This is a genomic window from uncultured Sanguibacteroides sp. (assembly GCF_900543425.1).
Taxonomy (GTDB): domain Bacteria; phylum Bacteroidota; class Bacteroidia; order Bacteroidales; family Marinifilaceae; genus Gabonibacter.
The window spans coordinates 1-57,671 of the sequence record NZ_UQRQ01000008.1 but is presented as its reverse complement, the minus strand read 5'-3'; the positions used below and the strand labels follow the sequence as shown (position 1 = coordinate 57,671).

The window sequence follows — 57,671 nt, the reverse complement described above, 5'->3', positions numbered from 1 at the left end:
ACTTTTCGTGCCGGAAGGAAGCCTGTTAACAAAAGAGATACTCAGGAGGATCAAGCCGCATCCCCAGGCTAAAAAAGAAGATCTCTGTAACAGGTAACCGCCTAAGCCCGTAAATCCCGTGAGGTCGGAGAAGGTGTTGGGTAACGAGATGGCTGACACGTCGAAAGCACCATAAAATAATTCGCTGCCAAAACTTAGGAAAAAGTACAACGAACCTATTAATAACACGATAGCAAGTGCCGGAGTACGAGTTATTCCTTTCACGTACATCGTCAAACCCGTGAAAAAAAAGAGTATCGGGCAAGTTAAGGTGAAGAAATAAAAAACGTAAGGATAAAGGACAAAGGGAGAATCACTCCCGAACAAATGAATGAAAATCGCTATTGTCCCTTGAAGAAGAGCCACCCCAAACATTAAAATCAGAAACCCTGTTGTTTTACCCCACAGCAGTTCCAGATTCGAGTAAGGACGTGCCGACAGGGCCGAGTTACTTCCCTCGGGACGGTTTCCCCGCAAAAAATTTCCTGCGAAAAAAATGATGATAATCATTTGAAGGGAAATCACTAAACAAGCATTAGAGTATGGAATGGCCGAGGGTAACGATATGGCAATCCATTCCGGTTCAACTAAATTGCTTTGTGTTATAACATGGAGAGAAGTGACAATCAATACGCTTAACACGGTGACCATTCGGAAACTCCATTCTCTCGAGATCGTTTTTATCTCGTAACAGGCAAGTAAGCCAACATTTCGAAAATTCATATTTAATTTTCAGTAATGTGTTTAACGTTAAAAATAATTAAATCATGATCCGTGTATCAAAACTTGAGGTCATGATAATATTCTATTTTTTACAAATATATAATATAATAATTAAAATATGTGTGTGATAATAAATGAAATATTTATTATTGTATATTTAGTTTGAAAGACATTCCCTGTCAATAGGTCTTATGTGTTGCTTGCCAAGATTATACCGTGCGTTTCTTTAGCATCCGGGAATATTCGTGAATAAAGTTCGGAGTAAAAATATTGTTTTGTAGATTGTCTTCTATTTCCTGACGGCTCCAATAACGGCCCTCTTCTACTTCGTCGTTATGGATATCGATCGGGTCATGGGAGGTAGAAAGAAAGGAGAAAACCAATTCTCGTTCCCGGGGAGATTCCCATACGTAGGAACCTAAGAAGCGTGCTTTGAATTGGCGAATTCCCAACTCTTCGGATGTTTCTCGTTTTAGGGCCTCTTCGATTTTTTCGCCGTATCCCACGTGGCCTCCTACGGCCGTATCCCACATTCCCGGAAGAAGGTCTTTTTTCTGGCTCCGTTTTTGTAAAAAGATATCTCCTTTTGAATTGATCAGATGAAGATGAACGACCGGATGGAGTAATTTGGAGCCGGAATGGCAACTACGTCTGGTGGCTTTGCCGATAACCTCTCCTTTTTCATCTACCACGGGTAACCACTCCTCGTAACGGGCTGCTCTGGCGAGTATTCTGTTTTTGATAAACAAGGTGATAAAAAATAAACCGATCAACAGGTATAGCAACGGGCCGTTAATAAATGAATAGGTCGATTCAGGGGCAAAAAAGGCTGCGACAAATACGATTAAAGTATGTATTCCCAAAAGGTAGAATAGAAATTTAATCATGCGGCGCATAGCATTTTGTTGTTCCGGAGTAATCTGTATGGAACGTCGATAAGAGGCAGGCATGGTTTGCGTGATGTCGGCCTTGGAAAAAGCAAAGATACCCAATAGAAAAGTTAAGGCTGCTTCGATAACGGCCGGCTGAAGTTTTTCTAAGGAACTTCCTTCGAAGACTACGGACAAAATTCCCAACGCAATGAATAAAACGGTATTCCATAAAATGGTTTTATCGACCCGTTTTTCTTTGAATAAAGCATACAAAAATTCGCCTCCTCCCAATATAATGGCAGCGAGTAGTCCGATTTTAGGTCCAAAAAACTCGTCTGCAATAAAGTAAGCGATGATTAAAAGAAAGGAGGGAAGTAACGATTTGTATGAGGCCATGATCAAAACAATTGAAAAATACGGCAGGGAATCCCCTGCCGTATAGGTTATCGAATCTCGGCGTTAAACTGGTGTTTGTAAGCACCGATCAACTTGTTCATGATTTTATCAATCTGTTTATCCGTAAGCGTTTTCTCTTCGTCTAACAAGGTGAAGCTGACAGCATATGATTTTTTACCGTTTCCTAATTTCTCACCCTCGTATACATCAAAAAGAGTAACTGATTTCAGTAAAGATTTTTCCGTCCGCAATGCTAACTCTTTTACCTCTTTAAAGCTGACTTGTTTATCCAACAATAAGGCCAAGTCTCGTTTCACCGATGGAAATTTCGGCATAGGGGTGAAGGTAATCTTATGGTTCTTCAGGGTTTTTAAAATATTTTCCCACGAGAATTCGGCATAATAGACCTCTTGATTGACATCTGTCTTTTTTAGGGGTAATTTACTCAAAATTCCCAGGGAGACTATATGTTTATCGCCCATCTTGTAAGTTAATCCCTCTTTGAAGATATCCTTGTCCGTCTCTTCCGTTTTCAGGTAGTCTGGATTGATTCCCAGTCGATTTAGAATCATCTCGCAATAACCTTTTAGATAGAAAAAGTCTGTTTTTACCTCTTTGGCGTTCCAATTCAGGTTGTTTTTGTTTCCGGTAACAAACAATGCCAGTAGATCTTCTTCTTTGTATTGTTTTAAGGGATTGTCTACTCCTTCTTTTTTATAGAAGGTATATGATTTACCGAATTCGAATAATTTCAGGTTATTGTTTTTGCGGTTGATGTTGTAACTTATATTTTCCAGTCCGCCGAATAGCAGAGACTGACGCATTGCGTTCAAATCCGAACTGAGCGGATTGTACAGCATAACAGTATGTTCCGGCTTATAGGTTTCCGTCTCTTCGAAATAACTGGCCTTGGTCAGGGAGTTATTCATAACTTCGTTGAATCCGTTGGCAGCCAATAGATCGGAAATCAGATTTTTTAACCGGAAATCGTCCGGTTTTTCGGAATAACTAAGCGTTGAATTTACCTTTGCAGGAACTTCCACGTTATTGAAACCGTAAATCCGTAGAATATCTTCTATGACATCGGCTTCTCTTCTCACGTCGACCCGGTAAGGAGGAACGTTCAACAATAGTCCCTTTTCTTCTTCTTTTACGATTTTAATTTCCAGAGCTTGTAATATCTTTTTTATTTTTTCGTGTTCGATCTTTTTACCGATCAAACGGTCCACGTGGGCGTATTCTATATTTACCTCGAAATCTTTGACCGGTTCGGGATAAATATCGATGATTTCGGATGTAATTTTACCTCCGGCAACTTCTTTGATCAGTAATGCGGCTAATTTTAAGGCATATATCACGATATTGGGATCTGTTCCTCTCTCGTATCGGAAAGAGGCATCCGTGTTCAAGCCATGACGACGGGCTGTTTTACGAACGAAAACAGGATCAAAACAGGCGCTTTCCAGAAATACACCGGTGGTGGAACTTGAAATACCGCTTTCTAAACCTCCGAAAACACCAGCGATACACATGGGTTTCTCTTGGTTACAGATCATCAGATCGTCTTCGTGCAATACCCTTTCCACTCCGTCTAACGTAGTGAATTTAGTTCCCTTCGCTACGCTCTTGACAATGACTTCGTTTCCTTTGATCTTATCTTTATCGAAAGAGTGGAGAGGCTGTCCCAAACCGAAAAGAATATAGTTGGTGACATCTACGATGTTATTGATAGGATGCAGACCGATCGCTTTCATCCTGTTTTGTAGCCATTCCGGAGAGGGTTTTACCGTTACTCCCTCTATACAAATTCCTGCATAACGCCGGCAGGCTTCGGGACGTTCTATCCGTATTGAGATGGGAGTATCCGTGCGGTCCGGTTTAAAGGTTTCCACGGAGGGTAATGTATAATGAATATCTTCCGTTTGTTGGAGGAAAGCTGCCAAGTCGCGGGCTACTCCGAGATGGGAAGCTCCGTCTATTCGGTTGGGCGTAATATCTATTTCGATCGTGGTATCGCGGTAAATATTAAAATAATCTGCGGCGGGTATGCCTACAGGAGTATTTTCCGGGAGTACCATAATGCCCGCGTGGTCCGTTCCGACTCCGATTTCATCTTCTGCACATATCATGCCGTTGGAAGGAACCCCTCTGATTTTTGATTTTTTTATTACGAACTCTTCGTCGTCTTTGTATAGTGTTGTACCGATGGTTGCAACGATCACTTTCTGCCCGGCAGCGACGTTAGGCGCTCCGCATACGATTTGTTCCGGTTCTCCTTGCCCGAGGTCAACCGTAGTCACGTGAAGGTGGTCCGAATCAGGATGAGGTTCACACGTCAATACGTGCCCCACGACTAATCCTTTCAAACCTCCTTTTATCGCTTCAAATTCTTCGTAACCGCCAACTTCCAGACCGATACTTGTCAGAATTTTACAAATCTCTTCCGTGCTTCGGTTGATTTTCAAATAGTCTTTTAACCAGTTCAGTGATATATTCATGTTGCAATTTTGTAATTAAGTGATTAAATGATTAAATGATTAAATGATCCTAACAGGATCACGAGCTTTTTTATGTTAGCCGATTTCCAACATACGCTGGATGGGTAGCCAGGCTTTTTCTCTTAACTCATCCGGAATCCGTACTTCATACTGCTCTTTTTCCAGGGCCTCCAAAACACTTTCCAACGTCACTTTTTTCATTTGTCCGCAAATGGTTTTGGGATGGATCGGGATAAACTCTTTTGTCGGATTATCTTGTTGTAACTTATGTATGGTTTCTAATTCGGTTGCGATAATAAATTGATTTTTGGGCGATTCTTTCGCGTGTTTGATAATACCTGCCGTGGAGTACATGAATGCCCGCGGATGATTCAGGATACGATCGTCAGCCGAACAGGAAGATTCCGGATGAATCAAAACGTCGGCCTCCGGGTATTGTTCTAATTTTTCCAACACCATGCCGGCATCGATCTTATCGTGAACACAGCAGTCTCCGTCCCAGATTTCCATCTCTCTTCCGGTGACCTTTTGGATATAGGCCCCCAGGTTTTTGTCCGGGACGAAAAGGATTTTTTTATCTCCGGGTAGGCTTTGTACGACTTTTAACGCATTGGATGAAGTACAGCAATAATCCGTATAGGCTTTCACTTCTGCTGTCGTATTCACGTAGCTTACTACCAGTCCGTCGGGATTTGCCTTCTTCCATTGTAAAAGATCATAACCCGTTACGCTTTCCGCCAGAGAACATCCTGCTCCTTTAGCAGGGATTAGTACTTTTTTCTCCGGTGAAATAATAGAGGCCGTTTCTGCCATAAAGTGTACTCCGCAGAAAACAATTATTCGGGCATCCGTATTCCCTGCCATGCGGGATAGTCCGAGTGAGTCTCCTAAATAATCCGCAATGTCCTGAACCTCGGGCCGGGTATAGTAATGAGCCAGAATAATAGCATTTTTTTCTGCTTTTAACTGCTTTATTTTGTCGATGATCTCTGTCGTTGTCATAATTTTTCCTTTTGAGGACCAAAGATAATGAAATTATTTTTGATTACCGGTGATATTCATACTGATATCCAATGCCGTCACCGAATGAGTCAGGGCTCCGACACTAATGTAATCCACTCCTGTTGCCGCCACCTCTTTTAACCGGGGAATACTCATGTTTCCGGAAGCCTCTGTTTTGGCTCTTCCGGCAATCATTTTTACGGCTTTTGCCATCATTTCATTGCTCATATTATCAAGCATGATGATGTCGGCCCCGCAATCGATAGCTTCTTGTACTTCTTCCAGGTTTGTCGTTTCCACTTCCAGTTTGATACTTAACGGTAAATTGGCTCGAACCTGTTTTACGGCATTGGGGATTCCTCCCGCTACTTTGATGTGATTGTCTTTCAACATAATCATATCGTATAGTCCCATCCGGTGATTGGTTCCTCCTCCCTGATGAACGGCCATTTTATCCAATACTCTTAGTCCGGGAGCTGTTTTACGGGTATCTAATAATTGGGTGTGCGTTCCGGACAACTCCTTCATGTATTGTGCCGTGGCGGTGGCAATTCCGGACATCCGTTGCAGGATATTTAAGGAGAGGCGTTCTCCGCATAACAGGGTGCGATAACTGGCTTCGATACGTAGAATAATGTCTCCCTTTTTCACGGGGGTACCGTCACTTACCAACGGAGTCCAAACGATGTCTTTTTCAAATCGTTCGAATACTCTTCGGGCTATCTCCAGTCCGGAGACAACTCCATCGGCTTTTGCCTTCATTTCGGCAATGGCCCTGGAATGACCCGGAATAATGGCATTGGTCGTTATATCTCCTGTGGAGATATCTTCTTCGATGGCGAGATCGATTAGTCGTTCAATGAGGCTATCGTTTTGCATATATTTAATTATTTCATGTTTAAATTTACAGGAGATTTTTTTATCTCGTGATTTAATTGTTGAATGATGTGACATACATAGACGTTGTCATCCTGATTAGGATAGTCGGCCCGAAAATGGCCTCCGCGGCTCTCTTTACGGTATAAGGCCGATTGTACGATCAATCCGGCAACGTAGATTAGATTTTTACTCACCAATGAATAGTATTCGTCTTCTTCGAAAGTCTGCTCCGATAGTAATTCGTTCAAATCGTCGAGTCCTTGTTGTAAACCCGATTCTGTCCGGATAATACCTGCATTTCGGGTCATGATATCGGCGATCTTGTTTTTTAGTTCCAAATAAGCGCCCTGCCTTTCCGGCAGTAATTTGAAACGGGAAACCACCACCGGGACAGGTTGTACTCTTTTGTTTTTTATCGAATCTTCCACGGCTCGTTTACCGAATACAAGACATTCAATCAGGGAGTTGGAGGCCAATCTGTTTGCTCCCATAATTCCCGATGATGCTAATTCTCCACAACAGTAGAGGTGAGGGATATTAGTACGTCCTGCCAAATCCGTTCGTACTCCTCCGACCGTGTAATGAGCTGCCGGAGCTACGGGTATACGGTCGGTCATATCTATCCCTAATTCCATACACTTTTCGAATATGTTTGGAAAACGTTTTTTTATTTTTTGAGGATCCAAGTGTTTCAATGAAAGATACACGTATTCCTGGTGATGCTTTTGCATCTGTTCGAATATGGATTGGGCCACGATATCCCGGGGTGCCAGTTCGGCCAATTCATGTTTACCCACCATAAATCTTTCTCCTTGTTGATTGAGTAAATGGGCTCCTTCGCCGCGGACAGCTTCGCTTACGAGGTAAGCTTCTCCCGTGGGGGTATATATGGCGGAAGGGTGAAATTGGATGAACTCCATATCGGCAATTTCACATCCGGCAAAATAAGCAAGAGCCAATCCGTCTCCAATCGTCGAATGAGGATTGGTTGTACGTTTATAGATGGCAGAGGCTCCTCCGGAGGTTAAAAAGATATTATCTCCGGTGAAAATTTCCTCCCGGTTTTCATTGAAATCCCAACAACGTACGCCATAACATCCGTATTCATCTATTAATAGATCGATTACGGCGTGATTGTCGAAAACCGTGACGTTCGGACAATGTTCTACTTTATCGATGACGAAATTAGTGATCATCTTTCCGGTTGCATCTCCTCCCGCGTGTAAAATCCGTTTTTGGTGGTGTCCTCCTTCCAAGCCAAGTGCTAAGGTCCCGTTTTCCGTGTCGAAGTGCATTCCCTCGTCGATAAGTTCCTGTATTCTCCGGGGGCCTTCGTTTACCAGAATATTAACAGCGGGATAGTCACAAAGTCCCCTTCCGGCTATAATTGTATCCTGAAAGTGAAAAGACGGGGTGTCATGTTCGTCTGTTACGGCAGCGATTCCCCCTTGTGCGAAGTATGAATTACTTTCTCTTATATTGGATTTAGTCAACAATGCCACTTTTCCATAAAGAGAGGCCTGATAAGCCGTATACAAACCCGCTAAACCACTTCCGACAATAATATAATCGTAACTACACATTTTGATTCATGTAAATTGATGCGAAAGTATTAAATTATTTTGTGTGTAACAAATTAAAATGGGAGCATAATTAAGGATTATCACCGTATTTATTTCTGTGGACAAATAGGATCATGAATTTTAGAAGACGAGGATAGTTTTATTATTTGGATTAATTCGTGAAATCTTTGCGACTGTTAAGCTAAAATATACTTATTATCGGACAATATTAATTAAATTAATTTAAAAACAAGGCATAAAAGGGGATTCATACACTTCGAGATGTAACATTTTGAGGGTGATCTTGCGTATTTCAGTTGTTCGAAAGCATGACATCTGTCAGACTTAGAAAATGCAAGTTACTAAAATAAATGAAAGAAGATGAAAAAGACTCTATTTATGCTATTGGTTGCAGTTATGCCTTTAATAGCAGCTGCACAAAAAGAAGAAGTGAAAGTAAAAGTGAAGGAGAAAGAACAAGCCCCTTCATGGAGTGGATTTGTTACAAATCGGTTCTGGGATAATTGGTTTATCTCGATAAGTGCCGGAGGACAAGTTTATTTCGGAGAATTTGATTCCAAGGAAGATTTCGGGAGACGGATCACGCCGACTTTTGATTTTTCAATCGGAAAATGGATTGTTCCCACGTTGGGAGCCCGGATACAAGCCGGAGGATTTACATTGAGAGGATTAACGAATGATCCGAATAATATTTACGCGAAGGGAGTTTCCAATAAAGGGGAAGGACTTTACAAACAAAAATGGCAACAGTTTAATATTCACGTGGATGGATTGTTAAATCTTTCTAACTGGATCGGGGGTTATCGTACCGATCGTTTTTATGAGGCCATACCTTTTGCTGGATTCGGTATGATACATGGTTGCCAGTCGGACGGAACGACCGATTTTATGTTTGTTGGCGGTTTGATCAATAAATTCCGTTTATCGGATGCTTTCGATTTTAACGTGGAGATTAAGGGCTCTTTGGTTCCTCAGAAGTTTGACGGACAGGTCGGTGGTAGCCGGGGAGAAGGAATCCTTGGTGTTTCTGCCGGATTTACCTATAAGTTTAACCAACGGAAATTCAGAAGAGAGAAAAAAGCTGAAATCATCTCTACCGGTATTTCTCCGGCAGATTTGGCAGCAGTAGAAGCTTTGTTGGCAGAGCAGACCGTGCGTGCAGAGCAATTACAAGATGCTTTGGCTCAGGAACGTGCAAAAGTAAGACAGGAGGCCGTACAGGTTGCGAAAGAGAGTAAAGCCGCTCCTTTGGCTATCTTCTTCAAAATCAATAAAGCTAATATTACCACAAAGGAGATGATTAACCTGAAATATTATGCGGAAATTATCAAAGAAAATCCGAATAAGAAATATAAAGTAACGGGTTACGCGGATAAGGCAACCGGAACTCCGGCTTATAATCAAAAGTTAAGTGAGAAGAGAGCTCGTAACGTGGCCGATGCTTTGATTAAGAAGTTCGGGGTAAATCCGAATCAGTTGGAAGTAATTGGTAAAGGTGGAGTCGCCGGTTTGTATAATGGCGAAATTCAATTGAATCGTGTCGTTATTGTTGAATAATCCGGTTCATTGAGAAGGACTTCCTTGTATATATCCGGAAAACATTTGAATACATGGCTTCTGTAGATGCCGGTACCGATTGTTTTCCGGATATTTATTATTTTGTAGGATATTAACCGGAATATGTATTGTTCTTCAGGTAAAAAATCCTACTTTTGCAGATGAATAATTAAAAAACTACGAGATGATTACAAAAAATAAATTTGTGAGCGTAAGCTATGAATTGAGAACAGAACCGGATGGGGAGATTTTGGAAATGGCTGATGCTGATACTCCGTTGGAATTCATTTGTGGACAAGGTCAGACGTTGGAATATTTTGAGATGAATCTGTTGAATTTGAACACGGGTAATTCTTTTGATTTTAAGATTCCGATGACAAATGCCTATGGTGAAGTGAATCAGGACATGATTGTAGATCTTCCTAAAAATATATTTGCAGAAGTTTCACCGGAGGAGTTGGCTGTGGGGAATTCCTTACCCATGATGGATAGTTTAGGACGCCATTTGGAAGGTGTTATCGTTGGGGTGGATGACGAGAACGTGAAGATGGATTTTAATCATCCGTTAGCGGGAAAGGATCTCTATTTTAAAGGAAAGGTTTTGGCCGTAAGGGATGCTACGGATGAAGAACTGGAAAAGCTTCATTCTTCCAAGTGCGGCGGATGTCATGGATGCGGATCTGAGGGTGGATGCGATTCGGAACACTCTTGCGGTGACGGATGCTGTCACTAATAGAGAGTAAAAGATATCTAAAATGAAGAGAGAGTTGGAAACGATTCTCTCTTTTTTTATATTTGAGTCGTTAAAAACAAATCGTATGGCTGGGAATACAATCGGTAAATTATACACGTTAACTTCTTTCGGGGAATCTCACGGGAAGGCAATAGGCGGAGTGGTGGACGGATGTCCTGCCGGCGTTCGTTTGTCGATCGAGGCGATACAACAAGAGTTGGATCGGCGTAGGCCTGGCCAATCGGACCTGACGACAGGGCGAAACGAACAGGATCGGTTAGAGATTTTTTCGGGGATATGGGAAGGGGTTACAACGGGAATGCCTATCGGCTTTTCTGTGCATAACGAAGATCAGCGAAGTGAAGATTATGATGCGTTAAAGGAGGTATATCGGCCTTCCCACTCCGATTACGCCTGGTTAAAAAAATACGGTATCCGGGATTACCGTGGAGGAGGAAGGGCTTCGGCCCGGGAGCATATTGCCCGGGTGGTTGGAGGGGCTATTGCCCGGCAAGTACTGGCATTACAGGGAATCTCCGTGCAGGGTTATACTTCCCGGATAGGTGCGGTATGTTTGGAACGGGATTACCGGGAACTGGATTTGAACCGGGTAATGGAGAGTGCGGTGGGATGTCCCGATCCTGAAGTGTCGGAAACAATGATTCGGCAGATTCAGGAGGTAAAACAGGCAAAAGATTCTGTCGGAGGTATCGTTTCTTGCGTGATACGCGGGGTTCCGGTGGGAGTGGGAGAACCGGTTTTCGATCGTTTGCAGGCTCGCTTGGCTTACTATATGTTGAGTATAAATGCGGCGAAAGGGTTTGAATACGGGGAGGGGTTTAAGGCTGCTTCTTTCCGGGGAAGCGAACATAATGATTCTTTCCGGGGAATAAACGGAGAGATTCACGCGAAAACAAATCACGCGGGTGGAATCTTAGGAGGTGTTTCAAGCGGAGAAGATATCTATTTTAACGTAGCTTTTAAGCCGGTATCTACAATCGGACTGAAGCAAGACACCGTCAATATGCGGGGAGAAAACGTAGTAGTAGAGGGGAAGGGAAGGCATGACCCTTGCGTAGTTCCCCGGGCAATTCCTGTGGTTGAAGCCATGGCGGCCATGGCGGTGTTGGATTTGATGCTGGAAGGCAATTTATTGATTAATTTCGAAAATAGTTTGTAAGAGACAGATTCGTTTCGTACTTTTGATTCAAATTTAAATACATATTGTTATGGCAAGTATAAGAAGATTGAAGAAAGATGTCGATTATTTGACTTTTGCGGTTATCGAAGATTGTATGAATTACAATGCTGTGACCGATGAACACGAGGCAGAAGTTGTTGATATAATACAATCGGTTATCGATTACCGGAATCAAATGAGAAGTAAAATCAATACCCGGGAAAAGTTTGCAGACAAGAAAGAGAAACATGCCTATTTTAAAGGGCTTGCTATCGATCTATTGAAAACGGTAGACGGACATTTTACCCGTTTGAGTGAAACGATACAAAAAGCGTAAGCAATAAAAAAACATAGACGTGGACGGTTCTCTATGGCGGATTCTCCGCGGCAGAGAATCGTTTTCGTGTATATGAAGGGGGGGATGAAAGGTGAAATAGAAATACCCGGAATCGGGAGCGTCAAAGTTAGACGGGGCTTGCATATTAAGATTTTATCCATAAAGATGGCTCCGGGAAGAGGGGTGTGGGTTAATGTTCCTTACGGGGTGAGTGAACGGAAGGTCAAGAACTTTGTCATATCCCAACAAGAATGGATAAGGGAGCACCTTTCAAAATTGAAGGTATATGAGAAGAATACGGGAGTAGGTTTAGGAATAAATACGGAGATAAAAACTAAATTTCATCTTTTAAAAGTACACTCTTGTGACGAAAGCCTCCCTTCTTATCGGATAGACGGTAGTGAGATCCGTTTATTTATTCCGGCTCAAACTTCCTATGAACGGGTAGCTCCTTATATTGAAAATTTTCTAATTGAGGTATACAGGTTGGAGAGTCGTCGATATTTGCCCGGAAGAGTAAAGGAATTAGCCGATCGTTACGGTTTTAGATACGGTAAACTTTCGTTTCGGAATAATCTTTCGAACTGGGGAAGTTGCTCGGGAGAAGACAATATCAGTCTTAATATAAAATTGATGAAGTTGCCGGATGTCCTTATCGATTATGTTATTTTACATGAGTTATGCCATACGATAGAGAAGAATCATTCGGACAGATTTTGGGCTTTAGTAAAGCGGGTTTGTCCCGGTTATCATGAGTTAAGGAAACAATTACGAGAATACAATACCAGAATATAATTTGATATGGCAGGTATAATATCCATACAAGGTTCACGAATCGTTATCGGAGAGCAAACGAGGTTTCTGCGAAAGTATTTACCTGTGGGGTGCAGGGTGATTGTGATTACTGAAGAGTCCATTTATTCTATTTATCAAGGTATTTTGCGGGATTATGAGGTAATTCGGATTAGGGGGGGAGAATCCCACAAGAACTGGGAGACGATAGACCGGATTACGGAAGAATTGATACGTCTGGAGGCGGATCGGAATACGTTTATCGTGGGATTTGGTGGGGGCGTTGTCTGTGATATTACGGGTTTTGTAGCTTCTATTTATATGAGAGGATGTCGTTTCGGTTTTGTGGCCACTACTTTGCTTGCGCAGGTAGACGCGAGTGTGGGGGGAAAGAACGGAGTAAATTATCATGGTTATAAAAATATACTCGGTGTCTTTAATCAACCCGAATTTGTTATTTGTGATCCGGAGTTATTGGATACTTTGGGCGACCGGGAATACGCGGCCGGTTTTTCGGAAATCGTGAAAGCCGCTATGATTGCCGATGCCGGGTTGTTTTGTTATATGGAAGAACATGCGAATCCGGCGTTACAAAAGGATCGGGCTTGCTTGGAAATTCTGGTAAAGGAGTCCGTGAATATAAAGGCTTCGATTGTCGAGCGGGATATGAAGGAGGGAGGAGTCCGTCGTCTATTGAACCTGGGACATACTTTTGCACATGCTTTGGAAAAAAACGGTATTCCCCTTCACGGTGAGGCTGTTAGCATAGGATTGTGTATGGCGTCTAAACTGTCTGTGTACAAGGGGTATATGTCGGGAGAGGAGTTTGACCGGGTGATGCGTTTGTTGGAGCTTTTTCATTTACCCGTACAAACCGCAATTCCGGCTTCTCGGTTGTTGGAGGCCATGCGTAAAGATAAAAAGAGAGATAAAGAATGTATTCATTTGATTCTACCTGTCGGTATCGGACAATGTAAAGAGGAATTTGTCTCTTTTGGCGAGTTGGAAAGTTGGATTACTGAATTGTAGTGTTATGTCTTGTTTTGCTGTAACGGGAAATCCTATTTTGCACAGTAAAAGTCCGGAGTTATTTTATGCGGCTTTTTCTGGTAGGAATGATTTGGCCTATTTTCGGATGGTTGCTGTTTCAGCCGGGGAGGCTATGACGTTATTTCAGGAACTGGGATTATCGGGAATGAATATAACCGCTCCCTTTAAATCTATGGAAAACTGGAAAAATACTTCTCAAACGGAGACGGTAAAAATGCTTCAGGCCGGAAATACTTTGTGGCGGCAGGGAGGAGAGTACGTGTTGATGAATACGGATGTGGATGGGGTGAGTGGAGCTATTGAGACACAAGGAGTAAATATTGCCGGTGAAAAGTGTCTGGTGATAGGCGCCGGAGGTGCTGGAAGAGCTGCTGCCTATGCTTTACACGTAAAAGGGGGAGCCGTGGTCTTGGCGAACCGGACTTTAGAAAAGGCAAAGCATATTGCGGAAATGGTAGGGTGCGGGTATTGTGGATTAGAGAGGTTATCCGGCGAAATCTTGGAGACTAAAATTATAGTGAATACGTTATATGCGGGAATAGAAGTGATAAAAGAGGAGTGGTTACACGAGGGACAGATCGTGCTGGATGCCATTTACCAGGGTTCTTATTTGAAAGATCTTTCATTTAAAAGAGGTGTTACGTATGTCGACGGGCGTTGTTGGTTGTTGCACCAGGGAATTCCGGCCTATCGGCGTTTTGTCGGTGTCAATCCGGATATTGACAGGATGAAAGAGGCCTTGTCGTGCCATAGAAAGAAGCCCGTACATATCTCTCTGATCGGTTTTATGGGAGTTGGAAAAACGACGGTAGCACCCCTGCTTTCCGGTCGATTGAACCTTCCTTGTATGGATGTGGATCGAGAGATCGAAAGACGGAGTGGCATGACGATACCGTCATTGATAAAGCGGTATGGGGAAAGTCGTTTTAGGGAAATAGAATCCGGAGTGTTGGGCGAATTATTGGAAAGAGAGGAAGCCTCTGTTATTTCTTGCGGTGGCGGAGTGGTCTTAAGTCCGGAGAACAGATTGCGTTTACGGGAACTTAGTTGGGTTGTATGGCTTTACGCCCGTCCGGAGATTTGCGTTAACCGGATTGATGTATCAACCCGCCCTTTACTGGCCCGGTATGCTGATCCGGTAAAGGCGGCCGAAGAGTTGTTTGAATCTCGTAAATTAAACTATGCGCGAATTGCGGATATGTTGGTATCTACCAATGATCGGAATGTTGAAGAGGTAAGTGAGATTATATATGGAGAAATTAATAAAGTGTATTGAGGTAAACGGAGAGATAGCAGTACCTGCTTCCAAAAGCATAGCACAACGAGCGATTGTGGCTGCCGTATTGGCTAAGGAGAGCACCTATCTTTGTGACGTTTCGTTATGTGACGATACGAAGAGGGCTCTTGACGTGGCAAAGACATGGGGTGCCGAGGTAAAAGAGATGGGTTCCGATTATTTGATTATTCCGGAAGAGAGAAGTAAGAAAGAGGGCGTACTGACTTTATTTTGCGGGGAATCCGGCTTGTTGGCCCGGATGATTACCCCGGTAGCCGCCTTGTTGGATCGGGAAGTGGTAATCATGGGAAGCGGCTCTATGCTGAAGCGACCGATGCAGATGCTGGTCCCTCCTTTACAGGAATTGGGCGTAAACATACACGCTTGTGCGGGAGGTTTGCCGCTTACTCTTCACGGTCCTTTACGAGGAGGTGAATGTCGCCTGGACGGAAGTATCAGTTCTCAGGTGATCACGGGGCTTTTAATGGCATTACCTTTAGCGGAAAAAGATAGTATCTTACACGTGGAGAATCCGAAAAGTAGGCCTTATATCGATATGACTCTGGATGTGCTTGCAGCTTTCGGGATAGAGGTTGAACGGGAAGATTATCGTTGTTTTAAGATACGGGGAAGGCAGGCATATCGTTCTTGTATCTTTCCGGTGGAAGGAGATTGGAGTGGAGCTTCTTGTTTTTTAGTGGCGGGAGCTTTGGCCGGAAGAGTAAAGATTACCAATTTGAATATCAATTCGGCGCAGGCCGATCGTGTGTTATTGGAAGTATTGCGTCAAGTTGGAGTTGAAGTTATTGTTGAACCCGGAGAAAAATGGGATTGTGTGACGGTTGTTCGCAATGAATTGCGAGCTTTTGAGTATGACGCGACCGATAGTCCCGATCTGTTTCCCGCGTTGGTGGCTTTGGCTTCCGGTTGTTCGGGAACGAGTTGTATAAAGGGAGCTCGGAGACTTTTGTATAAAGAGAGTAACCGGGTCGAGAGTTTGCGGGAGGAGTTTGCCAAATTAAATATTGGAATAGAGGTAGACGAAGATATCATGCGGGTGACCGGGGGAAATATTACAGGAGGCGAGGTTTCTTCCCGAAACGATCATCGGATAGCTATGGCTTTAGCCACGGCTGCCTTGTGTAGTTCTGCTCCCGTAATCATAAAACAGGCCGAAGTGGTTTCCAAGTCTTATCCTACTTTTTGGTCTGATTTTCTAAAATTGTAATATTCTCAATGTAAATAGTTGTTTTTTTGTTGGTAAGTGCATGATGTCGTTTTGTAATGACAGGAGTGGGGATGTTGAAATATAGATACGATCGGCGAATTAAACCGATAGTATGAATAACACTTATATCTCTTTTTTAAGAAAGCCTCCTGAAGTATGGTGTAACTTACGGGAGGCTTTCGTTATTCTTCAGTTATTTTTTTACCAGATTGTAAGAGGCATGAGCCTGTTTGGTCTGGGTGAGGGCATTCTGCAAGTTCGGTTCCTGTGTCAGTTGGACTACGAATTGTAGAATACTCATATATGACTTGTCGGTTAAGTTAAATTCGAAATGTGAAGTGTAGAAATCGACCGCTCCCTTGATCTCGAAGGTGACGGTCGGAGAGGCGGCAGCCGTAATCGTCAATGTGTCTTTTTCAAATGTATAAGGTAATTTCATCGGGAGTTCAACATCTCCGAAAGTGGCAACCAATTTAACGGTATCGTCGATGAACGTGATTTCGGAACCCTGTCCGAAGAAAGTATAATTGTTGAATACGGCTTCCAATTGTTCCTTGGTCATGGTTGCGTTTTCTATTGGGGTAGCGATAGCCGTGGCTTGATCTATATTCCAGCTGCCTTGGAGTAAGTCCTTTCGTTCGTTTTTATCATCATCGCTACAAGCGGCTAACCATAAGGATAGTACAATAACAGAACAGGTTAAAAACAGTAGTGTTCCAATCTTTTTCATAATGCAAATTTTAAAATTAAACCTTGATTGACAGAGTAGTATACGAACAGGAGATAAAATGTTTGAGAAAAAGGGCATAATTAAATCGAAAATATATGAAATTGTATCGTTCTGGGGCGTATGATTGTATGGAGAGACGAATTTTTATCGAGGAGCATTTGTTAATATGGAATTCAATAATTTGTTTATTGGAAAAATTGATTGCTATTTTGTGGGAGAAAGTTTAATAGGATAAGTCATGGAAGAAATGTATTGTTATCGATATCCCCGTCCGGCAGTAACAACGGATTGTGTGATTTTCGGGTTTGATGGGGAAAAACTAAGTGTTTTGCTTATACAGAGAGGAAATGAGCCTTTTAAAGGGGCTTGGGCTTTTCCCGGGGGTTTTTTGGACATGGACGAGACGGCGGAAACCGGAGCTTTGCGGGAATTGGAGGAAGAGACGGGAATGAAGGATGTTTTTGTAGAACAATTCCATACTTTTTCCGCTGTGGAGCGGGATCCGAGGGGAAGAACGATAACCGTTGCCTTTTATGCTTTAGTCGATCCTGGAAAATACAAGGTGAAGGGAAATGATGATGCGGTGGCGGCCTGTTGGTATCCGGTTGACGATTTACCGCTTCTGGCTTTCGATCACCGGGAAATATTCGAAAGGGCGTGTAGATCCTTGGCTTTAAAATTATATATGCAGATACGGGGATTGGAACAAAAAGACGTTAATCTGGATTCTTTTGAGCTGGACCGGATTTTTAAGCTCCTTTCGCAAGAATATAAACAATATTTGAAATAGGGGTTATGGAACGATTGGAAGTAGTTAAAGCCGATATTACGATACTGGACGTGGATGCGATTGTGAACGCGGCAAACCGTACTTTGTTGGGAGGAGGCGGGGTGGATGGTGCCATTCATCGGGCTGCCGGGAGGGAGTTACTGGAAGAATGTCGTACCTTGGGTGGTTGTCCGACGGGAGAGGCAAAAATAACCGGAGGTTATCATTTAAAGGCTCGTCACGTCATTCATACGGTTGGGCCGATTTACTCGGACGGGAATCACGGGGAATCGGAGTCGTTAGCCGCTTGTTACCGGAACAGTTTAAGGGTGGCCGAGGAAAACCGTTTGAAGACGATAGCTTTTCCTTCTATCAGCACCGGAGCTTACGGTTATCCGATAGAACAAGCAGCTCCGATTGCTCTTCGGGAGATCCGGACTTTTCTGAATACACACCCGGATTTCGAGAAAGTGTACGTCGTTTGCTTCAGTCTTTCGGATTACGAACTTTATCGAAAGCTTTTATCGTAATTTGCTTTACCGGATAAAGGATATCGTATCCGGTAGGTTCGCAATAGGAGGATAAAGAATTCTCCGGGATGATCAGACTTCGGGTTTATGTCCGGTTGCCGTTGTCTGGTATGACTTTTTGAAGAGACGGGCGATTTTGTAGATAGAAAATGCCGAAAAATGGTTTTATTCCTGTAATTTTGTGGAATACAATTTTTATAAACTGATTATGATATGCAAGAGATAGTAAAAGGAATACGGGATGTATTAGCAGAGATCAAATATCCTGGAACATCGAAAAATATCGTGGGGTTGGATATGGTACAAAACATGAAAGCAGATGGAGATCGGGTAAGTTTTCGATTAGTATTTCAGAAATCAAATGATCCGTTTATCAACGCTATAAAAAATAAATGCGAGCAGTTGTTGAAAGAGAAGTTGGGATATAAGACCGTCGATATAGAGACTGTTTTTGTACATGATTTGGAAAAACCTCTCTCGTTGGAAAGGGTTAAACATATTATAGCTGTTTCATCGGGTAAAGGGGGGGTCGGTAAGTCTACCGTAGCTACCAATCTGGCCGTTGCTTTGGCTAAATTGGGATATAAGGTGGGTTTGGTGGATGCTGATATTTTTGGTCCTTCTATTCCTAAAATGTTTGGGTGCGAAGATGCTCGTCCCTATATGGTGGAGGTTGAGGGAAAAGAATTGATAGAACCGGTTGAAAAGTACGGGGTAAAATTATTGTCCATCGGATTTTTTGTTGACCCCGATGCAGCGACGGTTTGGCGCGGCCCCATGGCCTCCAATGCATTGAAACAGATGGTAGAAGAGGGGCATTGGGATGAGTTGGATTTTATGTTGATTGACCTTCCGCCGGGAACGAGCGACATTCATTTGACCTTAGTGCAGACGGTGGCTTTAAGTGGTGCTATTGTGGTAAGTACTCCTCAGCAAGTGGCATTGGCCGACGCCGTGAAAGGTATCAATATGTTTGAATCTCCCGGAATTTCCGTTCCCGTGTTGGGAATCGTGGAAAATATGTCCTGGTTCACTCCGGCGGAGTTACCTGATAATAAGTATCATATTTTCGGAAAAGAGGGGGCCAAAGCTTTGGCCGAAGAGAAGGGATTACGTTTGTTAGGGCAGATTCCTATCGTGATGAGCATCATGGAGGGTGGTGAGAGCGGAGTACCGGTAGCGGTGGATGAAAATACGATTACCGGAGAGGCGTTTCTTGATTTGGCCCGTCAGGTGGTTGAGGCTGTGGAAGAGACAAGTGATACGGCCAAAAGAGTGCGCGTTACGAAATAATAAATTTTGCCCATAGAGAGACATGTATAGAATGCCTCTTGTAAAAATGAAATATATGCGTTGGATAATAAACGGGTTGGATGATTTAAGTCGGGTTGCTGCTGAATTTTTAGGAAAGGCGGGAAACAATACGTTATTTGCCTTGTATGGTCCCATGGGAGTGGGGAAAACGACCTTTGTAAAGGCGGTTGCCGATTGTCTGGGAATAGAAGATGATGTGACGTCTCCTACTTTTGCTATTGTAAATGAATATGTTACGGCAGATCGAAAACGAGTATATCATTTCGATTTTTATCGGGTAAAAAATATTGCAGAGGCAATGGATTTCGGTTATGAAGAGTATTTTTATAGTGGAAATCCTTGTTTTATCGAATGGCCGGAGATGATTGAACCGCTTTTGCCTGAGGATGCGGTAATATGCCATTTTTCGGAGCTACCGGACGGACGTCGGGAATTAGTTGTAGAAGGAATATAATAAATTAAATATAACGTACTATGGATAACTCTGGTAAATTGTCCGGGGCCACAATTGATAGGGAGTGGTTTGTATTTCAGGAAAAAGAGGTATTTCAGGAGTGGAAACGACAGAAATTTGTGATAGGCCTACCTAATGAAACGGACCGGGATGAAAATCGGATTTGTCTGACTCCGGAATCTGCCGGGATATTGATAGATGCGGGTCATGCGGTTATAGTACAAAAAGGAGCGGGTTTTCAGGCAAATTATACGGATCGGGAGTATGCCGATGTGGGGGCTCGCGTTGTCGAGACTCCGGAAGAAGTATATGTTGCCGATATTGTTATGAAATCAACACCCGTGAGTCTGAAAGATGCCGAATGTATGCGTGAGCGTCAGGTCATTATGTCTCCGTTAAAACTCTTTGAACTGCGGAGGGATGCTATTATTGAGATGATGCATAAGAAGGTGACGGCTATCGGTTTCGATATTTTGAAAGATGAGGATGGGTTTTATCCGGTTGTGCGCATTATGAGCGAGATTTGTGGTGGTGCTGCTATCCTGATTGCCAGTGAATATTTGAGTAATTCCCGGAATGGGAAAGGTATCTTTTTAGGCGGAATTACAGGAATCACGCCTACGGAGATTGTTATTTTAGGAGCGGGTACTTTAGGAGAATATGCTGCCCGTACGGCATTGGCTTTAGGTGCTGTCGTAAAGGTTTTTGATCATTCGTTGGAACGGTTGCGTCGGTTGAACGCCTGTTTGGGACAACGGGTATTTACTTCCGTATTTCATAAGCCTGTGTTGGATAGAGCTTTATTGTCTGCAGATGTTGTCATCGGAGCTTTGCGTTATTTTGATGATGATCAAGGTGTTTCCGTTACCGAGGAGCAGGTGAAACTGATGAAACGGGGAGCTGTTATAGTAGATATGTCTATCGATCACGGGGGATGCTTCGAGACTTCCGGACCGACAACACACGAGAAACCGGTTTACGTGTATAATGGAGTTATTCATTATTGTGTTCCTAATGTGGCTTCACGGGTAGCTCGGACAGCATCTATTGCTTATAGTAATATATTTACTCCCTTATTGGAAAAAATCTCTTGTAACGGAGGTTTTCGTAATACTATAAAAACGGATGCGGGACTCAGGCATGGCGTGTATATATATAATGGTTTGCTAACTCGTAAGGTTATTGCCGATAAATTCGGTCTAATATCGAGAGATATTGATTTATTGTTGGCTGCATTTTAGTTGATTTGTATAAAATACAACAAATATTTATAACCGTAAAATATTCTGTTTACAGAGAATAGGCTTAATGCTTCGATCTGAGTGAATCTATGCCGTGATTCTGTTTTCAGGAGAGGAGGATGGGTTGTTTCGTTTGATTTTTTTTACCTGTAGTAGATTTGAGATGTATAATATTGATTATTAATTTATTATATGTCTTGTTGTTCTCCTTGTTATGAAGTTTATCCCCTAATGGGATTTATGTCTAACCTTCTTTATTTCGTAAATTATACCTAATTTTTTAGAACGATCCCTATTGAAGGGGATATAATGTGATAAAAATCCCCATTTATGGGGATTTTTATGTCTTGTCGTTGTCGTTACTTTTGTTAAAATTTTTTTAAATAATACATAATACATGATGCAATGTCGTGTTTACGGTATTCAGTTTATTATTTAACTATCAACATAAAGTATGAAAAGGTGTGATAAGCGAAATTGTGTGCTCAGGTCACACGGGTTCATGTCAATCGTGAATTTAGTGTGTTTGATGCTACTCCCGTTAGGGGAAATTTTTTCAGCAGAAATCTCTTTGGAGACAGGAAATCCGGAAGAAAAAAAAGCTGTTTTGAAAGGACGGGTAATGGATAAAGATTCTCTTGCTTTGCCCGGGGTGACGGTCTTGTTGAAGGGAACGATATGGGGAGTGGTGACGGATGTCAAAGGAAATTTTGAATTGTCGGTTCCGGAGCAGAAAGAGTGGGTATTGGTATTTTCTTGCATCGGAATGGAACCTCGGGAAGAGAGGGTCACGGATTCGAAGGTGAATTTGAAAATTGTACTGAAAGAGAAGGTTGAACGATTGGGAGAGGTGGTTATTACCGGGTACGGGGAAACCACGAAACGGCGATCGACGGGATCTGTCGGCGTTCTTACGGGAGAGGCTTTTGCTAATAAATCCGTCACGAATTTGGATATGTTGTTACAAGGTCAATTGGCTGGGGTGAGTGTTTCGGCAGTTTCCGGTCGTCCGGGTGAATCCGCCAAGATCAGAATTCGAGGAACCAGTACGATCAGTGGTGATGCCGAACCTTTGTGGGTTATTGACGGGATTCCTTTGCAACAGGATGTACCGGAGATATCGACGGGAGAGATAAAATCTGGAAGTTTAAACGAAATTCTTACTCACGGAGTCGGAGGGATTAACCCTAACGATATCGAGAACGTAACCGTTTTGAAGGATGCTTCTGCCGCTGCCATATACGGTTCCCGTGCTGCCGGTGGTGTAATCGTCGTCACAACAAAGAAAGGAAAGGCTGGAAAGATGCGGGTAAATTACGGTGCGAATTTTTCAATCGGATTAAAACCACAAAGAGATGCTAATTTGATGAATTCTTCCGAGAAACTTGCCTGGGAACAGGAGTTATGGGATGAGTTTTCTGCCGAGGCTTACGAGAGTAATGCAAAACATGTCCCTGTTGTCGGGATTGTCGGAATGTTACGGTCTAACAAACTGGGAAAGAATAACATTTTCTATGATGATGTGGAAAACTTTGAGGCTATGAGTAAAGCAGAACAGGATGCTTATATTAACGAGTTGGGGAAAACGACGACCGATTGGTTTGATGAAATCTTTCGTAATTCATTCTCCATGTCGCATCATCTCTCTTTTTCTGGGGGAGCTGATAATGTTCTTTACTACGTTTCGTTCGGATATAATAAAAATAACGGTTTGGTAAAAGAGACGGATTATGAACGTTATAATTTTAGGGCTACCTTGAATGTGAAACCCACGAAGAAGGTTGAAGCTGGCTTGGGGCTGGATCTGTCCCGGCAAGAGTCTCATAGTTCATCCATGGACGTGGATCCTTTTACCTATGCTTATTTTGCGAATCCATACGAAAGACCTTATAACGAGGATGGTAGTTATCGTCCGGATATGACTTATTTCAATTTGGGAGCCTTGAGTGATGGTTATGGAGCAGATGTGCCCCAGCTACCGACCGACGGGTTTAATATATTGCGGGAGATGCGTCAGACTTCAGGAGACGGAATGAATTCCCGTTCTTCTGTCTGGGCCAAGTTGAAATATAATTTTACAAGTAAATTGTGGTTCGACGGACAGGTTTCTTACGAGTACACAAATAACCGTAGTACGGATATAAAGAATAAAGATACGTATGCCGCTTATAATGACAGGTTGTACTTTGATAACAATAAGAGTGGAAGCGACTGGACTCCTTACGGGTCTATTACCCGTTCCGAGGCTAATAGTAATAGCTACGACGTGAAAGGAATGTTCTCTTATTCGAATGAGTTTTCAGGCGGACATTATATGAAGGTGTTGGCAGGAGCGGAGTTGCGTGGCAATAAAAGTGTAGCGACTTATTTTAAACGTTACGGTTATGACGATGTTACCGGAAATTCCACGATGCCTATACCCCCGAACCCGGACGGAGGTGATGCTTCGGAGTATGCCGATTTGCTGGATCAATTGGCCGGGGAAAGTACTAACGAGAGTCGATTTGCTTCATTCTTCGCTTCGGGGGAGTATAATTTTATGGATCGTTATCTGTTGAGTTTGACCTTCCGGACAGACGGTTCTAATAATTTCGGAAGCGATGAGCAGTTTAATCCGACCTGGTCGCTTGGTGTATTATGGAACCTGGATCAGGAAAGATTTATGCAGTCGCTACTGCCGTATGTTAATCGCTTGACCTTGAGGGCCGCCATGGGATACACGGGAAACATTGTAAAAGGGGTCAATAAGGAATTGGTTTTAAATTATACTACTCTTTACTGGCAAGGGTTGCGTACGGGTTCGATTGCATCGGCACCCAATCCTAAATTGCGATGGGAGAAAACGAAAGACATGAAACTGGCTTTGGATTTCGGTTTGTTTAAGGAACGAGTCTCCGGATTAGTAGAAGGTTACTACCGGAAAAGTACCGATCTGGTTTCGAAAGTAGATGTCGTTTCTTCGACAGGATTCGGGAATCAGGCTTTTAATACCTCTACGGTTGTAAATAAAGGTATAGAGATGACGTTGAACGTGAAGGTGCTTGATAATCGGGATTTCAGGTTGTCTTTGGGAGGAAATATCTCGTTAAACCGTAACAAGCTAACCAAATACGACAGGCAAAGCGAATCGTTGATGATGAGTGACGGTATTTTCGAGGGATATCCCTTGGAATCTGTATTTGGTGGAAGATATACGGGTATCGACCCTCGTGACGGGGTGTATACTTACGTGTTACGTCCTGATGCACAGATATACACGGGTAGCGATTTGCAAAATGTTGATAATTATCGTTTTTATCTGGGAACTTCCGTGGCCCCATGGACCGGAGGATTCAATTTGCAGGCTTCCTACAAAAATTTTCGTCTAAGTGTAGGCGGAACTATTTCGTCAGGGGCGAAAATCATAGATAAGATCAACTCTCCTGCAAGTTATAGCAAAGTGACTTCTTACGTAACGGGGGAAAAACCGCAGACCGCCTACAGCGATTTGTACCGTAATCATTTGAATGTGCGGAAAGATATGGTGAACCGTTGGACTACGAAACGTACGACAGGGGTAAAATATCCCCGGATTATCGATTATTTGGGGGATCGTTTGCTATTGGACGAGTATAATGTTCATAAAGATGAGATTACAAATGCTACTTATCTGGAAAATGTTTCGTTCATGAGAATTCGGAATATCACTCTGGCTTACTCTCTACCCGATAAATGGATACGGAAAGTGCGACTTTCGTCAGTAGATCTCTCTTTGTCGTTGGAGAATTTTTTCACTTTCACGAATTATTCCGGTATAGATCCGGAAACACCAGGAACAACCTACCCGGTGACGCGTTCTGTATCGTGGGGGATTAGTGTCGGATTTTAATAGATTAAAAATGAAAATATGAGAAGGATTAATTTATATATTACGGGTATATTATTTCTGGGAATACTCTCGTGTACAGAATATCTGGATGTGAAAAAAAAGAGCGAGGTGATTCCCGAAACAGCGGAAGAGTTTTCTTCTTTGATACATTACTATTTGCGTAATCTGGATGAAGCCAGTGATTACTATGTATTCGGAGAGTATACGAAAACCTTGTCATTCGAATGTTATTCGGATAATTTGGATGGAGATTTAAGTTTATCTTCCCGCTTGCAAGTTTACGTGGGAACGGATATCAATTCGATGACGAGCCGGTACAAGTATATTTACGAGAAAATTCGGGATTGTAATATTATTTTGGGTGAGATGGAAGACAAGTCTTCTGAATTGGGAAAAAAGGTTGTGGCTACGGCGTATACTTTACGAGGGATGTGTTATTATAATTTGATGCGGGAATTTTGTGAACCTTTTGATAACGCGAAAGCCTCCGGAATGAATGGAATCCCACTCGTGGAAAGATTTGATATGGAAGCAAAACCCGCACGGGCAACCTTGAGAGAAACGTTTGATTTTATAGTGAGGGATCTGAAGGCCGCAATCGATATGAATCAAACGGATAAGAAATACCGATTGGATGTAAATGTAGCCAAGTTTTATTTGGCCAGAACTTACTTCTGGGCACAGGAATGGGATTTGGCTATTCCTATTGCTAAAGAGATATTGGAAACTTATCCTTTGCTCAAAGGAGAGGCGTATAAAGAGATGATGACAAGTGAAGTAGCACAGACCGGTAATGAATTATTACGGGCCGGCACTTCAAAAACGAAAGGTTATACGGATTTGAGTTTCGGTTACTCTCAAACTCGTCCTGTCGCTGAAGATTTAATCAATCTGTTTGTGGAGAAAGAGAATGATGTACGTTATAATCTTTTTTTCACGAACAAATTATTGAACAATAAAACACTTCGATCTGCCATCCGAAGCGCCGAAATGTGTTTGGTTATAGCCGAGTGTTATGCTCATTTGGGTGACAATGATAATGCGTTACATTACCTGAACCTTTTGAGGGAAAACCGGATCGAATCTTACGTGACCTACACGATGAGTAATTTACCGGCAGTAGATGCGTCGACCCGTATACAGGTGGATGCCACGGGTAAAGCCTTAACTCCTCTTATGGCTGCCATCCTGAACGAGCGGAGAAAAGAGCTGTACATGGAGAACGGAGACCGTTGGTACGAATTGAAACGGAATGGACGCCCCGAGTTCTGGTGGGGAGTTAGCGGCGTAAAATACGAAACATTGAAATTCCTTTACACTTTTCCGATTCCGAAGTCGGATATAGTACTGAATCCTTCTATTGTTCAGAATCCGGAATACAGTAAATATTAATTTAAAGCGTAATACGATGAAATATATATTAATTCTAATGGTGATAAGTTTATCTTTTGCGGCTTGTGGCGATGATGCGGAAGATATACCCGAGAGATTGAGTGACGTCAGTAATGAATTTGTTTTACCTACTCCTGCGAAATTGACGAATGCGGAACGGGATGTGATTCAGGCTAAGCGGGAGGCTTACAATGAAACTTATGGTGATTAAACTAAAATAGTACAGGTGTATGCGAAGAATATTATTATATAATTTGATTTTATTCTTGTTTCTGTTAAGTTGCAAGAATGACGACAATGATTTGCCGACATTGAGTTTCGGTCGGCCGATCTATATTTTAAAGGCGGAAACCCCGTTAGCAGTAGAATTGATAGCATCGACTCCGGCTAAGGAGACAGTCGTGGTTCCCTTTACCGTTTCAGGAACGGCGGTTTTAGATGAGGATTACACGATAGAGACGAAGGAATTTACACTTCAACCCGGAGAATCGATAGATACGGTATGGATTACACCTAAAGAGAATGTGACTCCTCAACGAGAAATCCGTTTGGCCTTAAACGGAGTAGAGGGGTATGAATTGTGGAATAATCGAGTAGCTATGATTCCCGTGGAGATAAGGGATGTTTTCAGTTGTTCTTTCAATGCGACTTCTTATGACTTGAAAGCCGAGAAAGAGATAGCCGTTGGTCTGAAGGTCGGGGGAAACGATTATATGTACCAAAAGACGGAGGTTTATGTTCCTTTCGAAATAGATCCTGCTTCGACGGCCGTATTAAACGAACATTATGAAATTATCGGGGGAGAACAGGAGTTATACATGGGGGCTATGAAAGCCTATGCGATAGTAACACTTCGCTTTTTGAAGAAGGAGAAAGGAAAGGATAAGGTTATTTTGAGAATAAAGGAGGGAGGACTTATTGAAGCGGGAGGTAATGCTTCCACAACGGTAACGGTTAGCGGACCTACACAATTTAAAGATATCGAAGGGGAGTGGAGGTTTGAAGGCTTCACGGACGAGGCTTTTGTCCGTCGAATGGCAAGCTATGAGGATAAAACGGGAGTAGATTGTGAACATCTGCCTGTGAATAATAATACTACGGATGTGGTTCGCCTATCTGCTGATCCTGATGGAAATACCTTGAATGTGGATGGCGTGACGGGAGATTTAGCTCACTACTTACGGAATTGTTCCGTTGAAATTATAAAGGAAGAGTCTACTCGTTTAAACGAAACAGCAACAATGGGTTATGAGGATGTGATGACCGTGAAACTCGGAAAGGTAAACAAAAGTTATTCGGCCGCAAATGTAAACGAGGAGGAAGGTGTTGTTGGAATGCGTCTTCTGCGTAAAGGGAAAGTATTGGAACTCCGTATTTACGATTATGTCCCGACAGACTTTTTGACAAAATGTTATTATGTTGCGACACATCCGGAATATCCGTGGCAAGTTGTCGGAGAATATCCGATGTCGGATTACTATACCTTAGTATTCCAGTTTACCAAAGTCGAGTGAAGTTATAGGTAGGCTTGACAATACATATTTTGACTTGCAAAAAATGGGGCGGATTTGTAAAAATCCGCTCTGTTTTGAAATGTGGGTGTTAACTTAAAATAGCATCTATAACGGGAGTGATATCGCTATTTTTAGGTATTTTGATGCCCCTGATTCCGGCAGCCGAGGCTGCTTCAATATCCCTTGTCCCATCCCCGATCAAAAGTGAGGTCGATTTATCAATATCAAATTCTTCTATGGCCTTTTCAATCATATAAGGCGAAGGCTTCCGGCATTTGCATTTCGAAATGCTGTCGTGATGCGGGCAATAGTAAATTTTGTCTATGTGAGCTCCTGCTTTTGCCAATTCCGAGCACATGTATTCGTGTAAAAGCTCGACCTCTTTTTCGGTGTATTCTCCTTTGGCCACTCCTCCCTGATTGGTCACTACAATCACTAAATAACCGGCCTCGTTCAGGCGTTTGATACCTTCGATGACTCCCGGATTAAAAGTGAAATCTTCTTTTTTGTATATATAGTAATGCCCTTCATCCGAATTAATGGTTCCGTCCCGATCTAAAAAGACTGCCTTATTCATGTTATCCGAAATTTTGTATCAATGCATAATTTTGAAAATCAACTCTTTTAATAGTTCTCCATCTGAAATATTACTGTTTCCGACTCCTTTGGATTTCATATCGTATTCCCGTAGCCATGAAATGATGTTAGCGCATTTTATGGCGTTATATTTTTTACTTCCCTCCGTGTAATCTTTTATGAAATAGGGGTTAATACCGAGCAGTCGAGCCATTTCCTGTTGATTCGGGGTGGTTTTTTTCTGGTAATGAAAGGTCAATAGATCCCTGAAGTATTTAAATAATGTCGCTATGGTTAATACCAACGGGTTGTTTTTGGGATTGGCCTCAAAATAATTGACAATACGATTCGCTTTTAAATGATCTTGCCGAATGATGGCGTTGATTAACTCGAAGGTATTATACTCTTTACTGATCCCGGTATGTTCTTCTACCAGATTTTCTTTAATTTCTCCCCCTCCGGGTAGTAACAGCATGAGCTTATCTAATTCGTTGGCGACTTTACTCAAGTCGTTTCCCAAACTTTCGGCTAAAATTCCTGCCGCCTTCATGGTGATCATACATTTTTTTTCTTTACAGTAATTGATGATCCAATCCGGAATTTTATTTTCATACAGTCTGGCGGATTCAAAATAGACACAGTTTTTAGAACTTCCCAGCTTCTTAAAAACACCTTTTCGTTTATCCGGTTTTTTGTTTTTATATAGGAATACGAGTATGGTTGTTGGTTGGAAATGATCGATATAAGGGAGTAGATTATCAAAGTCCCGTATGTTCTGGGCTTCTTTTACGATGACAACCTGGCGTGGCGACATCATGGGAAACCGACGGGCCGTATCGGTGATCGTGGTCATGGAGACGTCATTCCCGTAAAAGACGACCTGGTTAAATGCTTTTTCGTCTTCCGAAAGAACGTGTTCTTCAATCCATTCACTGATTTTATCCAGAAAATAGGGCTCTTCACCCGTTAGAAAATAGATTGGAGTATAATTCCCTTTTTTCAAATCCGCTATGATGTCTTCGTATTTCATGTCACAAAAGTAATAAATTTATTATTACTGATAGGAGCTTGACTATGGTAAATAGTATACTCGTTTATGGGAATTGCGATTAAGGGATTCAGTAATTGAGAGATTTGAAGGTTGAGAGGCTATTTAATAGTTTACTTCGATTTTGAAGATGTCTAAAATTGGTTGCATTGTTCGTGTGTATTGATGTTTTATGGATTAAAATATCACAATTGTGTTTGCAATTGTTGTTTATTTTAATTAATATTGCATTTGATATATGATTATATGCTGTAATATTGATATTTGTGTTATTGAAATATTAGTTTTATAAAGTATATATGATATATATTTAAAAATTATTTTGAAAATAATCACTTGTAGATTAATAATTATGAAAACAAGAAATTATCTAATAATTATTTCAATGTTGATTTTATCTATTGTATATGCGTGTACAAAAGATAGTGAATCATTTGGTAATAGTGAATACTTACCTGAATTTAATTGAATTTGTCATCTGATTTTGCAATAGAAATTTAATCATATAAAAGAGTAGAATGATGTATAATCTATTTAAAAGGCGTGTTTTTGGGCTTCTCGTCGTTTTTATAAGTCTATTCACTTTAATCGTACGAGCCAATAGAAACGATTTCGGGGAAGAGCAAGACAAAAAGGCTTTATGTAAAAATAAGAACATAGAGTCGATTTTTCCTGATTGGTTGTCTGATCGATTGCTTCACGAGCATATTCCATTTAGTGTCAATCTAATGGATTCAGATTACTTGTTTAGCAACCTGATTTATGCAGATACGATATTTCAGAAGATCGACGTTGTGACTTATTTTACTTTAACTAAAAAAGGAAAAATTAACAATTGTGTGGTGGAGAATTTGCAGGATACAACAGTTGCTGATGAGATAAAGCGTATTATATCTATTTCCGGCAAATGGAAAGCGAATGTAAAGGCCGGTAAAAAAGTTACTTCAGAGCAGCGTTTCACTATTCCTCTCGCCTTAAACGGGAGTATGATTGTTCTTGATGAAGGGCCTGGTTGGGGGGAACTGGATAAAAGAATTAATGGAAAGAGGTATAATTTAACCAGATATATACATCAGGTGGCGATGCATATTTATAACAAGTGTGATGATAAAGTAGAAAAATTCGAATATCCTGAGTTAATAAAGTTTCCTATCCTTGGAACATTAAAGTTTAGTTTTATCATAAATAAGGAAGGCTATTTTTCAAATTTGAAATATATCGATAATTTGTCTCATATACAGTTAGCTTCCTTTATGAGAGGACAAATGTTTCCTGGAAGATTATTTAGTCACGAGGTGAAATGGGCTCCGGCAATTCTAAATGGTAAACCCGTCAGTGTTCAGGTAGAAGCTGTTATCGATTATGATAAAAAAGAATTTTCTTGGGACTGTTTTTTGATAAATGAAAAGCGAGACTAGAGTTAAGAATATAAGGCGATATCAATAGTAATTATTCATAAAACACATTTTTAGTTACTATTGATAAGCCTTATTCAATGAAACAATCGTATTATTCATCTGATTGGTTAGATTATATTGCAGGTGTATCCTTGTTTTGTTGGTATTATCCAATGATAAATTTAATTTACATCGATAGAGGTTGTAGATCAAAAATTAGTCGATATTTTACATGTGTTAGTTGTCTATTATTTATAGTTCTCCTTTTTCAATTTGGATGACAATCTCTTCGATTTCCCGGTCTCTGCCGTTGGGGGCGTAATCCGCTTTCAGGTTGTTTCCGAAAAGCAGGGCAATGGATTGCCAGAAATAGGCATTTACACTGCCTTTGTATTCCCGGATGTGATGGAAAGAGGTATTTTGAGTTTCCCGATAGATTAAACGTATCAGTATTCGACCTTGCGTGACGGTAAGTTTCATCAAAGGTTGTTTAAAGGTTTTCATCAGTTGTTTGTACTCTTCCTTTATGACTCTTTTTTTCTCTTTTCCGGAATGGACGGTATTTAGTTTTTGTTCTATTTCATTGATTTTCTGAGCTGCGATCTTGGCATACGGAAGTGCTTTTCGTACGTTATGAACCATACGATTGTATTTTTGATGTTGCCTTTCGTAGTAATTGTGGTTTCTTTTTCTGACCCTTACGAGAACCTCGGGCAGTTGCACGTGGGGGAGTGTATCGTTTTGGATGACGATGACCGGTAATACCTTGCTTTGCCCGGAAGTAAGGCTGTTCATAAATAAAGATAGCAGTAATATGAAAAATATTTTGTACATTGTATTATCTTTGCATAGATATAGGCATACAAATTTAATGGTTATATTTGATTAATTAAAGCGAATATCGTGGAAGAACAATTTCAGGATCTGTTTAGGATACGACACAATAGTGATCGAGTGGAGGTCGGAAAGGTTTTGATTGCAGAACCTTTTTTGCAGGGAAACTATTTTAATCGTTCCGTGGTCTATATGGTTGAGCACGATGAAACGGGAAGTGTCGGTTTTGTGTTGAATAAGCCGTTACCGTATACTACATCCCAATTGGTAAAGGGATTGGAGGGGATCGAGTTACCGGTGTACCTGGGGGGACCCGTGGAGCGGAATCAACTTTATTATATTCACCGGAAAAGTGATTTGACCGGAGCTTTAATGATAAGGGAGGGGATCTATTGGGGAGGAAATTTTCAGCTTCTCTCCGAATGGTTGAAAGCGGGAAAAATGACGTCGGGTGACGTACGTTTTTTTGCGGGTTATAGTGGTTGGAACGGAAAACAACTGCAGGAAGAGCTGGAAGAAAATTCTTGGATGGTCGGAGACATAGAAACAGAGGTTTTGTTTCAGTTGCCGAATCCTCAATTGTGGGAACAATCCATGGGAAGCTTGGGAGGGAGATACAAGATTTGGGCTAATTTCCCGGAGGATCCTATTATGAACTGAGAATCGGGAGATAAAGTAAAATCGCCTGATGAAAAAATAGAAGATGATAAAAGCAGGCCGTTCTATCGCTGTCCTGAAAAGGAGAGAGGAAAGTCCGGGCAACATAGGGCATCGTGCTTCCTAACGGGAAGATATCCGAAAGGGTATAGTAATGTAACAGAAAAAAACCGTTCCCTCTGTGGAATAAGGGTGAAAAGGCGGGGTAAGAGCCCACCGGTATTCCGGGTGACCGGAGTAGCCGTACATCTCACGAGTTGCAAGACCATGTACACTAACGCTTAGGCCGGCCCGGCTGATGTTAGGGGGTAGGTCGCTTGAGCTGTAGAGAGATCTGCAGACTAGATAAATGATAGAAACCGTAAGGTACGGAACCCGGCTTATAGGCCTGCTTTTTTTTATTGAAGATTGAGAGAGGATTACAGAGAACATTCGAAGGATCATATCGATGGAAGGTATGTAATCTGAAATTTAAAATCATAAATCTAAAATGGGTATAAGGTGAAATCAATTCGAGAAATATTCAGAATAGGCTATGGTCCTTCCTCCAGTCACACGATGGGGCCGGGACGTGCTGCCTTGTATTTTAAAGAGAAAAATCCGGAGGCTGATTTGTACCGGATAACTTTATTCGGTAGTTTGGCTCTTACCGGACGGGGACATGGGACAGATAGTGCCATCCAACGAATGATCGATAATCCGGATAAGACTGAAATTATCTGGGAGCCGGAAAAAACTCTTCCTCATCATCCGAATGGAATGCTCTTCGAGGCATTCGTGGGGGATCGTCTTACGGATTCGTGGGAGGTATATAGTGTCGGAGGTGGAGCTTTATGGGATGAGAAAGGAACTTTTAAAGAAGAAGAGGTTTATCCGGATACTAAAATGACGGATATTTTGAACTGGTGCAAAGCGGAAGGGCGTTCTTTCGTGGAGTACGTGGAATTGCATGAGGGGCCTGAAATATTCGATTATCTGACAGAAGTATGGGAGGTGATGACGGAGGCGATTCACAATGGGCTGGAGAATGAAGGTGTTTTGCCGGGAAATCTGCGATTGGCGCGAAAGGCTTGTTCTTATCATATTAGAGCACAACAATCCGCGGGAACTTTACGGCACATGGGGATGGTTTTTGCGGCTGCTTTGGCCGTGGCTGAGGAGAATGCCGGCGGGGGACGTATCGTAACGGCGCCCACTTGCGGATCTGCCGGAGTCGTACCTTCGGTCCTTTATTTTTTAAAGCATGATCAGAATATTAGTGATCGTCGGATTATTAAAGGGTTGGCGACAGCCGGATTGATCGGTAATATCGTAAAAACAAACGGTTCTATTTCGGGAGCGGAAGTCGGTTGTCAGGGAGAGCTGGGTACGGCTTGTGCTATGGCAGCAGGTGCTGCTGCACAAATATTGGGAGGAACACCTATGCAGGTAGAGTATGCTGCAGAAATGGGATTTGAACATAACTTGGGATTGACCTGTGACCCGGTAGGGGGATACGTGCAGATTCCATGTATAGAGCGGAATGCTTTTATTTCCCAAAAAGCCAGGGAATGTGCTATTTACGCTTTGTTTTCCGATGGCCGTCATAAGGTTTCTTTCGACGATGTCGTGGAAACCATGATGCAAACCGGATGCGATATGCAGGCTAAATACCGGGAAACGAGTCTGGGTGGGTTGGCTCGTATCTATCGGACTCCCATACGGAAGTAAGTTTGTTCGTTAAATTTGAAACTAAATCGGGTAATAGACGTTAATTTGTCAAATACTATTACGAAGTTTGAAGTAATTTAGACAATATGGATAGAGTAAGATTAAAAATATTAGGATTATCATATAGTATGTCTCAGTCAGGAGCATACGCGTTAGTCCTTTCCGATCTGGATGATACGTATCGGATTCCGATCATCATCGGGATTTCCGAGGCTCAATCCATAGCGATACAATTGGAGCATCTTCAGACGCAGCGCCCGCTTACTCATGATTTGGTTAAACGGTTAACTGATGGGTTGAACGTAACCTTGGAAGAAATCTTTATTTATCGTTGGGAGGCTGGAATATTTTATTCAGAGTTGCTTTTTAAGCAAGAGGAAAAAGAGTTGCGTATTGATGCGCGGACTTCGGATGCCGTGGCCTTAGCTTTAAGGTACGGTTGTCCGATATATACGACTCCCGAAGTGGTGGAAAAGACCTCTATTTCTGTACCGGAGAAGGAGATGCTGGAGCAGGAGGTGAAGGCAAACGATTTGGAACCTGCGGTCACGGAGTCCAATCAGGAACTATCGGTTGAGGAGTTGACCCGTTTGATGGAAGAGGCTGTAAAAAATGAAGATTACGAAAATGCCTCTCGTTTCAGGGATATGTTAAAAGCGAAAAATTCAGATTAATTTAATATCATTACTATGAGTCGCATCGAATTTGATTACACGAAAGTTTTGAATTTTGTAACAGAAAAGGAGATTGATTCCCAACGACAAAAAGCTGTTTTATCTTTAGAAGGACTGATAGAAGGTACTTGTAAAGGCAATGATTTTTTAGGTTGGCTCTCCCTTCCCACTCAAATTTCAGGTGACGAACTGACGAAGATAAACGATTGTGCCCGGGATCTGAGATCGCGTTCGGAAGTCGTGATCGTGATCGGAATAGGAGGCTCTTATTTAGGTGCAAAGGCTGTTATCGAGGCTATGTCCGGAAGTTTTGACGGTTGTAAACAGGTCGTTTTTGCTGGTCATAATTTGAGCGAAGATTATTTGTATGAACTTCAACGATATTTGGATGACAAGAGTTTTGGGTTGTGTGTAATATCAAAATCGGGAACGACGACAGAACCTGCCATTGCATTCCGTTTATTGAAAGAGATGTTAGAAAAACAGGTCGGAAAAGAAGAAGCTCGCAAACGGATTGTGGCGATTACGGATGAGAAGAAAGGAGCTTTGAGAACGTTAGCGGACCGGGAGGGCTATGCTACTTTTGTCATCCCGGACGATGTGGGAGGCCGTTTTTCAGTACTTACACCGGTTGGTTTGTTGCCGATCGCTATGGCGGGATTTGATATCGAAGCTTTGGTTAAAGGAGCTGTTGATATGCAGAAGTATACCTTGGGCGAGGGGCGTAAGATCGTGATGGATTACGCTGCCGTAAGAAATGCTCTCTACGGGAAAGGTTACACGACAGAGATAACGGTAAATTATAATCCTAAATTGCATTTTATAGGTGAATGGTGGAAGCAATTGTTTGGCGAGAGCGAGGGTAAGGAGCATAAAGGTATATTCCCCGCCAGTGTGGATTTTTCTACGGATCTTCACTCTATGGGACAATATATACAGGATGGACGGCGTAATTTATTTGAAACCGTACTTTCCATAGAGAAAACAAAATATGAAGTACAGATACCCTGTGATGCCTTAGATCTGGATAAACTGAATTATTTGGCCGGTAAAAGGGTAGACGAAGTCAATAAGATGGCCGAGTTAGGGACCCGGTTAGCCCACGTTGAAGGGGGTGTTCCCAATATGCAAATCAGAATACCCGAATTGACGGAATACTATTTGGGACAGTTATTTTATTTTTACGAATTGGCATGTGGTATTTCGGGTGGAATCTTGGGAGTAAATACTTTCGACCAACCGGGTGTGGAAGCCTATAAGAATAATATGTTCGCTCTTTTAGGAAAACCGGGTTATAAGTAAAACGATCTTTGAAATAAAAAATAGAGGCGGCATATTATTGCCGCCTTTTTATTTACGCGTAAATCATATTTTTGATATCCTCTTCTACCGTGGTAATCGAACCGATACCGAACGTATCGGTTAATACTTGGGCGATACGGGGTGAGAGAAATGCCGGTAAGGTGGGGCCCAGGTAAATTTGTTTCACTCCTAAGCTAAGTAGAGCCAGTAAGACAATAACTGCTTTTTGTTCGTACCAGGCGATATTATATATGATGGGTAATTCGTTGATGTTTTGCAGATTGAAAACTTCTTTCAACTTTAATGCAATTACGGCCAAAGAGTAACTGTCATTGCATTGTCCGGCGTCTAATACGCGGGGAATCCCCTGAATATCTCCTAATTGTAATTTATTGTAGCGGTATTTAGCGCACCCGGCCGTGAGAATAACCGTGTCTTTCGGTAGGGCCCGGGCAAATTCGGTGTAATAGTTACGGTTGGACATTCTACCGTCACAGCCTGCCATGACAACAAATTTCCGGACGGAGCCATTTTTTACGGCCTCTACAATTTTATCGGCTAACCGGAGTACCTGATTATGTGCAAATCCCCCTATGATATATCCCTGTTCAATTTCCGAAGGAGCCGAGCACTCTTTGGCTAACCGGATGATTTCGGAAAAATCCTTATGACCGTTTGAATCGGCTTCGATGTGTTTACAACCCGGAAATCCTGAAGCATTTGTCGTGAACATCCTCTTTTTGTACGAGGCGGAAGGCCGGGGAGGTACGATGCAGTTCGTCGTGAAGAGAATCGGGCCGTGAAACGATTCGAATTCTTCCCGTTGCTGCCACCAGGCATTACCGTAGTTACCGACGAAATGTCCGTATTTTTTGAAAGCCGGATAATAGTGAGCGGGTAACATCTCGCCGTGAGTGTAAATATCAATACCGCTTCCTTCTGTCTGCTGTAATAATTCTTCCATATCTTTCAGGTCGTGCCCGCTGATTAGAATACCGGGATTTTTACGGACACCGAGGTTTACTTGGGTTATTTCGGGATGTCCGAAACGTTCGGTATTGGCTTTGTCCAGAAGTGCCATTACTTTTACACCATATTCTCCTGTTTTCACGGTGAGAGCCGTCAAGGCCTCTGTCGATAATTGTCTGACGGTTATTGCCGCAAGGGTTTCTTGAATAAAATGATGGATGGATTCATCGTCGACTCCTAAGCGTATGGCATGTTCCAGGTAAGCAGCCATTCCTTTCAGGCCGTAGATGATAAGTTCTTTCAGAGAACGGACATTTTCGTCCTTTTCTTTTAAAATACCGACCTCTTTTGCTTTTTCGGAAAAAGTGTCGGTTGTGTCTTCCCAGTAAACTTCTTCTGTTTTCGGAAGGTATATTTTCTTTTCCGAGGCGAGTGATATCAATTGTCGTTTTAACTGTAGTCCTTTTTCAATCCGGGTTACAAGGCTTTGCCGATCGAAGTTGGCATTGGTGATGGTTGAAAAGAGAGCATCTACGATAAATTGATTTACCTGTTGATTCCCTTCTGTTTGATCTTTTTGTAATTCGTTATGGACGATGGATATGCCCTTTACGACAAATAGCAGTAAATCCATCGTATTGGCGGTTTCACTATCCTTACCGCAAACACCGCGAAGAGTACAGCCCGTTCCGTGAGCCGTTTCCTGACATTGAAAACAAAACATTGAATTTTCCATAGTATTAAGGTATTAAAGTGTTATTACGAATTTTATAGCCATTGGTTTTCCTGTATCTCTCCATGAATGCCCACCTTAATAAGTTTCAACGGAATCTTTCTTTCGGCTTGCAATCTTGCCGACTCGCATACGCGCAATAATCCGCTACAACAGGGAACCTCCATGACCATAACGGTTAGGGTATTGATGTTCCCCTGATCGATGATGGCTTTGATTTTTTCCATATAAACTTTGTTTTTGTCATCTAATTTGGGACAAGCGATAGCCAGCCGTTTACCTTTCAGGTATTTGGAATGAAAGTTTCCTATAGTGTAGGCCGTGCAATCGGCCGCAATTAGCAGGTCTGTATCCTGAAAATAGGGAGCCGTAGGCGATAACAGGTGCAATTGTATCGGCCATTGTAGTAACTCTCCGCCTGCCTCTTCCTGCCCGGAAATTGTAGAAGAAGGTTTAGGTACGAAAAATTGGGGTTTTGAGCCCGGACAGGAAAAAGAGGATGCGGGGTGAGAGGTTTGAATTTGCATATCATGAATTCCATACTGGTGAAGAACTTCATACGCTTCTTTTAAAAAATCCAGTTGTTTATGATCCGTCAGGTGTTGTAAATGGGCTTTAATAACTTCTTTCCTTTTGGGTATCAATCTCTCGATAACAGCTTTCTCATCGTATTTTTCTGCTTCCCGTTCTTCTTGGGTGATAGCTCCCTGAGGGCAATCTCCGAGGCATGCTCCCAATCCGTCGCAATAAAGTTCACTGATAAGAGTGGCTTTTCCCTCGATAAGTTGCAGGGCTCCCTCGTGGCAGCCTTTTATACATATGCCGCATCCGTTACAGAGGGCTTCATCGATTTTAATAATGGTACGTTTCATTTTTTTCATTTTTATATGACAAAGATTGCTTTCTGGAAAAGAAATAATTGTCACATTTGTTACAAAGGAGAACTTTAGGGGCGAATTTTCGTTTTTGTTTGCCGGAAATTTTAAATTTGTATAAACGAAATGTTTATGGAGATACAGAAATTATTGAGCAGTCCTGTTTTCCGGAATCTTCCGGAAGAGCATTTGGAGGAGTTTATGCGGCGTACTCCTAATGTCTTGCGTCGTTATCCCGCGAATGATTTTATAGCCCTGCAACATTCGGTATGCCATTCTCTTTATTTGTTATATGAAGGGAAAGTACGTACGCATATGGTAAATGGGGAAGGGAAACAGGTGACTATTGAGGAGATCGAGGCTCCCCGTTTGTTGGCTCCGGCTTTTATATTTGCTACCGATAACAGGTTTCCCGTGAATATTTTGACCGTAACTCCTTGTGAGGTCTTGGTTCTTAATAAGGAGGATTTTGTCGGTTTAATGCAAAAAGAACCTGTTGTTATGCAGAACTTTTTGCGAATTATTTCCGATCGTAGTATATTTTTAAGCCAAAAACTAAATTCATTTGCTTTACAAAACTTAAAAGGCCGCTTGGCCGCTTATCTGCTCGAACGCGAAGGACAACATAGTCAACAGGAAATTGCCGATGTATTGGGGGTTGCCCGTCCTTCTTTGGCTCGGGTGCTCGCCGAGTTGGTTGACGAAGGGTGCATTCGCGTGGAGAGACGAGAGATCATGATTATCGATCGTAAATTGCTGAGCAAATACGGGTAGGAGCGAGTTGGGCTTTCAAAGATTAAGTTTAGTGAAACTCATGTCCAGTAAATTAACCAGAAGCAATTTACCTGATAAAATTTCCGGTTTGTTCAGTATGATTTTAATGACTTCGTTTGCTTGAAGGACCCCGATGATTCCCGGAAGAGTTCCTACAACACCGAGAGGTTGTGTGAAATGTTGAATGTTATCGTGATAAGGGTATAGTTTTCGGTAAGACGGACCGCCTTGATAGTGAAAAACAGAGAGCTGCCCGGAGAATTCGCATATGCTTCCATAAACCATGGGTTTCTTTTGTATGCTGCATATTTCGTCAATAAGATAACGGGTAACCAAGTTGTCTGTTGCATCTACCACTATATCATAATGAGAAATGATCTCTGAAGCATTTTCAGAAACGAGACGTGTTTCGTAAAGCGTGAAACGACAGAAAGGGTTCAATTTCTTCAACTTCTGCTCGGCAATATCTGTTTTAGGCATATTGACACAGGTCGAATCGTATAGAATCTGTCGTTGCAAATTGGACTCGGATACCCGGTCGTTATCGATGATTCCTATATGTCCGATGCCTGCGGCGGTAAGGTAGAGAAGAATAGGGGAGCCCAGTCCTCCGGCTCCCACGATTAGGACGTTGGCTTGCTTCATTTTTTCTTGTCCTTCTGTTCCTATCTCCGATAGGATAACCTGACGATTATACCGTTCTTTTTCTTGATCTGTCAACATAATAACTCTAAAAATATATAACGCAAAAATAGAAAAAACAGAAAACTACGGAAGATTTTGGAATTATAATCAAAAGATAGTCCGGTTCATTTTTTGAAATGAATTCCACGTCTGTCTATTTGTCCGCGTTGATATGATATTTCACGAATCGATTGACCGTACAGACGGATACTTTATACTGTTTGGCTATCTTCTTGTATGATATACTATTATCCATCATTTCAATGATTTTGGCCTTATTCTCTATCAATAATTTTAATTGCGGACTACTTCCTATCGGGCGTCCTAATTTTTTGCCTTCTGCCTTCCGAACAGCAAGAGCCTCTTTCGTTCGGATGGAAATTAGGTTACGCTCAATTTCTGCCACTAAACCGAAAGCGAACCCTAATATTTTACTGTTCAGATTATTTTCGAAAGTGTATCCTTCTTTTGTGCTGTGTAAAATAATTTTACGCTGTATACACGTGTTGATGATGTTCATAATATCAATTAGTGTTCTACTTAGTCGGGAGACTTCGGTGACAATCAGACAATCTCCTTCCTGAAGAGAGGTAAGAATATCTCCTAATTTCCGGTCACTACTGTTTACTTTACCGCTGATAATGTCGTTGTACCATTTGTTTATGGTCAATCCCCGGTTATGCGCAAATCGCTTAATTTCTTCTTGCTGATTCTCAAGATGTTGTCTGTTTTTACTTACTCGTAAATATGCAACTACCATAATTAAATTGATAAAAATTAGATTATTAAAAGAGCAAACGTACGAAAAAGGAAAGGAATATGAGCATATTGTGCGGGTATAAGCGAGAAAAGAACTGTTTATTTTGCTGAAATAAATTGAAATGGTAAACCTGTTTATTTTATTTGCGGGTAAATTAAACTAATTTTGTAATATATCGTAATGAAGAAATAGCGGTTATGAAGAGAGAAATTGTGGTTTTTATATTGATTTTGGCGAATTATATGGTTATGGCACAAAAAAGAGAATTGACCGAAGCGGAAAAGCGGGTAATCATTCATAAAGGAACGGAACTGCCTTTTACGGGCAAATATTATGACTTTAAAGGAAAAGGAACTTACGTGTGTAAACAATGCGGAGCTTCATTGTATCGTTCGGAAGATAAATTTGATTCCCGATGCGGATGGCCCAGCTTCGATGCCGAAATTAAAGGAGCGGTAAAAAGGGTTACGGATGCGGACGGAAGGCGGACCGAGATTCTGTGTGCCAATTGCGGTGCACACTTGGGACATGTATTTGTGGGGGAAGGCTTCACGTCTAAAAATACCCGGCATTGTGTAAATTCGGTTTCCATGGAGTTTATTCCCGATCAGGAGTTAAAAACCGATACGGCAATTTTTGCGGGGGGATGCTTCTGGGGTGTAGAATATTTTATGCAGAGGGCTCCCGGAGTTTTGACCGTGGAATCGGGGTATATAGGAGGTGATACGGATCATCCTACTTATGAAGAGGTTTGCCGGAAGAACACAGGACACGTCGAGGCTGTTAGGGTGGTATTCGATCCTTCTCAAACAACCTACGAGGCATTGGCGAAACTTTTTTTCGAAATCCATGATCCAACTCAGTTGGACCGGCAGGGCCCCGATAAGGGAGAACAATATCGTTCCGAAATATTTTATATGAACCCTCAACAAAAAGAGGTTGCCGGAAAATTGATCGAACAGTTGAAAACGAAAGGTTATCCGGTGGTGACATTGGTTTCACCCGCTACGACTTTTTGGCCTGCCGAGGATTATCACCAGAATTATTATAATCGTAAAGGTTCTCTTCCCTATTGTCATGGATATACCAAGCGATTTTAAAGTAGAGAAAATTTCTCAAAGTCTATAAAATTCATAAATTTTTAATCTGAAATCCACGGTTTATAAGCGTCAATGGTAGATCATCATTATATTTGTCTTGTAATTTAGTTGTTTATAGTATGGAAATAGTACATGATGCGGAGAATCGTACTGTTAAGACGGTTGTGGACGGATATGTGGCTTATGTCACCTATGTGATAGAAAATGGAAAATTGGATGTTCGACATACAATAGTTCCTTCGGAGATCGGAGGAAGGGGAATAGCTGCTGCTTTGGTCAAATTTATTTATGATTATGCCTTGGAACATGATTTGCAGCCAATTGCAACCTGTTCCTATGCTGTTGTTTGGTTACAAAGGCATCCGGAATATAATGGTAAAGCCGGAAAAGATTATGCCGGAGCCGGTAGTTGTCCTGTCAGTTGATGGATGCTCTATGTTTTTAGATTCATGGGCCTTTATGAAAAGGGAAGAAAATGGGTGTTAATTCGGGATTTTATGAACATATGTTCATAAAAAGAATTATCTTTGTTCCAAAATAGAGTTATGCCAAGACCGAAGCGAAGTCGAATGATGAAAAATCCTCCTTTAATGGAAGGTTTTAAACCTTTTGGATTGCCCATGACGGATTTGGATCCGGAGATTTTACTATTTGAGGAATATGAGGCTATCCGATTAAGCGATTATGAACTTTTGACACAGGAGCAAGCGGCATTGCAAATGGGTGTATCCCGGCCTACTTATACGCGTATATACGAGAAGGCCAGACGGACGATAGCGACTGCTTTGGTAGAGGGAAAAGCTATTTTTATCGAAGGGGGAGATTATCATACCGATTATTATTGGTACCGATGTGATTCTTGTCGGAAGGTTATGGTAGAAAAAGAGCCTGTGACTTGTTGTCGTTTCTGTCGGTCGGATAAGTTACGAGTGTTAAATAAGCAGGAGGTCTCTTTGTGTAACGATGTTTATTGTATTTGTATGCATTGTGGAACAAAAATTCCTCATGAAAAGGGGCAGCCTTGTCGGGAGACGGAATGTCCTTCTTGTGGCAGGAAAATGATGCGGGAGAACGGGTATCATCATAAACTTATTTTAAAAATAGAAAAAGAAAAAAATCATGAAAATTGCGATTCCAACGAGAGCCCATGTGGTGGATGACCATTTTGGACATTGTGAGTATTACACCATTTTTACGGTGAATGAAGAGAAGATTATTACGGAGACGGAAACTCTTGCTGCTCCGCAAGGATGCGGTTGTAAATCGAATATTGCTTCCGTGTTAAAAGAGCAGGGAGTAACCGTGATGTTAGCAGGCAGTATGGGAGACGGAGCTTTAAAAGTGTTGAATAATCAAGGAATTAAAGTTTTCCGCGGTTGTAAAGGTGATGTACGCACCTTGGTCGAGTCTTATTTAAAAGGTTTTGTACTTGATTCCGGAATAGGATGTCATCATCACGAGGGAGAAGAACACAAATGTAGTCTGTGATTTGGTACTTCTGTGTTTGATCTTTTAATCCCGGAATTTTTTAATATTTTCGGGATTTATTTTGACTAATAGCTTGTGATATGTGCTTATTTATAAATTTTATTAGGAAACCTATGATATCTTTTTTAATTTTGAATATATAATTTCGGTTCGATTGTGTGTATGAAACAAGGTTGGGTCTATAGTTCGTTTTGTCTCTTTTTTTGCTTTCTTCTTTTAGAAGGGGGTGTAAACGGATATGATTCCGGCCTTAAGACCGGAACGGAAAAATCGGTATGGTATGAAACCACGGGAGCGATTTTGAGTCATACGATTTCGGGCATACTGCGGGGGATACATATCAAGGGCATTGAGTTTGAAGAACAAAGTGATTCAAACTTTTCTTTTTTTAGAAGCGGAATAGCTGTCGATATTGGAAGACAAACAAAAAAATCCGTTACGGCTAAATTTCTTCTTTATCTCTCGGTACGTAGTCAACGACACAGTTACCTGCTTCTTTTACGAAAATTAATTATTTAGTTTATGCTTATCGCGTGATTATTTTTGATAAAACAGGAATAATGCGGTGGTATTTGTTGTGGTACTAAATAATAAAAACGTAAAAAGAATGGAAGGATATAAATTCATAAAAGATCAGATTGCGTCTCTTACCCGAGGAAAGGTCGTAAAAAAAAATGGGGAGTATGTGATACCTCTGTTATTAATTGTTATCGGGATCGTGGCGTTAATTGCCATTCATTATTTATCTCAAAGAATGCAACGTTCCCCTTTTTTAGTGTTTGCCTCCGTACTTGCTTTTAGTGTGGTATGTGGAGGAGTATTTATTTTTGTGCAAACCAAGGCCAAATATGTTTATACCGTGTCAAAAGGTGAGTTCCTAATAAAGAAAATAGTGCTTATTCAGGAAGGAAAAGAACAGTATTTCAGATGGTTGAAAGAGAGGAACTTTCATAAGCTTTTAGGGTATGAAGCAAAGGAAAGTAGTGATGTCTTTTTAGAGATTTGGGTGGATCAGCCTTTGACTATCGCTTTTGTGCAATTGATGATTGAACGTAATCGTATTCCCTTTCCGATATCTGAAGTATACCAACTTTCTAAATCGGAAATGACCGAAAATTGTGAGTTGTTTTACAGATGATGTGATTTCAACCAGCCATCAAAATAGGTTGATGACTGGTTGAATCAATGAGGTTATTCGGATAATGGAGGGGTGTTCAGTTTTACCAATATTTTATCGATCCGGGCCCCGTCCATATCCACGATTTCCATATCGAAACATAACCAGGATAGTTGTTCTCCTGTTTTAGGTACATGTTCCAGAATTTTTAATATTAGACCGCTTACCGTATTGTAATAATGATCGGGGTATAACTCTTCCATGTCAAAATAAGCCAGAAAATCATAGAAGGAACATTGACCGTCTATCAGATATGAACCATCGTTCCGGCGAACAATGTCCGGTTCTTCTCCTATTTCCGGTACATCCCCGATAAGAGCTTTTAGGATATCTTTCAAGGTGAAAATACCTTCTATACTTCCGAATTCATCCGTGACCAGTCCATATTTAAGATGTTCGGTTTTCAAATGTTCCAATGCATTGTAAACACTTTGATTCTTAGGAAAGTATTGAGCCGGACGGACAATTTTTTCTAAATTGAAATCCGGCAAATCAATTTTTCCGAACAGGTCTTTCAGGTAAACGACACCGATGATGTTGTCTAATTTTGAATCGGCTACGGGGTAGATATTATAAAGATGCTTATTTACGATATTCCGGATTTGGTCGTTGGATTCGGTGATATCCAGCCAGACCAGATCACTACGGTGGGTCATGATGGAACCGATGTTACGGTCTCCCAGATTGAAAACCCGTTCCACGATGTCTTGTTCCACTTCCTGGACTTCCCCGTCGTCTTTTCCTTCTTGAATAATAGCTTTTATCTCTTCTTCTGTTACTTTTCCGTCCTTGGATTCTTTAAGTCCCAGTATTTTCGTTACCAATAAAGTACTGGCGGATAGCAACCATACGAATGGAGAGGCTATTTTGGAGAGAAAAGTCATGACGGGCGCCACGATTTTAGCTACTTTTTCTGCCGCATTCATACCGATGCGTTTGGGAACTAATTCTCCTAATATTAAAGTAAGGTAGGTTACTATGACCACAATGATTCCTTTGGAGACGGCCAAGGCATGCGTGTCGAGAGGTGTTATCCGGGAGAGGAATAAAGCAAAGTCGTTGGCTAATGTTTCCCCCGAGTAAAGACCGGTAAGGATTCCGATCAAGGTGATACCGATTTGGATCGTAGATAAAAAACGGTTCGGTTCCTGGGCTAATTTTAAAGCTGTTTTTGCCGATTTGTTACCTTGTTTCGCTTCCGTTTCCAAACGGGATTTTCGTGCGGATACCATTGCGATCTCGGACATTGCCAATATGCCGTTCAACAATATCAAGACTAATATGATGATGATTTCCATTTTAGTTATACTATTAAAGAATAAGTTTTAATCTTGTTACAGGGATGTATTCCATATTTTGAAATAACGTATGATTCATGTATTATATAAATTTATTCTAATGCGATGTTTTTTCTTTTATTCGTTTTAAAGCTCTGAATAGTTCGCCGACCCATAGAACGAAAGAGGTTGAAAGTGTAATCCACATCCATTCGCTCCAGCTTAGGGGAACGGTTCTAAACACATTTCCACCCCAATTGACAACTAATATTTGTCCGATAACGATAGCCAGTCCTACAATCAGAAAACCCTCGCTCTTAAGTAATCCTTTAAAGGCGGAGTCGTTTGTTCCAAAGGTTTTGGCGTTGAACATATTCCAGAACTGAAGCATTACGAATACCGTAAAGAATAGGGTCAGATTTCGCAGACCTTCTGGGGTATTGGCATCTATACCTCCGGCGTAGTTCGACAAGAAATACAAAAGTCCCAATAGGATGAGGACAAATATGAAGCCTGTTCCTAAAATTAACGTTCTCATTTGAGGAACGATAATAAAGGCGTTCGAATCTCTCGGTTTTCTTTTCATCACTTCGGGATTAGGAGGAAGTGAGGCCAAGGCTCCTGCCGCAAACGTGTCCATGATCAGGTTTACCCATAGCATTTGGGTAACGGTGAGCGGTAATTCGGAACCGAATAAAGACCCGAGTAATACGATGATCAGGGCTGCCACGTTAATGGTTAATTGAAAAAGGATGAAACGTTGTATATTTTGATACACGGAACGTCCCCACATAACAGCTGTTGCAATGCTACTGAACGAGTCGTCCAACAGCGTGATGTCGCTGGCCTCTTTGGCAACGGAGGTGCCGCTACCCATGGAGAGGCCTACGTGAGCATGGTTTAAGGCGGGTGCATCGTTTGTCCCGTCTCCGGTAACAGCCACGACTGCCCCTTTTTGTTGTAATAACTGTACCAGACGTTGCTTATCTGTAGGACGTGCGCGAGACATGATTTTTAAATCCAAAACTCGTTCCAACGCTTCTTTATCGGATAGTTGGGCAAATTCGGCTCCGGTCAGGTGATTCCGTTCGTTATCTTGATTCGTCCATAAACCGATTTGCGAACCGATTTCTTTTGCCGTACCGGGAGTGTCTCCCGTCACCATTTTTACTTTGATACCGGCTTCGGAGCAACGTTTTATAGCTTCGGGTACCTCTTTTCGTATAGGATCCGATATGGCAGCAATGCCTAAAAAAGTTAATTCCGTATGGTACAGACGTCCTTCGTGGAAATGGGACTCGTTATCCTCGATGATTTGATAAGCGAAACCTAATGTACGCATCGCCTGTTTTTGGTAATCGGATAATTGTGAATCTACTGTCGTTTGGAAATCTACCGCTGATTTTAGACCGTTCGTTGTTTGTACGTTTTTACAATGAGAATAAACAATTTCCGGAGCTCCTTTTACATATAATACTCGTTTCCCGATCAAGGGGGATTCCACGAGAGTTGCCATGTATTTACGTTCAGTCGAAAAGGTTAATTGGTCAATAACATGGACATTTTCTCTTAGTGTAGAGTAGTCGATATGTTGTTGATTTAACCAGAGTAAAAGAGCCGCTTCGGTAGGATTCCCCAACGTTTTTATTTTTCCGGGCTCGGATAAATCAAGAAAAGCCGTCGTGTTGGCGGCAATGCCTTCGGAAATGAGTCTGGTTATTTCGTTATCGCCGGTCTTTTGTTTTTCCAAACCGTAAAAGTTAGTTTGGTAAACAGTCATTTGGTTTTGGGTTAACGTACCTGTTTTATCCGTACAGATAACCGTGGTTGCTCCCATGGTTTCACAAGCATGCATTTTTCTTACCAGGTTATTGGATTTTAGCATTTTTCGCATACTCAATGCCAGACTGAGGGTTACGCTCATCGGTAGACCTTCCGGAACGGTTACGACAATCAGCGTTACGGAAGCCATAAAGGCCGAAAGTATTTTTTTGCCTACGGCCAGAGATACCCACGCGTGTGGATCCCAGGGTTTTACCCCGAACAATAATCCTATACCCAACATGATAGCCAAAGCAACCAAAGCGTATAGTATCCATCGTCCCCAACTTCCTTGCTCGATGGCTGCGGGAATCTCTTTTTTTATCCCTCGTAATTCGTATACGTCGTATATGACAGGTATCCACACTTTAGCTAACATAATGATAGCCATAATAATAACAGCTCCGATCAGGCCCAATTGTCCTAAAGATGGGGCTGGAAATGCCGGGTTGAAGAAAAGTCCTTTTATGAAAAGAATAGTAAAGGTGACAATGGCGCCACAAAACCCCACAATACCGATAAATTTTGCCAATACCTCCAATTGTTTGTCCAAAGGAGTCTGCTCTTCGCTTTTTTCTGTCGATTTTTCGGCAACTTTACCGAATTCCGTCAGGTCTCCTACGGCAGTTACTTCCATAATACCGTGTCCGTCAGATACCGTAGTGCCACGCATAACATGATCGCTGGGATAGGTGGCTTCCCAATCGAATTCTTCTTCTATAACACTCTTAGCTGTGACTGGTTCTCCAGTAAGACTGGATTCGTTTACTTGCAAGGAAATGGCCTCCAGTAAAATTCCGTCCGCGGGAATTTCTTCTCCTTGTTCCAGAATAACGATATCTCCCACGACAATCTCTTTTTTAGGAACTTCCCGAACATTTTTATTCCGGATGACTTTGACCAATGTATCATCGTTTATCTGATTCAGAACATCGAATTTTTTGTTGGCATCCCAAACGAACCAAGTCGCCACTCCCGTTGCCAGTAATACGGCAGCGGCAATGCCGATCGTCTCTGCAATTTCGATAACATCTTCCGATAGATACATGGCTATGGCAATGCCTCCGGACAGAAAAACGGCTATTAATAAAATTCGAATGACAGGATCTTTAAAATTGTCAATGAATATTTGCCACAAGGATTCCCGTTTGGGGGGTGTCAGTATGTTTGCTCCGTATTTCCGGCGACTTTCTGTTACCTGTTCGGTGGTTAAGCCTATATAATGTTTTTTTGATTCCATACTATTTGTTCATTTTTTTGTTACGAATACCGCGTATAATTAAAAATCCTAAAAAGACGATTCCTATAATTAGAGTTATTATACTTAATTCGATGAAATAGTGTTGTAACAGCTCCTGTTGTGAGTATAAAAAATAACCTGCCAAGGCAAGGAGCGTGTTCCATACACAACTTCCGAGAAAAGTGTAAATGATGAAACTTTTTAAAGGCATTTTGACAAGACCTGCCGGAATAGAAATAAAACTTCTGACTCCAGGAGTCAAACGCCCTATAAATGTTGAACTTTTACCGTATTTGAGAAAATATAGTTCTGATTTTTCTATTTTTTCTTTTGAAATCATGCACCATTTACCGTATTTGGTAGATGCAAAGGTATAAATAAAATTTCGACCTAAGGTATAGGCAAGAAGGTAATTCAATAGAGCACCTAAAACGGCTCCCATGCTTCCCGTTAAAATAATGCCGATCAGATTCAATTCTCCGTTTGCGGCTTTCCAGGCTGCAGGAGGAATAATTAATTCGGCGGGAAACGGGAGAATGGAGCTTTCGATAGTCATACATATAATAATGCTCCAATAGCTTATATTTTGAAGATACCAATCAAGAATGGTCTGAAGTCCATCTATCATAAATCATTTATTTCATTCATTACTCATGTTAAAAATCGCTCGTAAAAGGAGTGATTTCTTGTCATACGATGAGTTTCTTCAGCGAATAAATATAAAATCCGTTTATATGACGAGATGTGAGCACGTGAATATAATTTTCTCTTTTGAACGAGAGACGTTCCAGAAAAGAAAAAATTTTGGATTGGATGATAATTTCCCGGTTTATTGATTTTAGACAAGAGGTTTTATGCCAACTGACTCTTCGGTTTGTAGAACTTTTTAAACCTGCTTTTGCCATGATACCGTATTGTTCCGAATACGGGTGGAAGGTGGCGGATTCTGAATCCGACGAGGAGAGTTGTTCCAGATCGAACAATTCATTCATTCTGTCTTTAGAACAGTCAGAAGAGTCCGAAAAAGTATCGGTTACTAAAAAGGATAGAATAATAATTAGGTATAAAAATATAAATTTTCCCATTGCTCTCGTAAAATTCCAGTTTCAAAAGTAATATATTATTTCGGATTGCTAAATAGCTTTTTATTTTATCAAATGAACTTTATGTTAATTTTAATTTTTTTGTTTATTAAGAGAGAGGATGTCAATTGTGAAATATAGCTCGAATGATTTTTGAAAATAAAATATAGGGAATGGGGTAATTTATCCATACCTTTGTAGAAGGTAAACGTAATTGTCCATTCATGTAATAAAGGATTTATTATGACAGTAAAATTAATACTAAGTTGTATTGTCGCTCTTTTGGCTTTAGTCAATCCCGTCCAGAAAGTTTTGATCGTGACGACTCTTCAAGAACGGTTTTCTCCTAAAGAATTACGATATATCTCCATCAAATCGACGATTACGGCGGCTATAATCTTGATTTTCTTCCTGTTTTTGGGGGAGATAACGTTTAGTTATGTGTTTCGGGTAGAGTTATACTCTTTTCAGATTACCTGTGGTGCCGTGTTGATGTATAACGGCTTGTCCGGTCTCTTAAAGGGATTTTTCCTGAAAGTCGATGAAAATATAAAAATTGCCGATCTAACGACGGTCCCAATTGCTATTCCCATGATTGCCGGCCCGGCTACGATTACGGCTGCTGTAACCTTTCCCGTACAATATGGTCGGGAGATTACCATTATAGCCATTCTTCTTGCTTTGGGAGTAAATCTCTTTTTTATGCTGGAAGCTCGACGGATCGGGAATTTTTTGATAAAATATAATTTTATGAATCCCTTGATCCGGATCATTGGTTTGATTGTGGCAACCATCGGTCTGCAAATGATTTTTGATGGCATTACTCTTTTTATCAAAAGTTTGGCCGGTTGATCATTGAATTATGAGTTTGCAACAGTAGAAACAGCTGTAGACTATAATAAACGTGGTACGCTATTTTTTTACAGCCGAGATAATTAGCATCATCGGTCTGCGGAGTTCATTCTCCATTCCCGGAATCACCCCGATAAATTTGGGGTCGGGTTTCGGTTCTATGATTTCTTTGATTTCAAATCCGGATTGCAATAAACCATTGATGTAAGTGGTTAACGTTTTATGAAATTTCGTCACTTCTTCCCCCAAAAAAGTTGCTTTTCTCCGGCTCTCCGTAAAATAGTTGTCCACAGGCCAATGTAACAGGTTCCCTTTTTCATCGTAATACCAGTCTTGACTGCCGTAGGCCGTGAAAACAGGATGTTCCACCGAAAAGACAAAAGCTCCTTTCGGCCTGAGGCAACGATTTACTTTTTTACATATGTCTTCGAACGATTCTAAGTAGTGGAATGCCAATGAGCTGATTACAACATCAAAATTATCATGGGGAAAATCATAATCTTCAATAGCCATACATTGATAGTCGATTTGGGGAGCTGTATTCCTTTTTGCTGCTTCTTCCAGCATTTTTTTTGATATATCTATTCCTAAAGCATAGGTAGCTCCGTGTTCTATGGCATATTGACAATGCCAACCGAATCCGCAGCCTAAATCCAATACTCTTTTATTTCTAAAGTCCGGTAACATTTGACATAAGACATGCCACTCTCCGGCTCCTTGCAAGCCTTCGACGGAACGGGACATCCGACTGTATTGGCTAAAGAATTTTTCATCATCGTATTTATTCTCTTTCATATACTTTTAATTATTTGATAAAGTAAATCACTTTTGTCGTGTTGTGAAAAGATATGCTAAAATCGTACTTCCTCAGAAAGGAAGCAAACCGAAAATTTGTAAGAAAAGAAATTATTTTCGACGTTTTTGTCTCATGGGTTTATTGGTATTATCAAGACAAAAATAGTGATTTTTTTCATTCGAAAAAATGAAATCATTTGAAGCGTATTTCTTTTTTGAGAGAGAGATGGACTTATTATTATACTAAAATATATGTATGCTGGTAATTATTATTCCAAAATAATATAAATATTGGCTTAATTATTTGCAAGCAAACTATTGATTACTTATTTTTACATTCATTGATGAGTAAGGTTTGTCTCGTTTTATTACTTGTTCCAGATTCGGAATACAAGTTTTAGAATGTTGATAATAAGGGAAGTATATATACTTGGATAAGTTATTTTTTATTTCAAGTGATATATTCTTCCGGCCGAGTCAAGAGGAGAGTGTGCCCGATATGTATTGAGATCGCTTTTCTCGGAATAAAAAAATTATGAATAGAAGTAAATGTATAATTAAAAATAAAGGTGTTATGAGCAAGCAAATCATTATGGTGTTGGTGAATAAAAATTGGGAAATGGAACCGGTATTGAGTGCATTGACAAACCCTAAGCTACGCCCCGTCACTCTCCCTTTTCCCGAGTATATCGATACTCCCAAGGATGGTAATAATAAGATGGATACCCCTCGGGCTATTTTTCGTTTGTCATCCGATAAACAAAATTGTACCGAAATTTCCATCTGGTGTATTGAGGATCTGATGTCACCAGAGGTGAATAGTTCCAGTTCGGAGGAAAAATATCGGATTTTACCGTCTGTTATTGCCAAGTGTAATCCCCAATTGGTAATTAGCGTGAGTACAGCCAATTATCCGGTAGAGGAAGGGTCGAGATTTTCGGCAAACGGATCGGTATATTTGGGAACGAACTTTTTTATCCATAACGGTCACCCGGATAATCCGGAAAGTAATTTGCAAACTCCTTACGAGGGACAATTACTTACCGGACACATAAGTTCTGCTTTGCTCGATACCATCAACCGGGAGTGCGCACCGGCTGCCGTAAGGAAGTTTATCACACCTTCCAATACGCCGGCGACCTGGGGATTTACCTGTGAAATACTGCCCGGATTCTCGGCTGTAAGCTCTATTAATATTACAGACTACCGGGAATACGACAGTCAGGATAAGGTAGCTAAACAACATTTTGAGTCGGTTGCTCCGTTAGGCTACGAGTTGAAATCTATTGAAACGACCCATGGAGTAGTCAGGGTTTCTACGGATTGTCCGGTTATTTTTCTTTCGCCTATAACCGATCGTCTGGGACACTTCGATGAAGATGTGAGCGATACTCAGAATTATGTGGCTGCGTTCAACGGTGGTTTGGTATTGGGAGAAATTTTTTGTGCATTGAATCGTTTCAATGGATCATTTTGATAAATAGATGGTTGTCTTGTTTTTCTGGATATGATTTGAGGGATAAGGTATATTTCTGTTTTGACGTTATATTTAATTTCGAGTGGATTTGAAATGTAATGCTTCATTTACGGCATAAGAGAAAAAAGAATAGTTTTTGATGTTTTTTCCCAAAGAAGTTCCGCGAATGAGGTTGGAATACGATGCCGTATACCGGGGCCTTATTTCATCTTCTAATGTATCTACGCCGGCAGTTTGACCTGGGGCGAAGCAAACAATAGTTCCTTCTTGGTAATCGTAGTATTTACGACCGTATTTAATATCACAGCTTTTGGTTTGTTTCAGGAAAAGTGCATATAGTCCGTAATTTATTTGAATATGATTTACCGTTTTGGTGGCTTTCGTGAGATCAACGATGCTTACTAATGGATGTAAGTTCTCGAGTCCGTATAAATTGTTGTATTGGTCTATATTTTCTAATTTTATCCATAAGCGTAAGTATTTGAACAATAGCAAAAGTATAATATAAAAATCACTTTTGCTTTATGTGGAGACAAATCTGTAATAATGGTAATATTACCCGTAATTCGTCTACAAGTTTTTCACTACAACAGGAGTATTTTTGTCATATGAAAATAATAAATTTAAATACATAAAGTAATTATGAGTAGTTTTAGAATTTATATTCCGACCCGTACTTTGTTCGGTGCTGGTATGGTGAAAGAACTTCACAATCAACAATTACCTGGAAAAAAAGCGATGGTTGTTATTTCCAACGGACGTTCTACCAAAGATAACGGTTACCTGAGCACCGTTGAGGCAGAATTGAAACAAGCCGGAATTGAAACGGTACTTTTCGACCGGGTGGAAGCTAATCCGTTGAAATCGACCGTAATGGCCGGTGCGGTTTTTGCTAAGGATAACGGTTGTGATTTTGTGGTCGCTTTGGGGGGAGGAAGCGTTATGGATGCCTCCAAGGCTATGGCGTTTATGGCAACCAATCCTGGCGACGTATGGGACTATATCTGTGGTGGAACCGGAAAAGGGCAAAAGATGCAGAACAAGCCATTGCCATTAGTTTGTATTACGACTACAGCCGGAACGGGTTCGGAGGCTGACCAATGGGGGGTTATCACCAACGATGAAACCAATGAAAAGATCGGTTTCGGAGGTTATGACGAGTTGTTTCCCGTGCTGTCGATTGTCGACCCCGAACTGATGAAATCCGTTCCGCCCGAGTTTACCGCTTACCAGGGTTTCGATGCGCTATTTCATTCTACGGAATGCTATATCTCCAGAACCGCCAGTTTGATGAGTGATATGTACGCGTTAACCGCCATTGAGAATGTGGCGAAATATCTGCCTCTTGCCGTTGCCGACGGGAATGATATGGAGGCCCGGGAAAGGGTTGCATTTGGTAATAACTTGTCCGGTGCGGTGATGACTTTTTGCAGTACTACTGCCGAACACTCCCTGGAACATGCTATGAGTGCCTATCACCAGAATTTGCCGCACGGTGCCGGATTGATTATGATTTCGAAGGCATTCTATGAATTTTTTATTGAAAAACACGCTTGTGATGAACGTTTTGTGAAGATGGCACAAGTGATGGGTATGCCCGAAGCCGATAAGCCGGAAGACTTTATTACGATGCTGGTGAGGTTGCAGAAAGCTTGTGGTGTAGCCGATCTGAAGATGAGCGATTATGGTTTTACGCCCGATGAGTTTGATATGCTTGCCACCAATGCAAAAGAGACGATGGGAGGATTATTTTTAGCCAACCCTTACGAATTGGGGCATGAAGATTGTGTGGAAATTTTCCGTAAATCGTATCGTTAATTGTGTCGAGTTCGTAAATAGTTGAACTCTTAAGAAATAAATACGTCACGTTTGTCCGGTTCCGGCTGATTACTTATCCTGTTAAGGACAATATTAATCGGCCGGAAATATAAAACTCATTTCTCGCTGGAAAGAGATACAAACGTTTTTTATAGTTAATACTTTTGTATCTTGTTTTTTAATAGTTGATTAACTGACTATTGGGAATAGAAATGGTACAGATTCGGAAGCGTGTCAAACGTTTGGGGCTGCCGTGTTTTCCATCGTTTCAAATAACCCTGTTGTGAAAATAATAATTTTTTATTTGCAACATGTTTTCTGCTAAACAAAATATTTCCTACTTTTACGGCATGTTTAAAACTTTATATAAATCGGATTTGGTGTTGTAAACAATCTGCACATCCTGTACAGATTGTTCTTTCGTTTGCTCTCGGATAGCCTTTTCGAGAGTTATTTCTATTGTAATAATTTCAGTTTTTAATCTGCGTACAGTGACGAAAGCATTGTTGTGTTTTTGCGTGTATGCTACATACATACAGATAATGAGTAACGAAAATAAAACAATTCACGAATTCGACTTTAATTTAATTTGCGACTATTTTTCAAATACAGAAAGACAAGGCCCCGGAAGTCCTGAAGTAACCCTTAGGGCATTGAGCTTTATAGATAACCTTACCGACAAATCCCTCGTTGCTGATATCGGTTGCGGTACAGGAGGACAGACCATGACACTTGCCGGGCATATCCTGGGAAAAATTACCGGGTTAGACTTGTTCTCCGATTTTATCCGTATCTTCAATCGTAATGTCGAGCGGTTAGGTTTGCAAAACAGAGTGAAAGGAATTGTCGGCTCTATGGACTCTCTTCCTTTTGAAAAAGAAGAATTAGACCTGATCTGGTCGGAAGGAGCAATTTATCATATCGGTTTTGAACGGGGATTGAACGAGTGGCGTGAATTTTTGAAAACAGGAGGATATGTTGCCGTTTCAGAAGCATCATGGTTCACCGAAAAACGTCCGGCAGAAATCAACGATTTCTGGATGGAAATTTATCCGGAAATAGATACGATTCCCCGTAAAGTAACTCAGATACAGAAAGCCGGGTATACTCCCGTTGCAACCTTTGTTTTGCCGGAAGATTGCTGGACGGAGCATTATTATATTCCGCAGATTTTTGCCCGGGAAATATTTTTAAAAAAACATGCCGGGAATAAGGCAGCTGAGAAGTTCGTTGCTTTTGAACGCTATGAAGAGGAGTTATACAACAAGTATAAGGAGTTTTATGGTTATGTATTTTATATTGCAAAAAAGATAGAACTATGATTGACTTGAACACTTATGGTTGGAACGATAAATTGAACCGGCTAAAACAGGAATCAATGTATGGAACCCTTACCCATGGCCGTGTATCCGTTGTACACCGGACATGCTATGAAGTTGTGTCCCAAAACGGAGTATTTCAGTGTGAACTGGCGGGAAACATGATGTACGGAAAATCAGATTTTGAATTACCTTGTACGGGCGACTGGGTAATTTTTCAACCATTCGACGAAAACAAAGGAATCATGGTTGATAGGTTGCCCCGTGAACGGGTATTGTATCGCAAGAAAAGCGGGACGATGGCCGATAAACAAACCATTGCTTCGTATGTGGATAAGGCATTTATAGTGCAAAGTCTTGATGATAATTTCAATGTTCGCAGAGCCGAGCGTTTCATTGCTCAGGTATTGGAAGAAAATATCAATCCCGTGTTGGTGCTTAATAAAGCCGATTTAGGTTTTGACAGGCAGAAAACGGAAGAACAAATGAAACACTTAACTTGTCGTATACCCGTATTTTTTACGAGTATTCATCAACCCCAAACCGTACTTCGATTGAGGGAATCTATATCGGAAGGAGAAACGGTGGTATTTGTCGGTTCTTCGGGTGTTGGGAAAAGTTCTCTGGTTAATGCTCTTTGCGGAAAATCGGTATTGTTCACGTCCGATATAAGCCTCTCCACGGGAAAAGGGCGGCACACTTCGACCCGTCGGGAGATGGTATTGCTGGACGGTTCGGGGATTTTAATAGATACTCCGGGAGTTCGGGAATTTGGATTGGCTATTGGCGATCCCGATTCATTTGCGGAAATACTGGAAATTTCCGACTATGCGAAATCGTGTCGTTTCAGAGATTGCGAGCATATCAACGAACCCGGCTGTGCCGTTTTAGAAGCGGTCAACTGCGGTGCATTAAACTCCAAAGTTTACGAGAGCTATCTGAAACTTCGGCGGGAAGCGTGGCATTTTTCTGCTTCTGAACATGAAAAACGTAAAAGGGATAAATCCTTTTCAAAACTTGTGGATGAAGTGAAGAGGCGTAAAGCGAATCTCTAATTTCCATTTAAACAATGCAGGTATTCGGGTAAGATACCTGCATTGTTATTTTAATTAAAGTTCAATTTATCAGGTGGTTGTCATTCTTATGATTCCAATACAAAAGGAGATAGATTGTAAATTATAGATTTTAGATTGTAAATTAAGAAAATCTATATCCCGTTATTTATAAAAGTCAATCTCTGAATCACTAAATAAGAAAGCCCTGAAAGATTCGATT

Annotated in this window: 52 protein-coding genes, 1 other RNA gene and 1 pseudogene (1 of these 54 running past the window's edge); 34 read left to right on the top strand and 20 right to left on the bottom strand. The window is 41.3% G+C overall.

All coding sequences use genetic code 11. The annotated features are described in order from the left end of the window. The 6 genes from QZR76_RS05985 to nadB all read right to left on the bottom strand — a co-directional run. Positions 1-762: the 5' end (the start) of a hypothetical protein gene (locus QZR76_RS05985; protein WP_294141317.1), read on the bottom strand. 2,424 nt of this gene lie to the left of the window's left edge; the window shows 762 of its 3,186 coding nt (coding positions 1-762); the start codon lies at positions 760-762; the stop codon falls past the left edge of the window. A 209-nt stretch (positions 763-971) separates the two neighbouring features. After that, positions 972-1,493: an NUDIX domain-containing protein gene (locus QZR76_RS05980; protein WP_294141472.1), complete on the bottom strand. Its 522-nt coding sequence runs from the start codon at positions 1,491-1,493 to the stop codon at positions 972-974. Positions 1,494-2,077: 584 nt separating this feature from the next. Next, positions 2,078-4,528 (bottom strand): phenylalanine--tRNA ligase subunit beta, encoded by a 2,451-nt coding sequence (pheT, locus tag QZR76_RS05975; protein WP_294141316.1) that lies wholly within the window; start codon positions 4,526-4,528, stop codon positions 2,078-2,080. 75 nt (positions 4,529-4,603) lie between these two features. After that, positions 4,604-5,530 carry a quinolinate synthase NadA gene (nadA, locus tag QZR76_RS05970; RefSeq protein ID WP_294141314.1) on the bottom strand — a complete coding sequence of 309 codons (927 nt, stop codon included), beginning with the start codon at positions 5,528-5,530 and terminating at the stop codon, positions 4,604-4,606. Positions 5,531-5,563: 33 nt separating this feature from the next. After that, on the bottom strand, positions 5,564-6,409 hold the full coding sequence (nadC, locus tag QZR76_RS05965) for a carboxylating nicotinate-nucleotide diphosphorylase (protein ID WP_294141311.1): 846 nt from the start codon (positions 6,407-6,409) through the stop codon (positions 5,564-5,566). 8 nt (positions 6,410-6,417) lie between these two features. Then, positions 6,418-7,992 carry an L-aspartate oxidase gene (gene nadB / locus QZR76_RS05960; protein ID WP_294141310.1) on the bottom strand — a complete coding sequence of 525 codons (1,575 nt, stop codon included), beginning with the start codon at positions 7,990-7,992 and terminating at the stop codon, positions 6,418-6,420. Between the two features lie 360 nt (positions 7,993-8,352). On the opposite strand from nadB, the gene QZR76_RS05955 reads away from it, so the two are divergent. From QZR76_RS05955 to aroA, 8 genes are all read left to right on the top strand, one after another. Then, entirely contained in the window at positions 8,353-9,549 is a 1,197-nt protein-coding gene (locus tag QZR76_RS05955; protein WP_294141308.1) for an OmpA family protein, read from the top strand. A 184-nt stretch (positions 9,550-9,733) separates the two neighbouring features. Beyond that, positions 9,734-10,282: a peptidylprolyl isomerase gene (locus tag QZR76_RS05950; protein ID WP_294141306.1), complete on the top strand. Its 549-nt coding sequence runs from the start codon at positions 9,734-9,736 to the stop codon at positions 10,280-10,282. Positions 10,283-10,367: 85 nt separating this feature from the next. Next, on the top strand, positions 10,368-11,462 hold the full coding sequence (gene aroC, locus QZR76_RS05945) for a chorismate synthase (RefSeq protein ID WP_294141304.1): 1,095 nt from the start codon (positions 10,368-10,370) through the stop codon (positions 11,460-11,462). Between the two features lie 49 nt (positions 11,463-11,511). Next, positions 11,512-11,799: a hypothetical protein gene (locus tag QZR76_RS05940; RefSeq protein WP_294141303.1), complete on the top strand. Its 288-nt coding sequence runs from the start codon at positions 11,512-11,514 to the stop codon at positions 11,797-11,799. Between the two features lie 84 nt (positions 11,800-11,883). Continuing rightward, the gene (locus tag QZR76_RS05935; RefSeq protein WP_294141302.1) at positions 11,884-12,594 is read left to right on the top strand and encodes a SprT family zinc-dependent metalloprotease; all 711 of its coding nucleotides are present in this window, start codon (positions 11,884-11,886) and stop codon (positions 12,592-12,594) included. Between the two features lie 6 nt (positions 12,595-12,600). Next, entirely contained in the window at positions 12,601-13,620 is a 1,020-nt protein-coding gene (gene aroB / locus QZR76_RS05930) for a 3-dehydroquinate synthase (protein WP_294141301.1), read from the top strand. Positions 13,621-13,624: 4 nt separating this feature from the next. Further along, on the top strand, positions 13,625-14,917 hold the full coding sequence (locus QZR76_RS05925) for a shikimate kinase (protein ID WP_294141300.1): 1,293 nt from the start codon (positions 13,625-13,627) through the stop codon (positions 14,915-14,917). After that, positions 14,892-16,145, top strand: a complete 1,254-nt coding sequence (aroA, locus tag QZR76_RS05920) for a 3-phosphoshikimate 1-carboxyvinyltransferase (RefSeq protein WP_294141299.1) — start codon at positions 14,892-14,894, stop codon at positions 16,143-16,145. The genes QZR76_RS05925 and aroA overlap by 26 nt, the downstream gene beginning before the upstream one ends. A 193-nt stretch (positions 16,146-16,338) precedes the next feature. Here aroA and QZR76_RS05915 read toward each other — a convergent pair whose 3' ends face one another. Further along, entirely contained in the window at positions 16,339-16,875 is a 537-nt protein-coding gene (locus QZR76_RS05915) for a hypothetical protein (RefSeq protein WP_294141297.1), read from the bottom strand. 238 nt (positions 16,876-17,113) lie between these two features. Between QZR76_RS05915 and QZR76_RS05910 the strand changes: the two genes are divergently transcribed. From QZR76_RS05910 to QZR76_RS05870, 9 genes are all read left to right on the top strand, one after another. After that, the gene (locus tag QZR76_RS05910; RefSeq protein WP_294141295.1) at positions 17,114-17,665 is read left to right on the top strand and encodes an NUDIX hydrolase; all 552 of its coding nucleotides are present in this window, start codon (positions 17,114-17,116) and stop codon (positions 17,663-17,665) included. A 5-nt stretch (positions 17,666-17,670) separates the two neighbouring features. Then, positions 17,671-18,174 (top strand): O-acetyl-ADP-ribose deacetylase, encoded by a 504-nt coding sequence (locus tag QZR76_RS05905; protein ID WP_294141293.1) that lies wholly within the window; start codon positions 17,671-17,673, stop codon positions 18,172-18,174. Between the two features lie 213 nt (positions 18,175-18,387). Further along, the gene (locus QZR76_RS05900; protein ID WP_294141291.1) at positions 18,388-19,467 is read left to right on the top strand and encodes an Mrp/NBP35 family ATP-binding protein; all 1,080 of its coding nucleotides are present in this window, start codon (positions 18,388-18,390) and stop codon (positions 19,465-19,467) included. Positions 19,468-19,522: 55 nt separating this feature from the next. Then, complete coding sequence (gene tsaE / locus QZR76_RS05895; RefSeq protein WP_294141289.1) at positions 19,523-19,942, top strand: tRNA (adenosine(37)-N6)-threonylcarbamoyltransferase complex ATPase subunit type 1 TsaE; 420 nt, start codon at positions 19,523-19,525, stop codon at positions 19,940-19,942. 20 nt (positions 19,943-19,962) lie between these two features. After that, positions 19,963-21,183: an alanine dehydrogenase gene (locus QZR76_RS05890; RefSeq protein ID WP_294141287.1), complete on the top strand. Its 1,221-nt coding sequence runs from the start codon at positions 19,963-19,965 to the stop codon at positions 21,181-21,183. A gap of 454 nt (positions 21,184-21,637) precedes the next feature. Continuing rightward, positions 21,638-25,051 (top strand): SusC/RagA family TonB-linked outer membrane protein, encoded by a 3,414-nt coding sequence (locus tag QZR76_RS05885; protein ID WP_294141285.1) that lies wholly within the window; start codon positions 21,638-21,640, stop codon positions 25,049-25,051. Positions 25,052-25,069: 18 nt separating this feature from the next. Further along, the gene (locus tag QZR76_RS05880; RefSeq protein WP_294141283.1) at positions 25,070-26,443 is read left to right on the top strand and encodes a RagB/SusD family nutrient uptake outer membrane protein; all 1,374 of its coding nucleotides are present in this window, start codon (positions 25,070-25,072) and stop codon (positions 26,441-26,443) included. Positions 26,444-26,459: 16 nt separating this feature from the next. Continuing rightward, complete coding sequence (locus QZR76_RS05875; protein WP_294141281.1) at positions 26,460-26,654, top strand: hypothetical protein; 195 nt, start codon at positions 26,460-26,462, stop codon at positions 26,652-26,654. Between the two features lie 19 nt (positions 26,655-26,673). Further along, on the top strand, positions 26,674-27,957 hold the full coding sequence (locus QZR76_RS05870) for a hypothetical protein (RefSeq protein ID WP_294141279.1): 1,284 nt from the start codon (positions 26,674-26,676) through the stop codon (positions 27,955-27,957). Between the two features lie 88 nt (positions 27,958-28,045). Here the strand turns inward: QZR76_RS05870 and QZR76_RS05865 are convergent, their stop codons facing one another. Both QZR76_RS05865 and holA read right to left on the bottom strand, forming a co-directional pair. Next, a complete protein-coding gene (locus QZR76_RS05865) occupies positions 28,046-28,534 on the bottom strand; it encodes an HAD family hydrolase (RefSeq protein ID WP_294141277.1) in 489 nt (162 codons plus the stop codon). Between the two features lie 18 nt (positions 28,535-28,552). Continuing rightward, positions 28,553-29,563: a DNA polymerase III subunit delta gene (gene holA, locus QZR76_RS05860; protein WP_294141275.1), complete on the bottom strand. Its 1,011-nt coding sequence runs from the start codon at positions 29,561-29,563 to the stop codon at positions 28,553-28,555. 536 nt (positions 29,564-30,099) lie between these two features. On the opposite strand from holA, the gene QZR76_RS05855 reads away from it, so the two are divergent. Next, a complete protein-coding gene (locus QZR76_RS05855; protein WP_294141273.1) occupies positions 30,100-30,999 on the top strand; it encodes a hypothetical protein in 900 nt (299 codons plus the stop codon). Between the two features lie 231 nt (positions 31,000-31,230). On the opposite strand, the gene QZR76_RS05850 is transcribed toward QZR76_RS05855, so the two are convergent. Then, positions 31,231-31,812 carry a DUF4294 domain-containing protein gene (locus QZR76_RS05850; protein ID WP_294141271.1) on the bottom strand — a complete coding sequence of 194 codons (582 nt, stop codon included), beginning with the start codon at positions 31,810-31,812 and terminating at the stop codon, positions 31,231-31,233. A 69-nt stretch (positions 31,813-31,881) separates the two neighbouring features. Between QZR76_RS05850 and QZR76_RS05845 the strand changes: the two genes are divergently transcribed. From QZR76_RS05845 to QZR76_RS05825, 5 genes are all read left to right on the top strand, one after another. After that, entirely contained in the window at positions 31,882-32,472 is a 591-nt protein-coding gene (locus QZR76_RS05845) for a YqgE/AlgH family protein (protein WP_294141269.1), read from the top strand. A gap of 49 nt (positions 32,473-32,521) precedes the next feature. Next, positions 32,522-32,868, top strand: an RNA gene (gene rnpB / locus QZR76_RS05840) — RNase P RNA component class A. A gap of 102 nt (positions 32,869-32,970) precedes the next feature. Continuing rightward, positions 32,971-34,179: an L-serine ammonia-lyase gene (locus QZR76_RS05835; RefSeq protein ID WP_294141267.1), complete on the top strand. Its 1,209-nt coding sequence runs from the start codon at positions 32,971-32,973 to the stop codon at positions 34,177-34,179. An 86-nt stretch (positions 34,180-34,265) separates the two neighbouring features. Beyond that, entirely contained in the window at positions 34,266-34,853 is a 588-nt protein-coding gene (locus QZR76_RS05830; RefSeq protein WP_294141265.1) for a bifunctional nuclease family protein, read from the top strand. A 15-nt stretch (positions 34,854-34,868) separates the two neighbouring features. Next, positions 34,869-36,155 (top strand): glucose-6-phosphate isomerase, encoded by a 1,287-nt coding sequence (locus QZR76_RS05825; protein ID WP_294141263.1) that lies wholly within the window; start codon positions 34,869-34,871, stop codon positions 36,153-36,155. A 52-nt stretch (positions 36,156-36,207) separates the two neighbouring features. On the opposite strand, the gene hcp is transcribed toward QZR76_RS05825, so the two are convergent. Both hcp and QZR76_RS05815 read right to left on the bottom strand, forming a co-directional pair. After that, the gene (gene hcp / locus QZR76_RS05820) at positions 36,208-37,860 is read right to left on the bottom strand and encodes a hydroxylamine reductase (protein ID WP_294141261.1); all 1,653 of its coding nucleotides are present in this window, start codon (positions 37,858-37,860) and stop codon (positions 36,208-36,210) included. Between the two features lie 32 nt (positions 37,861-37,892). Beyond that, positions 37,893-38,729 (bottom strand): 4Fe-4S dicluster domain-containing protein, encoded by an 837-nt coding sequence (locus QZR76_RS05815; protein ID WP_294141259.1) that lies wholly within the window; start codon positions 38,727-38,729, stop codon positions 37,893-37,895. Positions 38,730-38,864: 135 nt separating this feature from the next. Between QZR76_RS05815 and QZR76_RS05810 the strand changes: the two genes are divergently transcribed. Further along, positions 38,865-39,506: a Crp/Fnr family transcriptional regulator gene (locus QZR76_RS05810; protein WP_294141256.1), complete on the top strand. Its 642-nt coding sequence runs from the start codon at positions 38,865-38,867 to the stop codon at positions 39,504-39,506. A gap of 15 nt (positions 39,507-39,521) precedes the next feature. Here the strand turns inward: QZR76_RS05810 and QZR76_RS05805 are convergent, their stop codons facing one another. Both QZR76_RS05805 and QZR76_RS05800 read right to left on the bottom strand, forming a co-directional pair. Continuing rightward, positions 39,522-40,229, bottom strand: coding sequence for a HesA/MoeB/ThiF family protein (locus QZR76_RS05805; RefSeq protein ID WP_294141255.1), 708 nt, complete (start codon positions 40,227-40,229; stop codon positions 39,522-39,524). A gap of 115 nt (positions 40,230-40,344) precedes the next feature. Next, on the bottom strand, positions 40,345-40,950 hold the full coding sequence (locus QZR76_RS05800; protein WP_294141254.1) for a recombinase family protein: 606 nt from the start codon (positions 40,948-40,950) through the stop codon (positions 40,345-40,347). 197 nt (positions 40,951-41,147) lie between these two features. Here QZR76_RS05800 and QZR76_RS05795 point away from each other — a divergent pair, with 197 nt between their 5' ends. The 5 genes from QZR76_RS05795 to QZR76_RS05775 all read left to right on the top strand — a co-directional run bounded on the left by QZR76_RS05795 (position 41,148) and on the right by QZR76_RS05775 (position 44,676). Further along, positions 41,148-42,050 carry a bifunctional methionine sulfoxide reductase B/A protein gene (locus QZR76_RS05795; RefSeq protein ID WP_294141253.1) on the top strand — a complete coding sequence of 301 codons (903 nt, stop codon included), beginning with the start codon at positions 41,148-41,150 and terminating at the stop codon, positions 42,048-42,050. Positions 42,051-42,169: 119 nt separating this feature from the next. Further along, positions 42,170-42,475 carry a GNAT family N-acetyltransferase gene (locus QZR76_RS05790; protein WP_294141249.1) on the top strand — a complete coding sequence of 102 codons (306 nt, stop codon included), beginning with the start codon at positions 42,170-42,172 and terminating at the stop codon, positions 42,473-42,475. A 120-nt stretch (positions 42,476-42,595) separates the two neighbouring features. Next, positions 42,596-43,210 (top strand): DUF134 domain-containing protein, encoded by a 615-nt coding sequence (locus QZR76_RS05785; protein WP_294141247.1) that lies wholly within the window; start codon positions 42,596-42,598, stop codon positions 43,208-43,210. After that, positions 43,170-43,538: a NifB/NifX family molybdenum-iron cluster-binding protein gene (locus QZR76_RS05780; RefSeq protein ID WP_294141244.1), complete on the top strand. Its 369-nt coding sequence runs from the start codon at positions 43,170-43,172 to the stop codon at positions 43,536-43,538. Before QZR76_RS05785 ends, QZR76_RS05780 begins: the two co-directional genes overlap by 41 nt. A gap of 607 nt (positions 43,539-44,145) precedes the next feature. After that, positions 44,146-44,676: a hypothetical protein gene (locus QZR76_RS05775; protein WP_294141241.1), complete on the top strand. Its 531-nt coding sequence runs from the start codon at positions 44,146-44,148 to the stop codon at positions 44,674-44,676. Between the two features lie 53 nt (positions 44,677-44,729). On the opposite strand, the gene QZR76_RS05770 is transcribed toward QZR76_RS05775, so the two are convergent. From QZR76_RS05770 to QZR76_RS05755, 4 genes are all read right to left on the bottom strand, one after another. Then, entirely contained in the window at positions 44,730-46,013 is a 1,284-nt protein-coding gene (locus tag QZR76_RS05770) for a hemolysin family protein (RefSeq protein WP_294141239.1), read from the bottom strand. Between the two features lie 97 nt (positions 46,014-46,110). Further along, the gene (locus tag QZR76_RS05765; RefSeq protein ID WP_294141235.1) at positions 46,111-49,053 is read right to left on the bottom strand and encodes a calcium-translocating P-type ATPase, PMCA-type; all 2,943 of its coding nucleotides are present in this window, start codon (positions 49,051-49,053) and stop codon (positions 46,111-46,113) included. 1 nt (position 49,054) lies between these two features. Then, the gene (locus QZR76_RS05760; RefSeq protein ID WP_294141233.1) at positions 49,055-49,681 is read right to left on the bottom strand and encodes a DedA family protein; all 627 of its coding nucleotides are present in this window, start codon (positions 49,679-49,681) and stop codon (positions 49,055-49,057) included. Between the two features lie 61 nt (positions 49,682-49,742). After that, positions 49,743-50,138, bottom strand: coding sequence for a hypothetical protein (locus QZR76_RS05755; protein ID WP_294141232.1), 396 nt, complete (start codon positions 50,136-50,138; stop codon positions 49,743-49,745). A gap of 240 nt (positions 50,139-50,378) precedes the next feature. Here QZR76_RS05755 and QZR76_RS05750 point away from each other — a divergent pair, with 240 nt between their 5' ends. After that, on the top strand, positions 50,379-50,987 hold the full coding sequence (locus QZR76_RS05750) for a MarC family protein (protein WP_294141230.1): 609 nt from the start codon (positions 50,379-50,381) through the stop codon (positions 50,985-50,987). Between the two features lie 60 nt (positions 50,988-51,047). Here the strand turns inward: QZR76_RS05750 and QZR76_RS05745 are convergent, their stop codons facing one another. Continuing rightward, a complete protein-coding gene (locus QZR76_RS05745; RefSeq protein WP_294141227.1) occupies positions 51,048-51,782 on the bottom strand; it encodes a class I SAM-dependent methyltransferase in 735 nt (244 codons plus the stop codon). Between the two features lie 574 nt (positions 51,783-52,356). Here QZR76_RS05745 and QZR76_RS05740 point away from each other — a divergent pair. Next, positions 52,357-53,259 (top strand): hypothetical protein, encoded by a 903-nt coding sequence (locus tag QZR76_RS05740; protein ID WP_294141225.1) that lies wholly within the window; start codon positions 52,357-52,359, stop codon positions 53,257-53,259. 93 nt (positions 53,260-53,352) lie between these two features. Here QZR76_RS05740 and QZR76_RS05735 read toward each other — a convergent pair. Beyond that, positions 53,353-53,748 (bottom strand): annotated as a pseudogene (locus tag QZR76_RS05735) (AraC family transcriptional regulator); the annotation flags it as partial. A 153-nt stretch (positions 53,749-53,901) separates the two neighbouring features. On the opposite strand from QZR76_RS05735, the gene QZR76_RS05730 reads away from it, so the two are divergent. The 3 genes from QZR76_RS05730 to rsgA all read left to right on the top strand — a co-directional run bounded on the left by QZR76_RS05730 (position 53,902) and on the right by rsgA (position 57,451). Beyond that, entirely contained in the window at positions 53,902-55,077 is a 1,176-nt protein-coding gene (locus QZR76_RS05730; protein WP_294141223.1) for an iron-containing alcohol dehydrogenase, read from the top strand. A 542-nt stretch (positions 55,078-55,619) separates the two neighbouring features. Beyond that, positions 55,620-56,399 carry a class I SAM-dependent methyltransferase gene (locus QZR76_RS05725; protein ID WP_294141220.1) on the top strand — a complete coding sequence of 260 codons (780 nt, stop codon included), beginning with the start codon at positions 55,620-55,622 and terminating at the stop codon, positions 56,397-56,399. Then, on the top strand, positions 56,396-57,451 hold the full coding sequence (gene rsgA, locus QZR76_RS05720) for a ribosome small subunit-dependent GTPase A (RefSeq protein WP_294141218.1): 1,056 nt from the start codon (positions 56,396-56,398) through the stop codon (positions 57,449-57,451). The genes QZR76_RS05725 and rsgA overlap by 4 nt, the downstream gene beginning before the upstream one ends. Positions 57,452-57,671 lie beyond the last annotated feature (220 nt).

Excerpts from the sequence above, each read along its gene's own strand:
- QZR76_RS05750 (WP_294141230.1), top strand. The coding sequence starts at position 50,379 with ATGACAGTAAAATTAATACTAAGTTGTATTGTCGCTCTTTTGGCTTTA.
- QZR76_RS05890 (WP_294141287.1), top strand. The coding sequence starts at position 19,963 with ATGGATAACTCTGGTAAATTGTCCGGGGCCACAATTGATAGGGAGTGG.
- QZR76_RS05905 (WP_294141293.1), top strand. The coding sequence starts at position 17,671 with ATGGAACGATTGGAAGTAGTTAAAGCCGATATTACGATACTGGACGTG.
- QZR76_RS05885 (WP_294141285.1), top strand. The coding sequence starts at position 21,638 with ATGAAAAGGTGTGATAAGCGAAATTGTGTGCTCAGGTCACACGGGTTC.
- QZR76_RS05815 (WP_294141259.1), bottom strand. The coding sequence starts at position 38,729 with ATGAAACGTACCATTATTAAAATCGATGAAGCCCTCTGTAACGGATGC.
- aroB (WP_294141301.1), top strand. The coding sequence starts at position 12,601 with ATGGCAGGTATAATATCCATACAAGGTTCACGAATCGTTATCGGAGAG.
- QZR76_RS05770 (WP_294141239.1), bottom strand. The coding sequence starts at position 46,013 with ATGGAAATCATCATCATATTAGTCTTGATATTGTTGAACGGCATATTG.
- QZR76_RS05780 (WP_294141244.1), top strand. The coding sequence starts at position 43,170 with ATGAAAATTGCGATTCCAACGAGAGCCCATGTGGTGGATGACCATTTT.
- QZR76_RS05760 (WP_294141233.1), bottom strand. The coding sequence starts at position 49,681 with ATGATAGATGGACTTCAGACCATTCTTGATTGGTATCTTCAAAATATA.
- QZR76_RS05940 (WP_294141303.1), top strand. The coding sequence starts at position 11,512 with ATGGCAAGTATAAGAAGATTGAAGAAAGATGTCGATTATTTGACTTTT.
- QZR76_RS05880 (WP_294141283.1), top strand. The coding sequence starts at position 25,070 with ATGAGAAGGATTAATTTATATATTACGGGTATATTATTTCTGGGAATA.
- nadB (WP_294141310.1), bottom strand. The coding sequence starts at position 7,992 with ATGTGTAGTTACGATTATATTATTGTCGGAAGTGGTTTAGCGGGTTTG.
- QZR76_RS05955 (WP_294141308.1), top strand. The coding sequence starts at position 8,353 with ATGAAAAAGACTCTATTTATGCTATTGGTTGCAGTTATGCCTTTAATA.
- QZR76_RS05925 (WP_294141300.1), top strand. The coding sequence starts at position 13,625 with ATGTCTTGTTTTGCTGTAACGGGAAATCCTATTTTGCACAGTAAAAGT.
- QZR76_RS05740 (WP_294141225.1), top strand. The coding sequence starts at position 52,357 with ATGAGCAAGCAAATCATTATGGTGTTGGTGAATAAAAATTGGGAAATG.
- QZR76_RS05755 (WP_294141232.1), bottom strand. The coding sequence starts at position 50,138 with ATGGGAAAATTTATATTTTTATACCTAATTATTATTCTATCCTTTTTA.
- QZR76_RS05865 (WP_294141277.1), bottom strand. The coding sequence starts at position 28,534 with ATGAATAAGGCAGTCTTTTTAGATCGGGACGGAACCATTAATTCGGAT.
- QZR76_RS05875 (WP_294141281.1), top strand. The coding sequence starts at position 26,460 with ATGAAATATATATTAATTCTAATGGTGATAAGTTTATCTTTTGCGGCT.
- QZR76_RS05830 (WP_294141265.1), top strand. The coding sequence starts at position 34,266 with ATGGATAGAGTAAGATTAAAAATATTAGGATTATCATATAGTATGTCT.
- QZR76_RS05785 (WP_294141247.1), top strand. The coding sequence starts at position 42,596 with ATGCCAAGACCGAAGCGAAGTCGAATGATGAAAAATCCTCCTTTAATG.
- QZR76_RS05765 (WP_294141235.1), bottom strand. The coding sequence starts at position 49,053 with ATGGAATCAAAAAAACATTATATAGGCTTAACCACCGAACAGGTAACA.
- QZR76_RS05800 (WP_294141254.1), bottom strand. The coding sequence starts at position 40,950 with ATGGTAGTTGCATATTTACGAGTAAGTAAAAACAGACAACATCTTGAG.
- QZR76_RS05950 (WP_294141306.1), top strand. The coding sequence starts at position 9,734 with ATGATTACAAAAAATAAATTTGTGAGCGTAAGCTATGAATTGAGAACA.
- QZR76_RS05790 (WP_294141249.1), top strand. The coding sequence starts at position 42,170 with ATGGAAATAGTACATGATGCGGAGAATCGTACTGTTAAGACGGTTGTG.
- QZR76_RS05775 (WP_294141241.1), top strand. The coding sequence starts at position 44,146 with ATGGAAGGATATAAATTCATAAAAGATCAGATTGCGTCTCTTACCCGA.
- QZR76_RS05745 (WP_294141227.1), bottom strand. The coding sequence starts at position 51,782 with ATGAAAGAGAATAAATACGATGATGAAAAATTCTTTAGCCAATACAGT.
- nadC (WP_294141311.1), bottom strand. The coding sequence starts at position 6,409 with ATGCAAAACGATAGCCTCATTGAACGACTAATCGATCTCGCCATCGAA.
- QZR76_RS05805 (WP_294141255.1), bottom strand. The coding sequence starts at position 40,229 with ATGTTGACAGATCAAGAAAAAGAACGGTATAATCGTCAGGTTATCCTA.
- QZR76_RS05795 (WP_294141253.1), top strand. The coding sequence starts at position 41,148 with ATGAAGAGAGAAATTGTGGTTTTTATATTGATTTTGGCGAATTATATG.
- QZR76_RS05855 (WP_294141273.1), top strand. The coding sequence starts at position 30,100 with ATGATGTATAATCTATTTAAAAGGCGTGTTTTTGGGCTTCTCGTCGTT.
- QZR76_RS05900 (WP_294141291.1), top strand. The coding sequence starts at position 18,388 with ATGCAAGAGATAGTAAAAGGAATACGGGATGTATTAGCAGAGATCAAA.
- QZR76_RS05910 (WP_294141295.1), top strand. The coding sequence starts at position 17,114 with ATGGAAGAAATGTATTGTTATCGATATCCCCGTCCGGCAGTAACAACG.
- hcp (WP_294141261.1), bottom strand. The coding sequence starts at position 37,860 with ATGGAAAATTCAATGTTTTGTTTTCAATGTCAGGAAACGGCTCACGGA.
- nadA (WP_294141314.1), bottom strand. The coding sequence starts at position 5,530 with ATGACAACGACAGAGATCATCGACAAAATAAAGCAGTTAAAAGCAGAA.
- holA (WP_294141275.1), bottom strand. The coding sequence starts at position 29,563 with ATGAAATACGAAGACATCATAGCGGATTTGAAAAAAGGGAATTATACT.
- pheT (WP_294141316.1), bottom strand. The coding sequence starts at position 4,528 with ATGAATATATCACTGAACTGGTTAAAAGACTATTTGAAAATCAACCGA.
- QZR76_RS05850 (WP_294141271.1), bottom strand. The coding sequence starts at position 31,812 with ATGTACAAAATATTTTTCATATTACTGCTATCTTTATTTATGAACAGC.
- QZR76_RS05810 (WP_294141256.1), top strand. The coding sequence starts at position 38,865 with ATGGAGATACAGAAATTATTGAGCAGTCCTGTTTTCCGGAATCTTCCG.
- aroC (WP_294141304.1), top strand. The coding sequence starts at position 10,368 with ATGGCTGGGAATACAATCGGTAAATTATACACGTTAACTTCTTTCGGG.
- QZR76_RS05935 (WP_294141302.1), top strand. The coding sequence starts at position 11,884 with ATGAAAGGTGAAATAGAAATACCCGGAATCGGGAGCGTCAAAGTTAGA.
- QZR76_RS05725 (WP_294141220.1), top strand. The coding sequence starts at position 55,620 with ATGAGTAACGAAAATAAAACAATTCACGAATTCGACTTTAATTTAATT.
- QZR76_RS05730 (WP_294141223.1), top strand. The coding sequence starts at position 53,902 with ATGAGTAGTTTTAGAATTTATATTCCGACCCGTACTTTGTTCGGTGCT.
- aroA (WP_294141299.1), top strand. The coding sequence starts at position 14,892 with ATGGAGAAATTAATAAAGTGTATTGAGGTAAACGGAGAGATAGCAGTA.
- QZR76_RS05870 (WP_294141279.1), top strand. The coding sequence starts at position 26,674 with ATGCGAAGAATATTATTATATAATTTGATTTTATTCTTGTTTCTGTTA.
- QZR76_RS05825 (WP_294141263.1), top strand. The coding sequence starts at position 34,869 with ATGAGTCGCATCGAATTTGATTACACGAAAGTTTTGAATTTTGTAACA.
- tsaE (WP_294141289.1), top strand. The coding sequence starts at position 19,523 with ATGCGTTGGATAATAAACGGGTTGGATGATTTAAGTCGGGTTGCTGCT.
- QZR76_RS05915 (WP_294141297.1), bottom strand. The coding sequence starts at position 16,875 with ATGAAAAAGATTGGAACACTACTGTTTTTAACCTGTTCTGTTATTGTA.
- rsgA (WP_294141218.1), top strand. The coding sequence starts at position 56,396 with ATGATTGACTTGAACACTTATGGTTGGAACGATAAATTGAACCGGCTA.